Here is a 57,671-nt window from a genome sequence, read left to right on the forward strand (position 1 = left end):
CGAATCGCTTGTTGTCTCAGGTAATTTTGGGTAGTTGGATTCAGCAGTCGAGCATCGGGTTTCTTCATGTCTCGATTCTAGCAATTCTCTCCTTACTTCTGCATTCTCTTCGATTGCCAGGTTAATAGGCGGAAATCGTATCAAGATTGGAAGCCGTTTATTTCAGTATTGGAACTCCAGAGAAATAGAGGGAGAAGTCAAAACATTAACCATTAAGCGCACTCCATTAGGAGAGTTATTCATGGTTGTGGTGGTTGATAGCGTTGCTGAACCAGAGACCCAATTCGAGACGGGTAATATCGCTGGATTTGATTTCGGTTTGAAGACGTTCCTCACCTGCTCAGAAGGATTCAAGATTGAATCACCGCTCTTTTTCAAGCAAGGCTTAAATGCGATTCGGAAAGCCTGCAAGCAACTATCGCGCAAGCAGAAAGGATCAAAACAGAGAGAGAAAGCCAGAAAGCATTTGGTGCGACAGTATGAAAAGATTGCCAACCAAAGACGAGACTGGTTTTGGCAACTCGCTCATGAGTTGACGAATCAATTCGACGTTCTCTATTTTGAGACGTTGAACCTCAAAGGGATGCAGCGTCTTTGGGGGCGAAAGATTCAGGATCTTGCGTTGCGTGAATTTCTGAGCATTCTGGAATGGGTAGCTCAGAAGAAAGGAAAACTTGTGGAGTATCGTGACCCGTGGTTTCCTAGCTCCAAAATGTGTTCTAAGTGTGGGCACGTTTTAGAATCGCTGGATTTGAAAACTAGAGAGTGGCGCTGTCCCGAATGCAATACGCTGCATGACCGGGATGAAAGCGCCGCTAAAAATATCAAAATGGGCGAGAAACCGTCCATAGGCTTAGGAGATATCAGACAGGCTCAGCCTGCAATCTCTGCTTGAAGCCTGAATCCCACGTGCTTCTAGCCGTGGGAGTGGTTCAATGGATGTTTGCGCCTTCTGGTAGAGGTCTACCTTTTGGCTCAGGCAATGAAGGTCGCCGCTCATAAGGCAGTGGAATATACTGCACCGAAGGACGACCTCCTTGAGGTTGCGGATACAGTTCCATCAGGTCATAAATCTCTCGACCCAGACCTACACTGATCGGTAATCCCATCTCCGAAGCTTCCTCTACCGTAATCGGATAATCATGAGTCACTTTCCCAGTGGTCAAGGCATCAATCACAGATTCAATCCGGTCTGGCGCAATCTTCTGCTGGGGCACAGAATCTTTGAGTAAGGTTCTGACAAAGCGCTGAACTTGAGCGATCGCTTTTCTCGACAAGTCCGCCATGATCAAGGTCTGATCATCAATTTCAGAAATCGGCTTCTCTTCGACAACTTTGAGAATGCTAGCAGCCGGGAAATTTCCTAACTGCGGATCGACAGGCCCTAATACTGCATTCGCATCCATAACAATCTCATCGGCTGCTAATGCCAACATGGTTCCACCACTCATTGCATAGTGAGGCACATGCACTGTGACTTTGGCAGGATGGCGAATCAACGCTCTTGCAATCTGTTCTGTTGCTAAAACTAATCCACCTGGCGTGTGCAAAATCAAATCAATCGGGACATCTGGTGGAGTTAACCGAATTGCTCTGAGAATTTGTTCGGAATCTTCGATCGTAATGTAGCGCGATAACGGAATTCCTAATAAGCTAATCGATTCTTGGCGATGCACTAGCAAGATCACTCGACTGTTGTGTTTCTGCTCAATCTGCTTCAGGGTGCGATATCGCTTTGTCTCAATCTGTTTGCGCTGCCAGAGCGGTTGCAAGGAGGAAAAAATAAAGAATATCCAAATCAGATCAAAGAAACTGAAAGTCATAGAAGTTAAGCCTAAGTGCAATGATTTAAGTGCAATACAGCCCTATTCTTTCAGTTCTGCCTTTTGTAAATCTCTGCCTGGAGAGCGAAACTAGACTAATCCTCGGACTAAGCCTACAAAGATTCCCTCGATCGCAACATCTTCCGCACGTTTCTCAATGACTGGATAGCTCGGATTCGCAGGTTGCAGAATGATCTGATCTCCACTCCAAAAGAGATGCTTCAACGTCGTTTGCGTTTCAAACCGAGCCGCAACAATCTCACCGTTTTGAATCGACTTCGGCTCAGATGTCTTTCGCAGAATCACAACATCGCCATCCGCGATCGCGGCTCCAATCATGCTATCTCCCTTCACCCGTAGGGCAAAATACTCTTGCATCTGCGTGCGTCTTTTTCCCACAAAATGCGGCAAGGTGGAAATATCAACAAACTCGTCAATTTCTGAATCTGGAAAGGTTTCGACTAACCCCCCGGCTGCAATCACCCCGAGAATCGGAATCGTCCGCGATCGCGGCTTACAAATCACGAGCGACTTTACCGATCCTTCTTTCCAAGCAACATAGCCCGCTGCTCTCAAATCTGTTAAATGAAATCGAATCGTATCTTTTGATTTGTAGCCCAAAGCGGCTGCCATCTCACCATAAGATGGCACAGCATGATAGCGATCGATGTAATCTTCAAGCCAATCTAACAGCTTTTGTTTTGGGGGAGATAGCTCAAGCATGACGATTCGGGCAGCATTTTGTTTCAAGTTTAGATTCTTCTAACATTCCCGGTATCCTGCTTGAGTTCCAGGTATAGCCCTAAAATAGAAGACGCACCGCTATGTCTTGTGACTTATGAACGCGCCTGTGGATTTTCTGGATGCTTATGATGTGATTGTCGTTGGAGCCGGACATGCTGGCTGTGAAGCGGCATTGGCAGCGGCGCGCTTAGGGTGTCGTACCTTGCTGCTGACGCTCAATCTGGACAAAATCGCGTGGCAACCTTGTAATCCAGCCGTGGGAGGCCCAGCAAAATCTCAGCTTGTTCACGAAGCAGATGCTTTGGGGGGCGAGATTGGGAAAATGGCGGATCGGACTTATTTGCAAAAGCGGATTTTGAATTCGTCGCGTGGCCCAGCAGTGTGGGCATTGCGGGCGCAGACAGATAAGCGCGAATATGCTCAGGTAATGAAGACGATCGTCGAAAATCAAGAGAATTTGACCATTCGCGAAGGCATGGCGACTGATTTGGTGCTGAATGCGAATGATGAAGTGATTGGAGTCGAAACGTACTTTGGTGTAGCTTTTGAGTGCAAGGCAGTTGTCCTGACGACAGGAACGTTTCTGGGTGGGAAAATCTGGGTCGGCAATAAGTCGATGGATGCAGGTCGCGCTGGAGAATTTGCCGCGATCGGCTTAACCGAAACGCTGAATCGATTCGGATTTGAAACCGGACGACTGAAGACGGGGACTCCGGCGAGGGTCGATCGTCGATCGGTGAATTTTGACTTGCTCGAACCGCAACCGAGCGATCCGGATGTGCGTTGGTTTAGCTTTGATCCAGAAGTATGGGTCGAGCGTGAAACGATGGATTGTCATTTAACGCGCACGACTGCTGAGACGCATCGGATCATTCGGGAGAATTTGCATCTCTCGCCGGTGTATGGCGGTTGGGTCGATGCGAAAGGACCGCGTTACTGTCCGAGTATCGAAGACAAGATTGTGCGTTTTGCAGATAAAGAAAGCCATCAGATCTTCATCGAACCTGAAGGGCGAGACATTCCAGAATTGTATATTCAAGGCTTTTCGACCGGATTGCCTGAAAAAATTCAACTACAAATGTTGCGATCGCTGCCGGGTCTAGAAAACTGTGCAATGCTGCGTCCTGCTTATGCAGTTGAATATGACTATCTTCCTGCGACACAGTGCTATCCGACGCTGATGACTAAAAAAATCAACGGATTGTTCTGTGCAGGGCAAATCAATGGCACAACAGGCTATGAAGAAGCAGCAGCCCAAGGTTTAGTTGCCGGAATTAACGCGGCTCGATTGTGTCAGGGGCAAGAAATGGTCATTTTCCCGCGTGAGCAGAGCTACATTGGTACATTGATCGATGATCTGTGTACGAAAGATTTGCGTGAGCCGTATCGGATGTTGACTTCTCGATCGGAGTATCGCTTAATTCTGCGCTCAGACAATGCTGATCAGCGCTTAACGCCTTTAGGACGTGAGATCGGATTGATTGACGATCGACGTTGGGCATTGTTCACGCAAAAGCAAGAAAACATTGCTGCCGAGAAAGAACGACTGCATGAAACTCGCATTAAGGAACTCGATGAAGTTGGTAAAGCGATCGCCCAAGGCACGCAGCAAGCCATCAAAGGATCAATTACCTTAGCTGAACTGCTTCGTCGGTCTGGATTTCACTATGCGGATTTAGAGCAGTACGGCTTAGGTAATCTTGAGCTAAATCGTTTTGAGAAAGAAGGAGCCGAGATTGATATCAAATACTCCGGCTACATTCAGCGCCAACAGCATCAGATCGATCAAGTGAGTAAACAAGAGAATCGCAAGTTGCCGGAAACCTTGAACTATCATGAGATCGATACGCTTTCAAAAGAGGCAAGAGAAAAGCTCTCGAAAGTGCGTCCTTTAACAATCGGGCAAGCGAGCAGAATTGGCGGAGTCAATCCTGCTGATATCAACGCTTTACTGATCTATCTTGAGATTCAAGCTCGACGACTCGCGGAGGCAGTGTAGCGACTGAGGTGAGATTGAGATTGTGCTGCTGTACTTGTTCGGGCAGCATAAAAATAAACGCGGTCATTGCACTCATGACTAGCATCTCACCTCCGTCCTCTAGCAGTCCAATCATCTTATTGAACTGATCCGGGGTAACGATATGGATAGTATCTGCCACAATTCCGAATACGACCAGCGCCAAGAGACTTTTAATTAAGACTTTCGAGCTTTTTCTAAACACCTGATCTCCCATCCGATACGCAAACCCTATGCCTGCTAGCAAGCATAGCCCGATCACGCCGGATACTAGGATCTCTCCATAATCTGCACTCCGTAGACCAAACAGGGTGGTAAATCCTAGCTGATTCCCGACATATAGCCCTAGATTTTCATGAATGCTGAGTGAATCATCGAGTAATAGATACAAAAATAGAAACATCCAGCTTAGATAGGTTAGTACCCGCTTTCTCAATGCGATAAAGCCGAGTATCAGCACACACCAAAATTCCTTTGTATATTGGAAAAATTCTGGCATTCCGCGATCGCGCTCAACAGAATAGAAATGCACATCAGAAGTCGGACTCCATTGCCGCGAACTATAAATAAAGACCAAAAAGTGTAGCAAGATGAACCCAAGATCGGTCAGGACTAGAAGATAGAACAATTTGTTCGCCCAATTTGGCGTTCTCAATCTTGTCATGCCTGTCTTCCTCACAGTTTAATATTTCTGACGCAATACACCCGGATTAAATGCTGAATACACTCATGTCATGTAGGAAGACAGTTGCTAGTCTTCAGCTACGGTGCCTTGTGTTCAGAGATGCAAACCCATCCGATGCAGAGATTGTACAAGAAGTTAAAAAAAGGTTAATAAAAGATTAAGAAAACCTCTCCTAAGACATAGAAAATCACTCTTGCTGTGAAAGTGTCCTGACTTAAGACATACGAAGCAAGAGTGATTCTAGACTCGTAAATGATTAATGAACAATGACAGGTGTTCCAACCTCTGCCCAGTAAAATAGCCATCTCGCGTGATCGACTGCAACATTCACACAGCCATGACTGACAGGGGTTCCAAAGTTGTGATGCCAGTAAGCGCCATGAATCGCATAACCGCGATAATAGTACATCGTATACGGGACATCTGGAGTGTCATAATCCTCTCCCTGCATGCGTGCAAACCGATGCTGAGATTGAATTTTAAACACGCCTTTCACAGTTGGAGTACTTGGTTTCCCGGTCGAAACAATCACGGCATAAACTTGTTTTTTTCCTTCCCAGGCATATACACGTTGCCGTGCAAGATCGACTTCAATCCAGCGCTGATTGCTTTTTTTGTAAGTTGAAATTGCTTGCGCGATCGTATCTGTCTGAGCATAGACAGGCATCGAGACGGGGAGAGGCGCAACAACTAAAGTCCCGATGAGTAGCGCGATCGATAAAAAAGAATGAATTTGTGTTTTCATCATTGCCAACCCAGAAATCGATGGGATGACAAGCGTAGATAGAGCAAAGTAGCGAAGTCTGAAGATGCAACCTGAAATGAGAGCAGTCTATCTAAAAGCTTGTAAATTTAACTACAAAATCATGACCTCAATTCCAGAAAGCTAGATGAACTCACTGAATCAACCCTTTCAGTAAGAGCACTCACCTTTTGCAGATTTTTACAAAAAAGATACACAAATTTACGGAGTATACGTAGAGAGACTCTCTATAGACTGTCGGTGCGGATCTCCTTGATTCTTTCTCAGTCAGATAAAGACGAAAGCCCCAGTTTATGAAAATCTCCTACTCAAGTCCATGCCCTCCGATATCAATCCTCTGGATTCGATGTTTCGCATTCGGTTTCATCCTTGCTGGATTTGGGGGGATGAGCTTCGCGGCAAAAGCTACCTCAGATAGCAAAGCTACTCTCGACCTCAAAGCAAAAGTCATTGTCAAATCGGACAATCTCAAATCGGACGATCGCCAAGCTGAAAAGCCCGATTTAGAACATCCTAGGGATGCGTCTTGGCTTAAATCTACTCCTAAGGCTGAAGCAAGTGAAATTGAGTTTTCTAAGCGCGAAACGCCAATTTCTAAGCCTGAAAAACCGATCTCTAAACCCGCAATGCCGATCTCTAAGCCCGAAACGACGCGCTTAGCAGGTGTCACTAAAGAAAATTTTCTCAAAACTCAAGCTCAGGCTAGCGCTCGCCAATTACTTGCAGAGTCTTCAACTTCAGAAAGCTTGATCGCTCAAGCCAGCGAAAATACAGAGAGCTTACGTCAGCGCTTAACGATTGAACCCTTGACCGAACTGCGGATTCCTGCCTATTCTCCCGGTTCAACTGTTGGTGTTCCCAGTGCTTTTGGCGCAAACTTTGGGGATGCATTCATTGGACTCGCATTTTCTAACCGCAGACCGAGAATCAACGAATCGGATGGTGCGCTGAGCGCTGGATTTGGATTAGGCGACTCTGAGCGTGCCCTCGGTTTAGAAGTTAATGCGAACATTGGCAGTTTGCGACGCTTCGGACGAAATGGCGATATCGGGCTAAAACTCCATCGTGCGCTCCCTGGAAAAGCCGCGATCGCAATCGGTTTAGATGAAGGCATCGTTTGGGGTGAAGCGAATCGGGATACCGTCTCGACCTTTTATGGTGTTGCAAGTAAAATCTTCGATTTGCGTCCTACCGATCAAGTCAACTCTTTACCTTTGACATTAACCTTGGGTGTCGGCGGTGGACGATTCCGCAGCTTTGAGAACATTGAAAATCGCCGAGGAGGAGTGGGAGTCTTTGCAAGTGCTGGACTGCGGGTTGTGCCACAGGCATCCGCGATCGCAAGTTGGACAGGACAAGATCTCAATTTGGGTGTTTCCTATGTGCCCCTGAAGACAACTCCGCTGTTCTTGACCTTTGTTGTCGGCAATGTTTTGGGGCGCAACGATAACAATACCTTGTTCTCCTTCGGGATTGGTTACGGTTTCAACTACGCAGGCTATCGGTACTAAATTTTAGTGAATTCTTATGCATCAAACCTTAGTTTCTTGGAAGCGCACGCTGGCACTGGGCGCAGTTTTTACTTTCGCGATCGTATCACCCAGTCTTGCTCACACTCCCCCTGGATCGAATGGGCTGACACCTGGGTCTGGGATTGTGCCTCCGAACCCGTCACCTCAGTTTACTCAAGAGATCATTAGCATCTTGCAGGCGCTCAGATCGGGTAATCCAACTCAACAAACGATCGCGAATATTCTGGTTTCAACGGGTCGCTTGTATCGGTATAACGAAACGATCGGAGAACTCAGAACCGTGATTTCTCAGTCCGCAGTTCCGCCGAATGAGCCAGGAGTTGAGCAAGATGCTCCGGGATTTGTGCGCTTCAACCTAGAGGGTGAAAGCAGTATACCGAGCCAGATTGCAACTCGGTTTACTCGCTATGTGGATACCTTGGGCAATCAGAATGGTCGCTTTAGAATCTTTGGCAACGATCGTCAAGGTGTGGCGCGCGATCTTCGAGTTGAGATCCTATCAAAATCAGAGCGTCAGGTTGAGTTGCGATTTACATCGACCTCTCCTGCTCTGAAAGATGCTATAGGGAAGCAGATGACTGAAACGATTCTTGCTCCAAATTCTAAAGTAGCAGCGGTACTAGCAGGTGTGCTTGCTGCACTGGATATTGCGAATGCGTCTCCATTGACGTTGCAAGCTGCGAAAAGTATGGTACTGTCACTTGGGAATACGAGTTTAACGTCGGCTGAGATTTTGCAACTGTCTCAGGGGTTGGCGGAAATGCTGATCGCAAGTGAAGCCGTATTTGGAGGCTGTGGCGAGGCGAGTGCTTTAGCTTGTACAGGATTCAATATGAATGCGCTGAGAACAGGAATTCAGGCTTACAACAAAGTGGTGAATGAAACGAGTGGCACTGCGCTTTTGGCTCTATCGCAGAATCCTGAGTTTCAAACCCTTGGCGATATCCTGCGTCGAGTTCGAGCGACCTTGGCGACTGGTGGTTAAACCTGAGCGATCGTGAATTCAATGCTCTCGGATCTTTGCTTGGCAACTGCCATTCGCAAATCCTAGCAGTTTGCCTCTACCTCTTTAATCCTGCTCATGTATTTCCTGCGCTATCGGTTGAAACTCATTCAGATACTCAGCGATGTGAAGGCTGAGTTTGCTGGAGTCGCGATCGCATTAATCAGCCTCCATCTGCTGATGTATTGGCGATTTACGGGCAATTTGAACTATGTTTCGATCGAACTGATCGGCTGGTCTGCGGTGTTCTATCGGCTTTGGCAACGCCGCGATCTCATTGTTTTGAGACGGGAAAGGGGGGCGCAGCTGTTCGGGTGGTTCTTAATCGCACTTTTACTTGTGCGCGGATGGAATCTGACCAGCGCGAGTGGTAGTATTCTTGGCTTGAATTCGCTGCTGATTGGGATTGCAATGGCTGCGATCGCAGTAGGATTTCAGCAATTCAAGCACTATCAACGCGAGTTTTGGATGGTTGCAATGATCGCGTTGCCGTTAGAGCAAGCGTTGACTCTGGTTGATCGCCTCATCAACTCTAGCCTGCTCACGGCAAAGTATTCTTTTACGCTGATGTGGTATTGCGGATTTCTAGTCGAGCGCCAGGGAACCTTACTCTCGTTGCCAACGGGAACGGTGAATGTCTATCCAGGGTGTTCAGGCTTAGAAGCAATTCTGGTTTCGTTGAAAGTGGCATTCTTTTTTTTAATGGTTTATCCCACTCGTCACAGAGAAAAGTTTTGGGTTCTGGCGATCGCGATTCTTTCTGCATTCATTGTGAATGGGTTCCGAATCATGCTGTTAGCACATTTAGTTGCAAGTCACAATACAGCAGGATTTGATTACTGGCATGGCAGTCAAGGTGCGCAGTTCTTTTCGATGATTTCGATGTTCATCTTTAGTGGTTACTGTCAGTCTCTAATCGAGCAGCCAAAGCCAGAAATTTCTCACTCAGAGAAGTCTCTAGAGCATTCATCTCGCTAATCTTCTATGATTTTCTCTCTTGTGCCATTCAGGCTAACTCTCTTCAGCATTGTTCTAGTTGCTGGCAGAATTGCGATTGATCCGAATCTTGGTCAAGATTCAGTGTTTGAGTTTCCCAATCAAGTACAACTCGATCAAGCTCAATTTGTTGCAGGACAGGCGATTGAAACGAAAAGCTTGCTTAGAGATTGGGGAGACATCAAAGGCTATGAATATACTTATCAACAAGACAATCAGGCATTCAAAGTAAAAATTTACTACCTGCCAGAATCAGATGGAGATATGGCGAGCTATCGATCTGCCTATGGGATTGATTCTCAAAAAGCTGTTGTGAAATCTCAGCAGCAGCAAGGACAGACTGGTTTTTACGATCGATTTGAGCATGAACAGACTGCTTATCTCAGTTCTTGTATCAATCCTCGCGGTTCGAGTACCGTGACGCACGCGCAATTTTTCGCGAATCGCAACACGTACGATCTGAAGCTCGATCGAGCTATCCCGGTAATTTTAGGCACAGAAGATTTGCGTGATTCCCGATGTTTGTGGGTTACAATTTCAGCACCCATTGCGAATCAGTCGGTGGATGCCGTTCATCAGCAATTAGTCGCAGTTTGGCAAGAGATTTATGCTTGGTGGTCGCCAAGATTTCCAAAACGTTAGCAAAGTAGAGTGATTATGCAGTTTGAGTCGTCTTCTGCCGGAAAGGCGATCGCAGGTTTGCGAATCGTAGGCTATGGAATTTTAGTCTTATGTGTGTTCGATCTCGTCGATTTGTTATATCCGTTTCAAGTGTTTAACTCGGATTGGGAGTTCAATACGGTTGGAAATTTGGTCGAGCGAGTTGGCTTTCCGCTAGTTGGGTTCGGATTGATCTTTCTGGGTGAGGAAACGAGTCGCCACAAGGTCGAGCGGTTTGCGCTGAAGCCCTTGTCGTGGGCGCTTTTAATTTATGCGATCGCTTACTTGCTTCTAGTTCCGCTCACAGTTAGCTCAGGCTGGCGAATTTACAATCAGAACAACGCCAAGCTGGTGAATCAACTTGCACAACAGCGCGATCGAACTAAAGCGGCTCAAGAACAATTAGGCAAGTTGTCAGATGAACAAGTCAAAGCGTTAGTTCAGCGATCGGCGATTGGCTCCGTAGAGAACTTTAATGTTCCTCAGTTTCGCAAGCAGCAGCTAGAAGGCGTGGAAGCGCAAGCTCAGCAGGTAGAAGCTCAACTCAAAGCAACCGTCGCCCAACAGACGCAGAATCTGGTCAAGAAGGGCACGAAATGGGCATTGGGTGCTGCTGTTGCGGGGGTTGCGTTTTTGTATCTCTGGTCTTTATCGAGTTGGGCGCGTGAGAAGAAAATCAAAGCTCGACCGCTGGCAATGTCGCGGTAGTCGCTCTCTTGCTGTCATGATGTTTGATCTGAGCATCGAGAATTGCAAACAGTTGATGTAATTGCCGCTGTGGATCGCATAGTTTAATTGCCCGCGTCACGCCAGCTTTTGCTCAGCGATCGCGGGCTTCAGGCTGCATGATCAATGGTTCTATCGAGCAGCCCAAACTGTCCCAGGCTTACGAATGATCAAGTGAGAATTCGGTTACTAGTCTGCCAGGAAAGCAAAGTGCAACCTTGTACTATGTTTAGGGCATGACAGCTTGAGTCTTGGCTAATGTCGCTAAAAACGGTTCAATCCCACCATAGAGTTCTCCAGCATACAGATGTAGCACTCGCATCACACGGTATCTCCTCGGTAGCTAAACTTTAGTGTGAACAGGATGACTTAAGCTCTGCTTCAGAATTTGAGCCAAGTGTTGCACATATGGCTCCGCCAGCATTGCTCCATGATCCCCAGGCATTTCATGAACCTCTAACCCTCCTAAAGCAATACTTTTCCAAAGTATTTCCGGTGTTTCTCGCGAACGCAAAACCCCACTCTCGCGCTCTTGAGCCTGGAAGAGTAAGACTTTACCCGGATAAGGTTTTGGCAAATACGGCTCGAAAAAATGAGATTCTCCAAGTGGATATGCTTGATACGCTTTATAAGCTCCTTCAGGAGAAGGCTGGACACGAGGAAACAATGCTGCGCGAGTTCTGCGGATGATTTCACTCAGTTCAAGCTCCGAGAGCTTAGTGATCGTCTGCTTGAACGAATTCCATCTCAAGCGCTTGCTGAGAAAAGTATCAAAAACAATCAGCGAACCGACTGACTGCCCAGACGCGATTAGCTGCTGCGCCATCTCCAGCGCAATTCTGCCGCCCAAAGAAAAGCCCATCAAAAAGTAAGGTCCTTGAGGCTGTAGCGATCGCATTTCTTGGATGTAATGACCTGCTAAGGCTTCGATCTGACGGGGTAAATCTGGAACATGCTCGATCGACTCTTGAGCAATCCCGTAGCGCAGTCCGTAGACAGGCTGATCAGATCCTAAATGCTGACACAGACTGCGATATTCCAGCACATGGATACCAAACAAAATGGGCTTAGAACCCTTGGTTTGCAGCGGAGCAAGGGAATACCACGCAGAAGGGCTACACGCTTTGATCTTCTGTGCAAGTTGCTGAATTGTGGGGGCTTCAAAAATACTGGCAAGGCTCAAGTCTCGGTCAAACAGTTCTTCGAGTTCTTCGAGTACATCGATTGCCAGCATTGAGGTTCCACCCAAATCGAAGAAATTGTCGTGAATCTGAATCTGCTCGACTGATAGTGCCTGTTTCCAAATTTGGGCAATGTCCTGTTCGATCTGATCAATCGAAGAGTGACCTGCTCGATCTGCATCAATCTGATACAGAAAGTCCTGATTTTGATCCCAATTTGGCTGTTGAGAAAGTAACTGTTCAGCAAGACTAGACATGGTTCCCCTCATCCAACAATTTTATATGTAACGCTATTTCTGCGAAGGATGCACCTCTGAAAATCAAAATAATATAGCCTTCTTTGAGCTAAGCTATCTGTCTGAAATTGCAACTTATACGAATGCTGTTTCCTTGCGATTGATCGCTCGCTCATAAATTCTCAAGCTCTCTTGTGCCATCAGATCTTGATCAAATTGCAGCGATCGCGTGCGACTTGCGATCGACAATTTTCCCCGTAACTGAGGCTCTCTTAACAACCGATTAGCAGCTTCTGCCAATGCCTCTGCATCATTCATCGGAACCGTTAATCCTTCAATTCCACCTCGGCTCACCCAAGTGACTCCACTCTTTGGAATTGCAGTATTAATTACCGGACACCCACTTGCCATCGCTTCTACTTGCACTAACCCAAATGCTTCACTACGCGCATTCGACGGAAACCATAAAGCAGTCGATGCCCGATACGCTCCAACCAGTTCATCTTGAGTAAGCTGCTGCTTAAATACCACGCGATCGCCCACACCAATGTCCATTGCCTGACGCTGCAAGGCGTCTGCTAACTCGCCTTTCCCAACAATCATTAAGGTTCCAGGAACGTCGCGTAAAGCGGCAATTGCGACATGCAAGGCTTTGTAATAAACTAAGCGCCCCACACATAGCCAAATTGGACCTGAATGCATTGCCCTTAATCGTCTCTCGTAAGCGATCGCGGCTGGAGTCGGCTGGCGATAAATGGATAAATCAATCCCAAAGGGAAGAACTTCAACGCGATCGCGATAGGGACGTAGAAAATCTGATCCTGCTAGATAATTTGGGCTACCAATCAAAACTCGCGCCGCCCGATGGTAAATATGCTTGAGCATCGGATTGACAACATGCTTGAGTACGCGCTGTTTCACAATATCGCTATGGTGCGTCACAACCAGCGGAATCGTTGAATTTGCTAATGCCCAATGCATTCCCATTGCGGGATTCGGCGTATGTAGATGAGCAATATCATAGGCAGCCCTGCGTCTATCAAAATATTGAGAGAAAGTTGTAAAAACATCAACGCGTGCAACATTCAACAGTCGTCCTAGTCGAATCACGCGTACATTACCGTCGAGTTCTTCAATCGTGTAAGTTTGCTGAGCTTCTCGACCTTCGCGATCGCAAGTGTTCACGCACAAAACATCAACCTTCGCCCCTAGTGCAGCTTGCGAAGTGGCGATAGCACGCACATGCGTTTCAATCCCACCGGGTTGAGGTGGATAGTACTTTGATAGATGACAAATTCGCAGCGGGGGATGCGGATTCCGTACAGATCTACTAACACTGGGGGCTTCAATGTGATTTGAGATTTGAATGTACGACATGATTACAATACAGGTGTGACAAGATCAATAAGAAATCTGAGCAAATTGACAGGTAGAATTCTCCCAGAACAATCATTCGACTAACTCTTAAGGGGCAACCGCAATGATCAGGATGAGTCGCCAAGGCTGGGTTGATAGAAATAGTTGCAAACTTACTAAATCGAATCAATTTTAGTACTTGAATTTTACAGAGTTTCTTTTACTAGAGAGCTACGTAGATGTGCGGGGATTCGTTTAGCTTGTAGAAGAAAAGAGAACGTTTCTAGATAATTTCTTGGTGTAATGATCAATTTGAATTTATTGTGGATGCACCATCAAATCATCGACTATATTGCAATCGCGAAAATCTGGGTTGTATCTGTTGAGCAAAACCGAAACACCAGCGAACTTCAGGATTCGAGAGCAATCCTGAAGTTCATGAGCAGATATTATTGTGGCGAACGACTAGACTAATTACCTAGCAAGAGTCGTAGCAATCCAAAAGCTCCTGTGACTGGGCTAACAACTGCTCCTAACAGATCAGAAATTTTTGCTGTACTGCTACGATTCACAATGATCACATCGTTTTGATGAATTGCTGGATTTGAATTCTCATCTAATCCGATCGCAACATCAAACTTAAATTCTCGCCGATTCACTGATCCATCCGGCATCAAACGCACTAATTCAATCTTCGTCTTTTTACCTCGCCCCGGTGCAACACCGCCCGCTGCGAGAATTGCCTGCATCAACGTCGAATTCGGACGTACAGCAACACCCCCGGGTCGAACAACCTCACCAACCACATTCACCTGAATTTGCTCAGGCGAAAAATTGCTCATTGCAATGTTTGTTGCCTCAGTTGGATCAATCTTCTCTGCGATGGGCACATACACTGTATCGCCATCTTGGAGCGGGATATCTTGTGCTAGCTCACCTTCTCTCAGATACTTCCACAAATTCACCTTGATTGTTTCCGGCGTACCATCTGCTGTGGGACGGCGCACTTCAATCTCTTTGACATTTGCCAGTTGAGCAATCCCACCCGCAGTTTGAATTGCTTTAGAAACGGTCGGCCACTGGCTCCCACTCTCAGCCGAGCTTCGCTGGCTCAAACTTGCCTGGTTCACTTCACTCCCAATCGTATTGACGATGTAAGATCCCGGACGATTGACTGCACCAATAATGCCGACTTTCAAAGGGCGGGGCGCAATCAAACTCACCGTAACGACAGGATTCTTGACAAATTTCTGATACCGCTCTTTTAAGCGTTCTGAAGCTTGATTCAGCGTCAATCCCTGAACTGATACACTGCCTACCCACGGTAGATTCAACATACCGTCTAGTAGAATTGTGTAGCGTGGTTCCAGCGTGAGTTCAGGAACATCAAACAGATCGAGCCGCACTAAATCTCCTGCGCCTAACTTGTAGCTACTTCCGATCGCTGACGTAATCTCAGATTTGGGGGTTACGCCTGCTTGCAGGAGCGGCAGCGTTCTAGAGGGTGGCATTGGAGTCTGAGCCAACACAACGATCGGCTGAATCATTGCCATTGACAAGCCTAGACACAAGCGAGTTAAAGCCCTATTCATATTGAAGTTAATGGCAAATGTGACAATTAGAAGAAGGTACAGGCAAACGTTAAGGTAAACGATTCTAGGGAATTTCCACCCTGTAATATCCCTAGATTATCAGTACTGCTCAAAACGTGAGATTCAGTACCATTACGGACTCTGGAATCAAAATGGCGTGAAATACTGGGCGCAACCTGATGGTGTTCTGCACTGCCAGCAGAAAATACGCAAGTAGCATCACGGAATACCCACTTGAGTTCATGAGTACTAATCCTTTATCCAAGCTGTATCAATCTGAGCGAGAGCACGCAACTCCGCTGCACCTTTTTAGCCTAAAAAACACGGAGAGCCGTTCCGAAGTTGATCTCAAGAAGATCTGGGATATTGTCCAGCGAAGAAAGCTCTTTGTCGCAGTCGTTGCTCTGATTCTATTGGGTGCAACTATGGCATGGTCAGTCTCGCGCAAGCCTGTCTATATGAGTACATTCCGGCTATTGATTGAGGCAGATAAAGGCAAAATGCTGGGACAGCAAGCCAGTATGGGGCTGAGTGAACTTACTTCTAGTACGAATTTTACGACTCTAACTCAAGTACTCAAAAGTTCTCAGGTGTTACAGCCTGCTTTCAAAGAACTGCAAAAAGAATATCCGAATCTTAAGTTTGATCAGTTTCTCACATCACTCTCTGTGACTCGCCTCAAAGATACCGAAATTCTTGAAGTCAGCTATCTCGATCACGATCCGAATCAAGGGCTATCTGTGGTTGAGAAGCTGTCGCAGAACTATTTGGATTATGGGGAGCAATTAAGAAGTCGCAATCTTCAACAAGGAATTAAGTTTGTCGAAAAACAGCTTCCTGGACTTTACACCCGAGTCAATCAGATTCAAAGTCAACTCCAAGGGTTTCGAGAATCAAACCAGATTGTGAATCCAGAAGATCGCGCAAAATACTTGATTACTCTCAGTAGTGAGATTGAAACGAATCAAAAGCAAACTCAAGCAAAGCTGGCTGAGTCCAAAGCACTTTACGCAACGTTGCGAAAGCAGGTCGGCAATACTCCTGAAGTTGCGATCGCGGCTTCTGCACTCAGTGAATCGAAAGCGTTTCAAGAACTACGATCGCAACTCCAGCAAGTTGAAACTCAGCTGTCAATGAACGCAGAGCGCCTCACTCCAGATGCTCCTCCGGTGCAAGCATTGATCAAGAAGCGCCAGGGAATTCTCGCTCAAATGGAACGAGAAGCAAGGCAAACTTTGAGTACAACTGGCGTGAAACAAGCTCAAGGCAACCTGAGTGGAACGTTAATTGAACTCAACCGCCAGCTGATTACAGTGAGCAATGAGATCAATGCGCTAGAGGCGAGAGATCGCTCCCTCGTAGCAACGGCTCGGCAGTTGCAAGTGAATTTAAAGGCAATTCCGTCTCTGATTCGTCAAGATGTCGATCTACAGCGAGAACTCAAGGTTGCGAATGATAGCTTGGATCGCTTCCTTGCCAGTCGTGAAACATTGCAAATCGAAGCGGCACAAAATACACAGCCCTGGCAGATTATTTCTGCCCCTTCCCAACGTCCAGCACCGATTTTCCCAAGCATTCCTCAAAGTGCGGCATTAGGCGCTCTCGGCAGCCTGTTTCTCAGTGTTTTAGCAGCACTCCTCGTCGATAAACTCGATGATGTTCTCTATTCTGCGGAAGACCTCAAACAGGATACAAAGATTCCATTGCTAAGCGTCATTCCGTTCTACAAGAACCTGCATGAACCAAGCTTGCCCGCAATGTCTTCGTTACGGAATCTACCGAGTGGAGCTTTGGCTGAAAATGCGGGTAAACCTGCTCAAACGTTCTCGATCGACTTAAGCGAAGATGCTGCTATCTTCCGCGAGGCATTTCGGAGCTTGAATCTCAGCCTTTCAATGACGAATCTGCAAAATCCATTGCATTCGATCGTCGTTGCTTCAGCGCTAGCAAGTGATGGTAAATCAACCGTTGCAATGAATATGGCACTTGCGGCTGCAACGATGGGTCAGCGGGTTTTGCTCGTGGATGCGGATCTGTATCGATCGAAAGTGCATGTCTATGCAAGAGTTCCGAATGAACAAGGCTTAAGCCAGTATCTTACCTCAGATGCTCCGTTAGATACGTTGATCCAACAGTCTGCAATGGAGCAGAATCTATTTGTTTTAACGGCTGGCAAGGCTCAGATGGATGCAAGTCGTCTCTTGTCGTCGAGCAAGATGAAGACGCTCATGGAAGACCTCAAAGAGGAATTTGATTTGATTATCTATGATGCGCCTCCGGTGCTAGGCTTCTCAGATAGCTTGATCTTATCCGGTCAAGTGGATGGAAGTGTTCTGGTTGTTGGGCTTGGCAATACAGGTCGAACGGCTTTAATCGAATCGCTGCGAGGCTTGCAAATGTCGGGTAGCCCAGTCTTAGGTATCGTTGCAAATTGCCTCAAGCCTGGTACGCATTTAGCGCATAAGTATCACGAATACGTCCGCCGTAACTACAACTCGGATTTAGTTGGGACAGTCTAATTGCTCAAGTTGAACCGACAAACATCACATACCGATTCGGATCTGACATGATGACTTATTGCTGTTCTAACAGCTTAGTCCCTGCAGAATGCTCAATATGTTAGGAAGTTCCTAAGCTTATGAATAGTAAAGCTGTGAAACATCAGGAAGAATATTCGCGACTTACGTACTCTCCAGTCGCATCTTCTTCAGTCCGATTTCAGATCCCGAAGTTTTCTTGGTTACACGCTTTTATTGTGAGCCAATTCATCTTCCAAGTCTCACTTCTGATTCCGGCTATTGCAGAGTTCAGAACACTGGTTCGGATTGCCGTATTTGGCTTAAGCTTAGCTTTTTTATGGAGAATTCCGAAGACTGGATTAAAGCATCCGGCTAAACCTTGGGCGATCTCTGTGATGTGCATCATGATGTTGCAGCTCTTTTGGCATCCTTACTTGAGTAGTATTCCAGCCGGAGCTGCTCAATGCCTGATGTACTTAGCGATTCTTGCACCTTTGTTCTGGGTGAGTCGGCTCGATCTCAAAGAGCGTGATTTTCTTTGGCTGGTCTATCTACTCTGGGGATTTCATGTTCTAAGCTCGATCGTCGGAGTGCTACAAGTTTACTATCCCGAGATCTTTCAATTTGCCATTTCTTCAAATATTGAAGAAGGCGCGTTCGGAGGTGAACACTTAAAAATCGTAATCGCCAATGGATTGACACTCTATCGCCCAACCGGGCTAACGGATTTGCCTGGAGGTGCAGCAACCTCTGGATTTTACGCTTTACTCCTGGGTACAGGTATTGCTTTGCAGCAAGGGCATCTGATTTTTCGGCTGCTGGGCGTAATCAGTGTGCCGATCGGTCTATTTTGTATCTATCTTTCGCAAATTCGTTCAATCTTCATTCTCGCGCTTGTCTGCTTAGCTGTGACCGCATTAATTCTATTGCAACTGAAGCGACTCTGGCACCTGACAGCGATGATCGGCGCTGGCATTCTCATTGCGATCGCAACCACAACTTGGGCAATGAGTGTAGGAGGCTCAGTCACCAGTGAACGATTTTTGTCCCTGATTACTGAGCCACCTGATGCAGTACTGTATCAGAACCGAGGTATTTTTCTAGAAGAAACAATCACTAAGATCATCCCACAATACCCGCTGGGCGCAGGCTTAGCGCGATGGGGGATGATGAATAACTATTTTGGGAATCAATTGAATCCATTGACTCAGCCGATCTGGGCAGAAATTCAGTGGACAGGCTGGGTACTCGATGGCGGCATCCCTTTAGTCATTGCTTATTCAGGTGCGCTGATTGCAGCGTGCGTCGCAGTCTGGCGAATTATTAGCGATCGCAGGTCATCTCTGCAGCTTTGGGGCGCGATTATTCTTGCTCACAACATTGGCGCGATCGCTATTACGTTTAACTATGTTCCGTTTATGAGCCAGACCGGAATGGATTTTTGGCTCATCAATTCAGCCCTCTGTGTATCAGCAGCAACGCACATCAAACATGGCAAGTAATCTTTTCCGGAGACAACCATGAAATCTTTTCTGCTCGTTGCCGCCGACTTTGTAAAAACAGGCGGAATGGATCGCGCCAACTATGCTCTGGCCGATTACCTAGCTCGTCAATCGGTTGAAGTTCATCTTGTCGCGCATCGAGTTGACTCCCAGTTACAAAACTATCCAAACGTTTTCTGGCATCGGGTTCCTAAAATTGCAAAGTCTTACTTTTTAGGTGAGTTTCTTCTCAATGCGGCTGGGCAATTCTGGGCAAAGCGCATCACAGCCCAAGGTGGGCGCGTTTTAGTCAATGGTGGAAATTGCCGTTGGAGTGATGTGAACTGGGTACATTATGTTCATGCTGCCTATCAGCCGAACACCCAAGCTAGCTTTGTACAGCGATTGAAGTGTGCGTTGACTCATCCAATTTACTGTCAAGCTGAAAAACGCAACTTGAAAAATGCCCGCATTATTATTGCAAATTCGCATCGAACTGTCTCTGATTTGATTCGGTATAAGCTCGCAACTCCCGCTAAAATTTGCCCAGTTTACTATGGATCTGATTCATCGAAGTTCTACGCTGCCGGTGCTGAAGAAGTAAAATTCCTGCGTCAAAAGCTCAATTTGCCTTTAAATCGTTCGATCGTTATTTTTATCGGTGCATTAGGCGATCGACGAAAAGGCTTTGATGTTCTGTTTCAAGCCTGGCAACAGTTGTGCCAAGACCCAACTTGGGATAGTGATTTGATCGTCGTTGGGCAAGGTGCAGAACTGCCGCGCTGGAGGCAGCGGGTTCGAGATCAGCAATTGAGCGATCGCATTCAGTTTCTCGGCTTTCGCTCTGATGTACCGGATCTATTACGGGCTTCAGATTGCTTGATTGCACCGACACGGTACGAAGCTTATGGATTAGGCGTGCATGAAGCGCTATGCTGCGGAATTCCAGCAATTGTGACTGCAACGGCTGGAGTCGCAGAACGCTATACCCAAGGATTAACAGATTTACTTTTAACCGATGCGAACAATGTTTCACATCTAATTGATAAGTTGTATCATTGGCGAAGTCATCAAAATTACTACCAGCAAATTCTGCATACGCAAGTTATCCCCCAATTGCACCGGGAGACATGGGATCACATGGCAAAGCAGATTGTTGATGCGGTTGAAACTCCGACATCCAGTACGGTTCAGACTCAGTATTCTATGCGATAAAAGCCGAGGACACTTCGATGAAAAAAACGGTAGCCTGCTCTGCTCCTTATGATGTGGGAGGACTGGGACAACACTTCTCATTTATTGTCGAAGAAGCGCGATCGCAGAATCGCTTGATCGAGTACTATACTCCGCGTCCGAAAGCAGAGGATGCCATTGGAAGAACCGTTGAAATCTCAAATCGCCGCAAACTCTTGTTTCGTTGTCCTCCGCTTCGGTTTAGTCCAGGTTGGATTAATTATTACTTTAATGATTGGTTCGATCGCGCTGTTGCTGCCTCACTTCGCCCAGCAGATGAATTTGAGACAGGGTGTGCTGGACAAGCTTTTCATTCTTTTAAACGCGCGCGTCAGCTAGGATATCGCGTTCTCGCACTGCAAGCAGATAACAGTCATATCAACAATGTGGCTCGGCAACATCTCAAAGCAATTCGAGATTTTGGTATTGAAGCAAGTTGGCTGAATGATGCACATCGCCAAAAAATTCTGCAGGCTTATGAGGAAGCAGATATTATTCATGTTGCCTCTAGTTATAGTTATGAGTCGTTTCTCAGAGCAGGCGTGCCAGAATCTAAGTTAAACATCCGACAGTTCTCTGTCCATCCTCGATTTGTGCCCCCTGCTCAACCTTGTAACGACGGAAAGTTTCGGGTTGTCTATTCGGGAACGCTGAGCGTGGCGAAGGGAATTCCTGTGCTGCTCGAAGCCTTTTCTCGCCTTCAAGGGTGTGATACGGAACTGATTTTAATCGGCGGCTCAACGACTCGGGGTATGCGGCTCTATTTAGAAGCCTGGCAAAAACGAGACTGTCGGATTCGGATTGCTCCCGGTGATCCGTTACCCCATTTGCAGCGTGCCAGTGTGTATGTTCATCCTTCGTATGAAGATGGATTTTCCTATGCTCCAATGGAAGCGATCGCGTGTGGCGTGCCAGCTATTGTCACAGAAGACACAGGCATGAAAGAACATATCCAGCCAGGGATCAATGGTTATATTGTGCCAACTGGAGACTGGGAAGCACTGCTCGACCAGCTGAAAAGCTTACAAAAATCTTCGTTACTCTCTCTCATCTAATTCCTATGCAACTGGCGATTACTCGTACTCCAAACACCGTTGAGAAATGCATCTTGCATTCTGTGAGCCATCTTTTTCGCTACTGGGTGAAGAGAGGGCGTAATCTACTCTTTTGGGCTGTCCCGCAGGATGCAATTTTTGACTATGATTTTACTGTCTTAGAGCAAGGCAAACCTTACTCAGGTAATCTCAAATTTGGCATTGATTATCAAGTCTTCTTTTCGCAGCCTTATGAACCCCAAAATGCTCAAATTTTGACTACGATAGCAACTTGCCTTGCTCAATTTCGCCGTTCGGTTCATTTTATTGATGTTGGTGCAAACGTCGGCTTTACTTCTAATTTGATGTTGGGCAAAGTCGATTCGATTCATAGCTTTGAGCCACATCCTAAAATTTTTCAATCACTGCTTGCAAAATGGAAGAATTACGCCGATCACACTTGGCAAATTCACCCCTTTGGACTAGGGGCACAGGAAATCGAGCTAGCATACTACGAACCTGCTTCTCACAATACGGGAACAGGTTCTTTCGTAGCGGGTGCATCTTGGAATCAGAATATTCCGATTGCTCTACCGATTCGCAAAGGTGATCAAGTTTTGACTGAGCTTGAAGTTTCTGAAGTTGCTCTAATCAAGATTGATGTAGAAGGATTTGAACCTTTTGTACTTCAAGGACTTTCAGAAACCCTCAAACGCGATCGACCTGTGATTTTGATGGAGCTTTCAACGCTGACCGATCAAATTTTGAAGGAGCACAACCTCTCTTTACAAGCACTGCTGTATGAAGATGCGATCGCAGTCGCAATCCACCCTCAGACTCACGGAAAATTTCAGCTAGAAGTGCAAGATTTCAGCCAACTTGAATCTAGACATCAAGACATTCTGATTTTGCCTGCTGAACAGGCTAAGGTAATTTTGGAACAGTTCGAGAGCTTGAGATGATTATTGGACATTACATTCATCATCTTGAAGGTCAAGGGGGAGTCGAGGTCTATCTGAAACGGATTGCAGGGGCACAACAAGCCGCTGGTCATACTGTCTATTACTTTTCTAAGTACACAAGTCCATCAGACCACAATTCAGCGATCGCAGCAGAGACAGAAGCATCGCTATACGAACAAGCAAAACGTCTAGGAGTGGAGCTTTTACATCTTCATGCTAGTGTGAGCCTTGCGCCTCCCGAAGACTTTGTGACGATTAGAACAATGCATGGACATCAGGCTTACTGTCCAAGCGGAAGTAAATACTTAAAGCGACAAGGAACTCCTTGCGATCGCGCTTATAGTTTGCAGGGGTGTTTGTGGGGGCATCTGATTGATCACTGTGGAAGTATCCGTCCCCACCGATTAGCGGAGAACTTCCAGACGTTGTTCAATGAGAAGCGAATTCTAGCAAAAATTCCAGTTTTGACGAATAGCGAGTTTGTCACAGGACACATGATTGCCGAAGGTTATCCACCTCATTTAATTCACACACTATACGTGTGTGCAACAGAAGTCGCGCATGTTCAAGAGCCACCTCAAATCGGAATTCCTCACTTCGCGTTTTTAGGGCGCTTAGTTCCTGAAAAAGGAGTAGTTTGGTTGCTTCGCGCGCTCGCACAAGTTAACGTGCCAGTTCATCTCGATATTGCAGGAGTTGGCAATCAAACTGCAACCTTGCAAACGATGATTCAACAGCTTGGTTTAGCAGATCGAGTCACCTTGCATGGCTGGCTCAATATGGAAGCAAGTTATCAACTGATTCAGCGATCGAGAGCTTTAATTTTTCCATCGGTTTGGCACGAGCCTGCTGGACTTGTCGCTTATGAAGCGATGCTCAATGCGAGAGCGACGATTGCCAGCCGGGTTGGAGGCATTCCTGAAGGCGTTTTGGATGGAGTCACAGGATTGCTTGTTGAGCCAAACGATATTGCAGGATTAGCTAATCATATAGAACGTCTAGCAACTGATTGGGCTTTGGCAAAGCAACTTGGCGAAAATGGTCGGCGCATGGCACAACAATCCTTTGGGCTGCAAAATCATATGCAAAAATTGATGCAGTTTTATGAACAGGTGATGCGATCGAGCAAAGATCAGCCTCTCGGCTTGAGCAATTGCTCGTAGTTTCACGGAATGAACTGCAATATAGAGGGTGCAAGCCGTAATCTCACGGGCGATTTTACACGCACTTCTTGATTGAATGATGAGTCATCTCAGTCCGTAATCCTGCTGAAAATATAACGTACTCTAAAATCCTAAAAAAAAGATACTGTTCAAATTTTCATGCAGTATTAAACCGAAAGTGTTCTTCTTTTACCAATATCATGGTTGCTTTAGCCCCAGATTTTCAGAAAACCGCCTTTAAGTTCTTGATTGGGTTGAAGTACATTGCAGTAGAAGCAGTTTTGTATGTTGCAAATCATATTCTTAATAAGCTCCCTTCTCATCATCTGCGGCTGTTCTACTATCGGCATTTTTTGAGATTCCGGATTGGGCAAGGGAGCTTTATTTTCTTAGGAACCTGCTTTGATGCCAAAAATGGTTTTATCATGGGCGATAATTCGGTGATTAATCAGAAATGTCGTATCGACACACGGGGTGGAGTCACGATCGGTAGAAATGTCTCTATTTCTGCTGAAGTTTGTATTCTGACCGCAGATCATAACTTGCAGTGCTCTGAATTCTTAGGACAAGTACGCCCTGTTGTGATTGAAGACTATGTGTTTATTGGGACACGCGCTATGATCCTGCCAGGCGTAACGTTAGGCGAAGGGTGTGCTGTTGCCGCTGGTGCTGTTGTGACGCGCAATGTTCCAGCTTTTACGATCGTTGGGGGCATTCCAGCAAAGCCGATTGGAACTCGCTCAACCGAATTAAGCTATACGATTCACTACAATCGATTATTTAACTGAATAATCTAGTAATTCTACAGGCGATTTTATACGAACTCGCTGATTGAATGATTCAGTCATCTCAGTCCGTAATCCTGCTGAAAATATAACTTGCTCTAAATCAGGAATCAACAGAAATGCACTTAGAAGAGTTAACGCTGGAAGCGGGGCGCATCGATCGACAATATTGGAGAGATTTGTGGAAGTACCGTGAACTCCTGTATTTCTTAGCTTGGCGAGATATTTTAGTCCGGTATAAACAGACTGCGATCGGCATTGCTTGGGCGCTGTTACGTCCCTTGTTAACCATGATCGTTTTCTCAGTGATCTTTGGTGGATTAGCAAAACTTCCCGCTCAAGGTGTGCCCTATCCGATTCTTGTGTTCTCTGCAATGCTGCCTTGGCAGTTCTTCTCCAATGCTCTAAGCGACTCTAGCAATAGCTTAACTGCCAATTCAAATCTGCTCTCCAAAGTCTACTTTCCTAGGCTGCTTGTTCCGATGAGCAGTGTGATTGTCAGCTTTGTAGACTTCCTGATTTCCGGAATGGTCTTGCTAGGATTAATGGCATGGTATAACTTTGTGCCCAACTGGCGGATTCTGACCCTTCCGGCTTTTATTCTCATTGCTTTTGCTGCTGCGATTGGTGCAGGGTTATGGCTAGCAGCATTGAATGTGAAGTACCGAGATTTTCGATATATTGTTCCTTTTATCGTTCAATTTGGATTGTATGTGTCGCCTGTGGGATTTAGCAGTAATATTGTCCCAGAACAATGGCGCTGGCTCTATTCACTCAATCCGATGGTCGGCGTGATAGATGGATTTCGCTGGGCGATTTTGGGTGAAAATGCAACACTGCATTTACCTGGATTTATCACATCTCTAACCTTGGTGCTGCTGCTGCTGATTAGCGGAATCCGCTATTTCCGCAAGATGGAAGAATCCTTCGCAGATATCATTTAGTTTTCTAGACGTTGAGAATTGATGAAAAGGAGTTTGATGCATGTCTAGCCCAGCAATTCGAGTTGAAAATCTCGGTAAGAAATATATGCTGCGGCATCAGAAAGGAGAGCACTATGTGGCGTTGCGAGACGTACTCGTCAAGCGTGCGCGCTCAGTGTTCAATCCTTTGACCCGATCGTCTCAATCTTCTCGCGATCGCGAGGAATTTTGGGCACTGCAAGATGTGTCATTTGAAATTCAACAAGGCGATCGTGTCGGCATCATCGGGCGCAACGGGGCTGGAAAATCTACTTTACTGAAACTCTTGAGTCGAATTACTCGACCGACAACCGGAAAGATCCGCCTGCGGGGACGAGTTGCGAGCTTATTAGAAGTTGGGACTGGATTTCATCCTGAACTGACAGGACGTGAAAATATCTTTCTCAACGGCGCGATTCTCGGCATGAGCAAAGCCGAGATTCAACGCAAGTTTGATGAAATCGTTGCGTTTGCAGAAATTGAGAAGTTTTTAGATACGCCTGTCAAGCGGTATTCCTCTGGAATGTATGTGCGGCTTGCATTTGCTGTTGCTGCTCACTTAGAACCAGAAATTCTGATTGTGGATGAAGTGCTAGCAGTTGGAGATGCACAGTTTCAAAAGAAGTGCTTAACCAAGATGGATACAGTTGCAGAAGAAGGCAGAACTGTTTTATTTGTCAGCCATAACATTGCTGTGATGCAGAACCTTTGCAATCAAGCCATTTGGCTTAGAGATGGGCAGATTGTCCTATCTGGCTCAATTCGCACCGTGGCTGATCAATACTTAGGCTCTACGTTTCAGTCTACCAATCCAGTTATTGATCTTCGCACAGCAGAGCGAAAGTATTGTGCCGAAGATAAACTGCGACTGTTAGCCATAACCTTCAATCAGGGTCGAGAGATTTTGTATGGAGAGACGTTGACGATTCAACTTGAGTACGAAGCCTACCGACCCATTCAGGAAGTTGCATTTGGAATCGGCTTCAATTCACTTGCAGGAACTCGACTGATGACTCTCGATAGTGAAGTGTCTGGTCGTTTCTGGAACTTCTCACAAGATACTGGCACAATTCAAATGCAGTTAGAAAACCTTCCTCTTCAGCCAGGTCGCTATCTGATTGATCTGGTTGCTCGGTTGGAGTCTGGCAGAATCTTGGACTATTTACCTGGATGCTGGCAGATAGAGGTTTTGCCAGGTTTACAGACTCCAAATATTCTGCTCCGGGATTCAGGGGGCGTGCAGTTGCGATCGCATTGGCAGCACTTAGCCGTTGCTAGAGTTTGATAAATAATTCTAAGGATTGAGCGATCGATTGAGCTTGAACTTTCAGAGAATGAGTTTGATACCAGGTATATGCTGCTGTTGCGATCGCTTGTGCCTGATTGAGATCTAACTTACAATTTGCTAGCCAGTAATGACGATTCATTTCAAGCCCGTCTTGATTATGCAAGCGAGATGAGATAACAATCGGTAAAAGACCATGCGAACAATAACTCGCGAAGATACCTGATTTTGCTAAGGAATCCATTGGATAGTCTACTACTGCTGCGCTCGCACGACTCAAAATCTGACTAATCTGTTCTGCGGGTTGAATTCCGAGTTGACGAATCGGCAAATCAGATTTGAGTTTGATATCCGCTCCAATATCCAGAATCGTCTGAACTTCTAGGCTTTGGCAGATTCGCTTGAGCAGTGATGTCTGCTGATAAATTCGCTGGCGCGTACTGGAACTGCCGAAGATCACTAATTCTCGCGATCGCGCTTGCAACAGTATCGGGTGGGTAATCTCTCCAATATTGGAGAAAACAGGGAGCGTTGTAACCTCTCGATGATGGCTGAGCATTTGAATCTTTTCAGCGTAGCATTGGCGATTTGTGAAAACCCGATCGCTGATCTGCATCAACTGAATCGCTAATTTCTTTTGTAGAGGTGATGTTAGTAATGCACTACTTAGAAGTGGACGCGTGGCATAGAGTTCGTGAAACATTGTTATCAAGCGTCCGCCCATCTTGCACCACTCTGTGAGCGCTTGAACTAACCAAAATGGGCAGCCTCGTTTCGCATACCCATGTCCTGCATAGTGGAGAAAAACGACCTGATCTAGAGGAGGTAATAATGCGGATAGGGCTTGCGGTGATCTTACTGAAACCGTTGAAGAGTGAGAAAGCGTATTACTGCTCCAATTTGGATCGCCTACGATAAAGCGAGTTCGTACTCCATAATCCGCGAAAAGCTGTTGAGCCAGCCGAAAACCATAGTCTCCTAATCCATCGATCTCTGGCGGCAACTTCGGCACGATCGTGATTATTTCCTTGAGAGTTTGCATAAAATTGCTGTGATTTTGCAGAATTAGAATTTAGATTGAGTGTTTCTACGGTGGGTAGAATTGCATAAAAATTAGATAGTTCAGTGTGATTAAACCAGCGATCGACGAGCCTTAGTTTTACCTTAAATTTTGCAAGTGAATGCAGTTTTCTTCTCGTAAACTCCTGACCATTGGACATTCCTACATTGTTCCGCTCAATCGCCGCCTCGCCAATGAGATGGCGCGCATTAGTGGATCAGACTGGGATATTACGATCGTTTCACCTTTAGCATTAAAAGGCGATTTAAGACCTTTACAACTTCGGCAAGATCAAGACGATCGCTGTGTGCTAGAGGGAGTTTCGATGCGTTGGCAACAGTCAACCCATTTGATGATGTATCACGATCGCCTCCGAGAAATTCTTCAGCAAAAGTGGGATCTAGTTCATTGCTGGCAAGAGCCTTATGTGATGTCAGGAGGGCAGGTTGCACGATGGACTCAGCCTAAAACGCCACTTGTCTATTTCACCTGCCAGAACAATCCAAAGTCCTATCCACCCCCGTTCAATTGGATTGAAACCTATTCGATGCAACGTGCGACAGCTTGGATTTATGCAGGTCAGACCGTCGCAAATACACTAAAGCAGCGTCGTCACTATGATCTGCCAACTCGACATATTCCGCATGGCGTTGATGTGGAACTATTTGCACCTGATCTTGCCGCAAGGCAGAAGGTTCGACAGCAGTTGGAATGGGACACAGGAGATGTGCCTGTGATTGGTTTTTTAGGGCGGTTTGTACCTGAGAAAGGGCTAGAGCTAATGATGCGATCGCTCGATCAAATTTCGCAGCCTTGGCGTGCTCTGTTTGTTGGCACGGGAGGGATGGAAGCGGATTTACGATCTTGGGGTGCGCGTTATGGCGATCGAGTGCGTGTCTGTACGACCGTGAGACATGATCAAGTTCCGCAATATCTGAATGCGATGGATCTGCTTTGCGCGCCAAGCCAGACGACAAAAAACTGGCGTGAGCAATTTGGCAGAATGCTCATTGAAGCATTTGCCAGCGGAGTGCCAGTGATTGGCAGTGATAGTGGAGAAATTCCTTATGTGATTGGCGATGCTGGGATTGTTGTTAAAGAAAAGGATCAGACAGCTTGGGTACAGGCAATCTCGATGTTGTTGAATGATCCAGACCAAAGAAATGTCTTCTCAAAAAAAGGACTCGATAGGGCACATTCGACCTATAGCTGGTCAGTCGTTGCACGACAACATTTAGAGTTTTTCGACTCGATTTTAGAAAGAAGTAATCCGCTGATCTCACTTTACTAATCAAACCGATGCAAGCAACCACTTGGATTCGCCCGGAAAGTCTATCGCTCTTAGATGTAGGCTGTAATGTTGGTGCTTTTCTCAAAACCTGTCAGCAAGCAATGCCGAGATTGAAGCTTGCAGGGGTTGAAATTAATGAAACCGCACTTGCGATCGCACAACGTCAACTACCTGGAATTGATCTGCATCATACGTCAGCAGAAGATTTACCTTTTGCTGCAGAATCCTTTGACTGTATCACTTGCTTGGAAGTCTTAGAACATATTCCAGCTCAATCACGAGTGATCAGCTTGCAAGAAATTCGACGAGTACTGAGACAGGACGGACAGCTAATCTTAAGTACTCCACATCAGGGTTGGTTTGCCTGGATGGACTCGAACAACATTCGCTATCGTCTACCAACGCTTTATCGCTGGGTGGTTCAACGTGGACTCCGCGATAGTGTATATGAGTGTCGGGGTTGTCAAGTTGAATGGCATGAGCATTTCACATTGGAAGAATTAATCGCAATTGCAGGTTCAGGTTGGAAAGTTATCACCGTCAGGCGGGGCGGCTTGTTTCTGTATCCTCTGATGGATTGGTTGAGCTGGTTCTTTTATCGAAAGAACTTAAGTGAGCATCCCATTCGCCAATTATTTGAGCGGATTGCCAATTGGGATGACTCGATCGATTATGGTCAAACTTCTTACCGAATCTGTGTTGTACTGCAGAAAGTAGATACTGTTGAGAGTCGAGAGGATGCTGAAAATGCTTAGGTCTATTGTTCGTAATTCAATTGCGGCACCGCTTAGAGCTTTACCTTACTTTCGAGGAAAATATCGTTTGGCTCCAGTCCTCATTCCATTGCTGACGGACTATCAGAATGAGCAAGACTGTCTGGTTGAAGTTAAGCTTCGAGATGGAAGTTTAATGCGCATCGATTTGAGAAGCTTTACCGAACAAAGATCTTTTTTTGCCGGAGATTATGACGGAGGGCTGCTAAAACGTTTTGCTTCAATTTTGCAGCCAGAGAGCGTTGTTTTAGATGTTGGTGCGAATGTTGGCTTTTACTCAATTTCCTTAGGTCGAAAACTGAAGACATTAGGCGGTAAGCTTTGGGCAATTGAACCTGTGTCCCCAAACTACGATCGTTTAGTCTATAACATTCAACTCAATCATCTAGAAGAAACAGTCTTCCCACTCCAAACTGCGTTGGGCAATCAAACTGGATGGATTCAACTTCACCTGAGTAAAGGGACAGATGAACTCTCAACAACAGGAAATGCTGTTCTGTGTCAAGGCAATACAGCAACGGTTGTTGAATCTAATTGTTCAGCCCCAATCACAACCTTAGATGCACTTGCGCGGACGCACAATATTACTACCTGCGATTTCATCAAGGTAGATATTGAGGGAGCCGAACTTGAGTTTCTCAGAGGCGGACAAAAATTTCTAGCGACTCATCGCCCGATTATCTATGGTGAGTTTAACCCTGACTGGTGTCAGCAGTTTGGCTACTCTTTCCTAGATGTTGCAGAATTTTTCTCGTCTTGGAACTATCACTTCTATCAGCAAATCGGGCGAGATCGCTTTATTCCCGTCCAAACCATCACACCCACTTTGCAAGATGTTTTACTGATTCCAGCAGAGACAGGTGTGGAGACTTTAGCAAAGCTGGGAGTAAAAGGTTAAATTCATGCGTGCTGCTTTACTGTGTGACTATCCCGAAGAACAATGGCACAGTATGGATCTCTGTGCTCAAATGCTGTTGAGCCATTGGCGGATGGATCGCAGATGGCAACTTGATCCGATCCGTCCTCCTTTTCATCATCGAGTGGCTCGTATTCCGAAGTTAAGAGGTCGAAAAGTTGCCTTTAATAGCGATCGCTTACTGAATCGCTTTTGGGATTATCCAAACTATGTGAAAAGGCTAGCATCGCAATTTGATATTTTTCATGTGTGTGATCATAGCTATGCTCAGTTAGTGCACGAGCTTCCCGCAGAGCGAACAGGAGTGTATTGTCATGATATTGATGCATTTCGATCGCTGATTGAACCAGGACAGGAACCTCGACCCGGTTGGTATCGAGCAATGTCTCAGCGAATTTTAGATGGATTGCAAAAAGCAGCGATCGTCTTTTATTCGACGGCTTCGGTTCGACAGCAACTTGAACATTATCAGTTAGTCAACCCTGATCGTCTAATCCAAGCCTCTTATGGCATTTCTCTAGAGTTTTCTCCGATTGAGACAGCACCATCGCTGTTTCCAGAACTAGCAGACTTTCCGTTCATTTTGCATGTGGGAAGCTGTATTCCTCGGAAGCGAATTGATGTTTTGCTGGATGTGTTTGCACAGTTGCGCGATCGACATCCCAATTTGCGATTAGTCAAAGTCGGCGGAGACTGGACTTCAGAGCAGAATGAACAACTCGATCGTCTAGAGATTCGCTCTCGTCTGATTCAGTTTCATAACCTGTCAACTCATGAAATTGCTGCACTTTATCGTCGATCTGCGGCTGTTCTCGTCACTAGTCAGGCAGAAGGCTTTGGCTTGCCTGTGATTGAGTCGTTAGCTTGTGGTGCGATCGCAGTTGTCAGCGATTTACCTGTGTTGCGAGAAGTGGGGGGAGAAGCAGCCATTTATTGCCCAGTCGGTGAGATTGCTAATTGGGTAGAAACGGTAGATGCGGTATTAGTCGGGCAACGAACACCAGAGAAGTCATTGAGACTCGCTCAAGCCAGCCGATACTCTTGGCAAACTCACACGAAAGCCATTACTCAAGCTTACTTACAATTAGGAGCACGATGAAGCTACTGTTCTTTAATCAAGTTGGGTTTATTGGTGGTGCAGAGCGAATTTTACTGAGTTCGATCGCGGCTTTGCGATCGCGGCAACCAAATGCTGAGATTACTTTGATTGTCGGATCATCGGGTGCTTTGATTGAGGCAGCAGAGGCGCTTGGTGTGCAAGTGATTTGTCTATCGATGCCTACTGTGATGAGTCGGATTGGAGATAGCCATCTCAAAGGAGAATTCCGATTTGCTAAGAAAGCCAAAACATTCTTACAAATTATGCGATCGCTAAGTGCTATTCTCAGCTACTTAAAAAGATTAAAGCAACTCATTCGCAGAATTCAACCGGATCTGATTCACTCAAACGGAGTTAAGGCTCATGCTTTACTTGGATTACTCGGTCAGCTCAATTGCCCAGTGATCTGGCATATTCAAGATTTTTATAGTACGCGCCCAATTATGGCGAAAGTTCTCCAGAGGTTGAATCGATCTGCAACTGGAGCGATCGCGCTTTCTCAGGCCGTGAAAAATGATGCTCAAGCTTTAATGCAAGTCCCGATTGAAGTGATTTATCCAGCGATTGATCATCAATACTTTCGGATTGAAGGAAAGCGATCGCCGGTTTTACGGATTGGTTTAGTCGCGACGTTTGCACGCTGGAAAGGACATGACATTTTTCTGAAAGCTGCTGCACAAGTGATGTCGGAAATTCGAGGGATGTCGATTCAATTTCAGATTGTCGGTGCGCCTATCTACAGCACCCAAGGCTCACAGTTTTCGCTAGAAGAACTACAGACCAATGTTGCAAAGCTAGGGCTAGAAAAGGTTGTTGAGTTTGTTGGATTTCAGCCAGATACAGTTTCTATCTATGAAAACCTAGATATTGTTGTCCATGCAAGTACTCAACCAGAGCCTTTCGGCTTAGTGATTGCAGAAGCGATGGCATTTGGAAAAGCAGTGATTGTCGCAAATGCGGGAGGAGCTGCAGAATTGGTCAACAATTATGAAGATGCGATCGCAGTTCCGCCTGGAGACGTTCAAGCACTTGCACAAGCTTTGATTCAACTGATTCGGAATCCGCAGATGCGACAAGAGCTAGGACGAAATGCAAGACGCACTGCGATCGAGAAATTTAATCGCGATCGCATGGCAGATGAATTGCTGACTCTTTACGATCGCTGGGGTGGACTCAATCAAACGCTCTGCATCTTCTAAATTTCATGAACTCTGCAAAATCATTTCTAAGAAGTCTTTTGGATGAATTTTTGCGCCAAAGAAAGACCTATTCAGCGATCGACGGCTTATCCAGCACTCTGCATTGCATGGTTGCTAACAAATCGTTTCTTCTACCCTCAAAAGCAGAGACGTGACGTGCCTCATCTCTCCTACAATGAAAAGCGGAGATGTTATGAAGCCTCATGACCAAGCAAGTTCTGATCCTCGGTGGCAGTGGGCGCATCGGGAGTAAAGTTGCCGAAGACCTAATCGCGCATACCTCAGCCAACATTACGATCGCTGGACGCAATCTGGTTACAGGCAACTCAATCTGTCAGCAATTGGGTGATCGCGCTCAATTTAAAGCGATCGATTTAACGGCTCCCTCAGACCTGAGAGCGGCAGTTTCGCAAGCCGATCTAGTCGTTCATTGTGCCGGACCGTTTCATTATCGCGATGCCAGCGTCTTGCAAATTTGCATTGACGAAGGCGTTAACTATATTGATGTCAGTGACCATCCTTCTTTCACGCGCAAGGCATTAGCATACCGTGCCAATGCTGAATCTGCTGATGTGACGGCTGTGATTAACACAGGTATTTTCCCTGGTATTTCTAATAGCATGGTGCGGCGTGATGTTGAACAGCTTGATCATGCAGAGAAAATTCATTTAAGTTATGTGGTCGCAGGTTCTGGGGGTGCAGGTGTCACGGTGATGCGAACGACATTTCTTGGATTACAGCGTCCGTTTGAAGCTTGGATCGATGGCGATTGGAAAACGGTGAAGCCTTATAGCGATCGAGAAGTGATTGACTTCCCGAAATACGGCAAAGTCGGCGTTTACTGGTTTGATATGCCAGAAGCATTTACGCTTCCCGATACGTTTCCAGTGAAAACAGTGGTTACAAAATTCGCCACGGTTCCCCAGTTTTATAACTATCTGACTTGGAGCGTGGCTCGCTGGTGGCATCCGAAGCTTTTGCAAACGAAAGCCGTGATCGAGTTTTTATCTTATGTCAGCCATTTTATGACCGATGTGAGCGATCGTTTTAGTGGCATTGGGGTGGCAATTCGATCGGAAGTGACCGGAGAAAAGAACGGTCAACCGACTCGCTGTGTTTCAACCTTGACGCACTTGGATACTGCGGTTTCGGCAGGAATTGGGACGGGAACGGTTGCAGAAATGCTGCTCTCTGGTGAATTGAAAAAACCAGGAGTTTGGGCGATCGAGCAAGCATTGCCTACTGAATTGTTCGATCGCGCAATGCAGCGTCGAGGCATTGAAATTCATCAAGAATTAATCTGATTTTTGACCATCGCGCCGACCTAATTCGTAAATTCCACATCCCATACAGGCTAAAATTCCGACGCTAATTGCCCAACTTTTGCCTAAACCTGCTTCAACGCCAAAGTTACACAGCGCGCCTGCTCCCAAAAAAGGAAGAATGCTCAGAATTGATGCATAAAAAGCATTTTGAGCTTCTCTAGCTGCTCTCGTTCGTTCAAATTCCTCGATCGACGAATACAGCGATCGTTCGGCATAGTTAAACCAACGATTTAACTGTTCGATCACCCAATCCCCGACAGGTGAAAATCCCAAATACAGCGCCAACGCCCAAAGACAAGCTCCCGCGATCGCACTTGGATCAATCGTGACGCTGAAGACAATTAAATCGATCGACATTTTTCTACATCAGGCAAACGCTGTAGATAAAGATAACGAAGCCGACCGATGAAAATCAACTCACAAGTTCAAATGCCTCTTCCCCTTTCCAATGAAGCGTTGCTTCCATCACGCCAAATTCGACAAATGTCTTAGCCGCCTTCAAAGCTGTTGTAAGAGTCACACAGTATTTGGCAGGATAAAGCCCTGATTGCCCGCCCACAACTAAATTTTCTTGTTCGTCCTGCTTGGATGAATCGCTCAAATAGTGAAATTTTTCATTATCAAACGTCAAATACACGAGATACTTTCCTTGCCCTCCGCCGACTGCCAGATGTGTTTCATCCTCTGTTTCTAGAGTGACTGGCGTTTTGTGATGCTCATCTAGCGATCGAATTGCCGTTCGATTTCGTCCCAAGTCTGAGCAGGTCTAGCTGAGCCATGATTTCGATTCCCCTGCCAATCTTCAACGGAATATTTTGAGATAAACATGCTGACCTCACTTCTGTATATATTTTTGATAAAAAATAGAAAAAGTCAGATGAAGAGCTAGCTTGAACTGTGTAAAGTAAGAAAAATCCGCGATTTGTAAATTCAGTGCTGAATTATACTCTTGCAGCCAAAACAGTTGGACTTGGATTATTGCTATTGTCGCTTTCTAGTTGTACATCCTCGGTTCAGTCATTGAATCTGCCACCTCAACCTAGTGTCCTCAGTATGATTCAGAAACCAACGCTCAGCGAAACTGCTCAAACTCTCCGTCACTACGAGATTCTGACAGAGCAGGAGTATCAAGCTGTGGTTCAGCAGATTAATCAAGGTCAAGTACTTGACCGCTCTACTCTCCTACAACTTCTTAGTAAACAGGCTGAACGTCGATTCAACCCAAATCAACCCCAACCTGGGGCTATCATCCAGTATCGTTTTATCGGTGAGCTTGGTGAGACGGAAATCAATCGCTTGAAGACGATCGCACAACGGCTAAAAGAATCGGGTGCAATTAGCGATCGTATTTATCAAAGACTTCAAGGCAAAATTGGTTCAGAAATCAAGGTTGATTTCCAGCTTTTTAGTCTTGCTGCATACTGGATGCCTAGTGATGAAAAATTAGAACCTGACCAGATTCGACCATTTCTGGATGATCTGCAACAGTTGGGCTTAATCACTGAGGACAATCGCAAGAAATTGCTCATCGATATTGATGCCGGAAAAGTAGAAGATAAATATGCGATTGTTCACTATCTAGAAAATACAAGGATCTTCAATCTCGCAGACTACTCACGCGATCCAAACATTTATTTCCCACACATTCATCGTGATGTTGCTCAACTTTTAACGAGGGTAGGGGCATCCAGCCTCAGCCAAGTAACTTTCAAATTGCAACTTCTTAATAATTCCGATGAAAATGCTTTAATATCAACAGAGGTCAATGGCAAAAAATATGAATTTGCTAGCTACTCTTCTGCCCCTGAGCCTCTAGGTGCTGGCTTCCTTGGAATGATTGATGACGAAGAATTTGTTCAACTTTTCAACAAGATTCTACGTGATCAAAAGTCGCCATATCGTGTGTATACCCTAGGTTTTTTCGGCGATTTTGGACCTGATTATTCACGATTCGCGGTTCTCGTACTTACAGAGAAGCAAGCAAAACAATTACAGAGATGGGTTAACTCATATTTACCAATTGGCTTAGAGGATCACAGTTCAGTATTCAATCGCGATCGCATCGATTCAATTCTCAATAGGATTGAAGAGATCGGCTTACTTTCTCACCTCACACCGCAACAAATCACAGCCGGAAAGCAGAAAATTTCGCGCCAATTTATCAACTCGTCTTATGAACTGTTTGCTGCTTTTGATAATTTGCTCATTGCGTTCGATTGGGAAACTGGAAACCTTGAAAATCCCTATCAAGCTCTAACGCAAAGATTCGCTGCTGCGTCTCGTGGAGCTTTTCAACCCACACAGATTTCTAACGAATTTGATTATGACAAGCAGAGTGCAGGACAGTCTTTTGTTGTGAAAGGCGTTCGCTACAGCACAAAACTTAAATTCGATGGCGATTGGCTCGATCCAGCGTTTATTGATTTTCTCGATCGAGCGATCGCCAAAACAGTTTCAGGCGCAAAATTCTACAGGCTCTACGATGGTTTGAGTCTTGAAGGTTATCTCTTCTTGAGCAATCGGCAGCGACAAGTATTAGAGTCGGAAAATTTAGTCCAACTCAAGCCAGAGAAAAACCAGAATTAAGTTTTAACGTCAGTTCGACGGATTAGAAGATGGCAGAAGGGAGAACAGGTAAGCCTTTGGGCTGTAAGTCGAGTGCAGGTAACTTCGGCTGGTAGGTGTAGGCAATCAAGCCAGCCAACAAGTTGACGAGAAAGTTCCAACCACTGCGATGGCGCGAATGCTCAATCTGGCAAATGTTCTTGAGTTGGTCATTCACGGTCTCAATGATGGAGCGCTTCCTCAGCAGGATTTTGTCGATGAGTTTGACCAGCCGTTGCTTCATGTTCTTGCGGGCTAGTGTTCGCCAGCGTGAGCTTGAAGGCAAGCTTAATCTCAAATTAAGAGAGGGATTGAGCCATTTTAAATTGAATTGAAGTACTGGATTGGACTGAACGATAATGCGGATTTGAACCTGGTTGTATCGTCAGTCCAAAAATAGTCCCAAGTTGGAACATGACCGTATTACTGGCTTTGTGCCATGATGTCCCAACCATGCGATATTTTGACAAAGTGTCCTTTCCACGTTACTGAGTTGGGATTGCAACCATTGCTGATGCAGACCGCCCAAATTCTTCTGGTGCATACTGCAAATGGGCTTCTGCTCCTGGATAAACAAAGGTTCCAGGGGTTATCGAGCGGACTAAGTAATGCAGTGTGTAAACTCCCGCTTCAAGATGGTTTCCATAAGCCATGATGCGATCGCGGTAGATCGTTTGGTAGTCAATCTCCCAACTATCTGCTTTTGTCTGAAAATAAGGAGTTGAGGTTTGAAAACTCGTATCAATCGCTTCCAAGCCTGCGGGAAGTGGATCTGTAATCACCACATGATCAATGGGATGATCCGTAATGACTTCTAATTCAATATCCAACACTTGTCCAGGTTTTATCTGCCAAGGCTTTTCGATCGTTTGTAATCCCATTTGAATTAAGGTTTCTGTCTTATTTGCAGGATGAATTGATCTTGTGATTCGCAATCCATTGAATCGTCCAGGGGGATTTCCTTCCAGTCGATAACGATATGCTGTTAGATAGTGGAGTGTTCCTTGACCGGATTTTTGAATTTGTAAGTTATGCTGCCCTCGTGGTAGGTCTGACATTGCGATCGTTGTATTCGCACTCGGTTGTTTGTATCCTGCAAACTTTTGAGAGAGTAGAGCTTTTCCGTCGAGTAGCGCGATCGCGCTAAAGTTGGGAGGTTTGGGTAAGCGTTGGCTATATTCTGCTAAAGCGGTGAGCGCTTGAGCATTGTAGTAACTACATCCCCAAGTACCATTTTTTCTCAGAGCCAGTAAGGCAGAGAGTAATTTATCTAGGGTTTCTGCTGAACTCTTGCGATCGATCATCAGCCGCAAGGCTTCTGCTTGGGCTGTTACTGGAGAACTAAACCATTGCCACTTCTGAGGAAGATTTACGGTTGCAGTTCGTCCTGTCTCATAGATGGTTTTCTGAATCTGTTTGATAAGCATATCTGCTTCTTTTTGCCAGTCTGGGAAGCGAGAGAGGTAACGAGTTAATTGAATGCGATCGAGATCGTCAAACTGCTTCCGACGTTCATATAAATCAGCTAAGAAATCATTGCGTTGATCTCCAAGTTCAGCAAGTGCAATCAGCGATCGTAGTCTGATTTGGTCTTTGCAACGTTGTTCTGTGCAAAACTCATATTGCCCTGGATCTGCGAGGATCTTTTGCAAATAGGTTTTTAGTTTGCTGACTAATGTTGTATTCACCGGAAGCCTAGCAGTTGCGGCTTTTGAGAGCGCTTGCACCACATAGGGTGAAACAAACGGATCAGATTGTTCTGCGCCAGGAAAGAAGGCGAATCCACCATCAGGACGTTGGAGCGCTTGTAAGTGTTCTAGGGCTTGGGCTGCTTGTTCCGGCGGATTGAACTCATTAAATGTTTGTCCGTAAGTTCGGGAGAGAATTTGGAGATTGGCCGCGATCGCTAACTGACTAGCAGCTGATTCTAAAAATGGGAGTTGCTCTTGATCAAAAACTTGACGTGCAGGCGCTTTGAGTTCAGGAATCAACGTACTAGCAAGCGAAATTTCTAATCCGCCTGTGCCATTGACCACATTGCGATCGATCTGGATTGGAATTTGTACTTGCCGTTCTGTTGTTCCAGTTTCTACGACTTGCTCAGTAATTTCTAGTGGTTTTACTTCTAGCGGAACTTCAAAGGCATCTGATGTATTGTTCAACTGAGTTAGGAATTGGACTTTTCCTGTGCCAGTATTGTTTGCAGTCATGGGAAAGCGATAAGCTTTTGTTCCAGATTCGATTGGAGTTTGCAAATTCGCAGATCGATCTCCCGTTAATTGCAGTGATCCGCTCACTGCTCCGTTAATTGTTAACGTACCTGATTGTCCAGTGTTGTTTGTGATAGCCACTCCTGCGTCTAATCGATCGCCCAGGCGCGCGAATTGGGGCAGCACAGGATTCGCAATTAGGGGTTTCGTTGTGATAAAGGTTGCATCATGATTGCCATAGTGCATTTTTTGATCGATCGCGACTGCCATCACTCGCCATGTGGTTAAGTCATCGGGGAGTTTGACTTTCACGATCGCTTTGCCATTCGCATCGGTTAAGACTGAGCCATTGTAGTAAGCCAACGGTTTGAAGTTTTTGCGGATGTGTGTGTCACCCACTCCACTGGAAAGTCCACCTCCGAAGCCCCAACCTTTATCGATCGGGGAAGCTAAGGGTTCTAGAACAACATCTGGGCGATTATCTGCAAAGCGAGTTGAGATGGCTTGTTCTGCATAGACTGTTTTAACCAAATCAGGTAGGCGATAGTTGGTGAGTTGCAACACCGCTTCATTGACAACCATCACCGTGAATTGACCTTGCACCGGATTGCTTTGAGTATTTTTCACTTCTAGCTGAATCGTTTCTTCTGCACCCGGTTGAATAGATGCTTGTTGTGGCGTCACTTGCACTTTCAAATACTGTTCATCCAAATTGGTCGTAAACGGTGTAAATCCAATCCGAACGAGTTTATCGAGCTGACCTGGCTCAACTTGTTCAACAGGTTTGCCTTGCCGGATCAGAACTGCCTCAACCGCAGCATTAGGAATCATATCTGGCGTGACTTTGAATTGAATCTGGGGTGCGCCGCCTTGGACTTTTGTGATCGTTTTGTAGATTGTGTTATGACGCACAACCGCAAAATATAATTCTGCTTCGGGATAGGGCGATTGAATCACGACATTGGCTGTTTCACCCGGTCGATAGGATTTCTTATCCAGTTGCAATTCGAGACGATTATTGCTGTAGCGTCCACCCCAAAGGACTGGATTCTCTCCTGTGACCCAAATTTGTGAATCCGTTGCGGTTAAATCATCTTTCGCGTTTGTAAAGTTTGCTCGAATGCGATAAGAGCCTGATTCTGGCGGTGTTAATGTAGCCGTTTGTGCTGAATTTTCTGATCGGAGTTCTGCTTGACCGACAGTTTTATACTCCACTTGATCTTTCGGCGTTTGGCTTCCCTCAATGACCTGAGTTACGCTGCTATAAATCATCTGTTGGAGTTCCAGTTTCACGGATTGTCCCGCGATCGCACTTCCTTTCGGATCAGTAACAATCACTTGGATATTAAACGGCTTGCCAGCATCCGCCACAAAATTACTTTTAAGACCAATTAAGCGATCGCTTGGCAAGGCTGTAAAGGTTTTAGAATTTGCAACCGCTAGATTTGAGACATCCGTCACTTGAGCATCAATGCGATAGGTCATCGGATAGGGTAAATTCGATGCAACTGTGACCGATTGTTGTCCTTTTCCTTGGGCGTCTAGCGCAGTTTTGTTCTGTAAGACATCGCTTTGGATCGTGGGTTCTGTTTCTGGATAAAACCATTTCCGTCCGAATGAAAATTCTTCCCAGCCTTTGGGAGCAAACTCTGCCTTCTGTCGGGTCGCATAGTATTCTACCTGTCCCCCTTCTACCGCTGGACCAAACAGATAGTTGCTTTGAGCTTGAGCGTTGATGGTTTCACCTGCCTTCGCAAACTCTTTATCGAGCGATAGATCGACTTTGAAATTCGGGGGTTTAAATTCTGCAACCCGAAACTCACCGGAAATCTCGGCTCCTGTTGTCCCTTTTGCTTGAATTGTATAGTTCCCTAATGCTTGATTCGAGGCGATTGGGACTTCTAGAGAAAAAGTACCAAACTCATTTGTCGTTTGTGCCCCTAATGTTGTTTTATTGCCTTGGGGATCAATCAGGGTGACGGTGTAGCGAATATTCTTATCCTGTTGAAGGACACCATTTTTCAGATAAGTTGCAATGCCTGTGAACCAAGCTTTTTCACCGGGTTGATAGAGTTGTCGATCGGAGAAAATCGTACCGCGTGATTCTGGTTGATTGCTATCCCATCCGGTATAGATGCCATAGCCATAGCTCCCACTCCACTTGAGCGCACGAGAAAATGCCCAGTCTTGTCCTTCACGTACGATTGTTAGGAGTTCGGGAGGTTCCGCAAAACTATCTTTGTTACCGGGAACGCAAGCTTGAATCGCTTGAGAGTTAAGTATTAGAGTTCCAGCGCGATCGCTTGTTCCGGTTGCACAAGGTTGAGGTTCGGGTCTAGATTTTGCGCTTAACTGCGATCGATAAATCTCAATCTTCGCGCCATTCACCGGAGAACCATCGGATAGATGATGAACTCGAACCACTCCTGAGTCGGGAAACCACTGAGCAAAGACACCCAAATTTGTCAGTTGTACTAATCCATAAAACGTGGGTTCACGCCATTTCTCATTGTCTTTCTCGGTGTATTGGTAGGTCTGGGCTTGTACGCCATAGGCGAGCATTCCCGTCTTACTTCCAAGCTTCTCGCGGAGTGGAATTGCAATCTCAGTCGATTGATTTTTCTTTTGGGCTGGAATCTTAAACGATTTCCAAGTATCGGATTTTGGCAGGAGATCTTTTCCATTTCCTTGCGGCTCAGCAGAATCGGTGTAAACCAAATCTGTGGGCTGTACGACTTGATAGGCAGCCTTGTATTGGGAAGTTGGGAGATTAACCGCTGATAGGTTGAGTTGTATGCTCTTGGTTACAGGGAAAATATTGAGGCCAGAGGGTGCCCAAAAATCTGCTGCTACTTCTCCAGTTTTGTACTCTACTGTGACGGGTTTCTCTAGCGTTTGTCCAAACTTGTCTTTTAGAGCAGCACCGATCGTAATTTGATAGGTTGTCTGCGGTGCAAGTGCCCAAGGATTCAGGCTGATGACACGCTCGTTATCATAGGCTCTGAGCCAACGCGCAGATTCTTTTGGAGATGGCTGGATAGTGACATTTTTTGCTACGGTTTCTGCCACTAAAGCATTGTTGAACTTGAGTTGAGCAAATCCTTGCACAAACCGTCCAAAGGCTCCTCCTTCATTTGGTCGATCGCTGTATTCAATTCCTTGGAATGCTAAGGGTGCATAGGTCATGACCTCTCCTGTAAAGGGAGAGGTTGTCGCGAGATTGCCTTGACGGGGAAGAATTCCGGGAGCAAGTTCAAGTTGATAGCGTTTTGCTTTCTCTAAGGTTTGCCGAGGGGATAAAACATAAATCCAATCCCGCATCGCAGAATTGAATTTTTCTTGCGGATTCTCAAAGGATTGATCTGCTTCTTGGGATTGTTCTTTTTTCAGCTCTATTTGAAGTGGTATTCTTTGCTGGCTACCTTCAGGTATCAGGACTGCTTTAACCGATTCTGGAGCTAACTCTGTGTTTGAGGTGATTTCTAAGTTTGGGTTGAGTGTGATGGGTTCGATTGGTGTTGATGAATCGCTTGGTAATTTAGGTAAATCTGTGAGTTGAATCGCAGGTGTGTTAAATGTCCAAGCAAAATCTTGATTGAGCTTGTGTTGCTTTAGATCTGTAAGTCCTGCTTTCAGGGTTACTCTCACTCTTGTTGCAGTTGGTAACGCTGCATCTGCTTGAAAGCCAATCATTTTTGGTGTGAGAAAACGAAATCGACCGGGAAGTGTCGGTGTGAGTTCAAAGCGATTCAGGATGTCTCTTCGATCGGAACTTTCTAAACTCTCGATCGGGATTAATGGTTCTTTGAACCGAATCCGAATCTGTGAAAGCAGATTGGTTGCACCTGTGGGGCTAATTTGCTCAATCCAATCTGGAAGTTTGGGTGTGGGTAATGCTTCTACTGTCGAAAGCGGTTGTGCTTGCGTGACCAAGTTCAATCGATTACAGGCTGTTATTCCTAAAACGAGTATCAGCCCCAACAAAAAATATTTCCAAGTCGTCAAAAGCCTGCGAACGGTCATTGTCTACCCCTCACACAAGCAGCGATTGCTATTTCTTTAGTAGCTGATCGCGATCGAGGAATTGCTGAAATTCCTATAATTCTTAACTAACGGCTCGCTTCAGTGAGGGAAAATCCCCGACGAGTCGATGGTTTCTCTGCCACTCCCACTTGAAAGCGAACTTGATCTGTTGAGGCTCCACTCCGAGCTTGCAATGTCCAATCGCCCGATCGTAGATTCCAAAAGAACGTATTAGAGGTTTGAGTAGCAATCTTCTCGCCATTGAGCCACCACTCTACAGGCTGTTTGGGTACTTCAGCGAGTCTAAACTGCAAGTTCTGACCTGATCCCCTCTCAGGCGCGACTAGAAAATAATCGCCATTGCGCGGAGAAATGATTCTTAACGTGCCAGGAGACAGTATCGGTTCTTGTTGCATCGCGAGCCATTCATTGTATTCTGCTGGCAAATTCAGGCGATACTGCTGTTGATCGTTTGAAATGGCTTGATAAAACGTATCTGGATGTTGTTGATACGCTGTGAGATCTTCAGGATAGAAATACTCCTGCACGATCGTGGGACAAACAGCCGTCGGGCGCAATCCTGACAATGCACAGATCGGACGTTGCACCAGATCCTTGGGCAATGGCAAAGCAGCAGGTTCTCGATGTTCATGGAGATGGAGCATAATGCGGCTCCAAAGTGGTGCAGCACCTGTGACACCCGAAACTTGGCGCATCGGTTCACCATTGAAATTACCAACCCAGGTTGCAACCGTATAGTCTGTTGTAAACCCAACCGTCCATGTATCTCGAAAGTCCGATGAAGTTCCCGTTTTCACGGCTGCCGGAAACGGCAAACTCAGCACCGAATCGACACCAAAGGATCTGGCGCGCGCATATCGATCGCTCAACATATTCGTAATCAGTGACCAAGTTGATGTCGAGTAAGCACTATAGGACTGGGGATGAAGCATGGTTGATTGTCCCTGCCTTGCCATCAATAAATACGCCTGTGCCAATTCCCAAAGGCTAACTTCACCGCTTCCCAAAGTCAGTCCCAAGCCATAATAGTCAGGTGATTGATTCAGATGAGCAAAACCCAATTGATGCAATCGATCGAGAAATATCGCGACTCCCACTTTTTCTAACACTCGCACCGCTGGCACATTTAAGGAGTTTGCTAAAGCAATGCGCACACGAACTGGGCCTTGAAACGTTTCACTGTAGTCAGTTGGACTATAGAGCTTTGCTCCTGGAATAGCATAATGCGTCGGCACATCTGCTAGCACTGTATTCGGTTGAATGATTCGTTTTTCTAATGCTAGTTGATAGAGAAAGGGTTTGAGCGTTGAACCGGGTTGACGTAGCGCTTGTACGCCATCATTTTGTCCCATTTGCGAGGCAGCAAAATAATCGATCGAACCAACATACGCCAAAACATTTCCGGTTCGATTGTCAAGAACGATCGCTGCCGCTTGATGAACATTATTTCTTGCTAGAGTCTCAATGACTTGTCGAGCTTGTGCCTCTACAAATTGCTGAAGAGGTAAATCAAGCGTTGTCCGAATTTGAGCGGGATGGTTTTTGGGCAATTGATTGGCACTCCAAAATAGAAAATGGGGTGCAGCGAGAATGCCTTGCTGCCGAGGTTGTAGCTTTACTGCTTCAGCAAAGATGCGATCGCGCTGACTTTGAGTAATGTAACCATCCTGCACCATCCGATCCAACACATACTGCTGTCGTTTCTTCAAATGCTCCCAATGCTCATAGGGATTGAGATCATTCGGATCATTCGGTAAGGCTGCTAGTAAACTCGCCTGAGCTAAATTCAAATCTCGTGCTGGAATACCGAAATAAACTCTTGCTGCGGCTTCTACCCCATAAATATTGCCACCCATCGGTAGACGATTGAGATATGCCTGAAGGATTTCATCTTTACTCATTCCGGCAAATAACCGCCAGGACAGCCAAATCTCCTGAATCTTTCCCCAAGCTGTACGCGGGCTTGGTTCCAGCATTCGTGCAAGCTGCATCGTAATTGTGGAAGCACCGCTAACAATCCGACGCGCTTGAATTGCTTCTGCGATCGCTCGAATCCCTGCTTTGAGATCCACTGCTCCATGATGATAAAATCCTTGATCTTCCGCCGCTAGAATAGCTTGAACCAAATTCGGTGAAACTGCATTGAGTGAAACAACCGCAGTATGGTCTTGATCGCGAGTGAGCAAAGTCCCTAACGGCAAACCATTGCGGTCTTGGAATTCGATGGCTTGATCGGTTTGGGCAATGTCAGAAGCTCGAATCGGCGCGAGATAGGGGAGCGATCGTAGAAGAATGCCACTGAGGATCAAAACGATGACGATCGTAAAGTAGGAGCGACGTTTAGTAGAGAAAAATCGGCGGTTCCTCATGAGATGTAGAAGACTCCCAGCCCTTAAATTGCTATTAAATGAGATGGAACCAGCAACGTCAAGGACAAGTTATCTATCGTTGCATCGATCGTATAACTACACCAAGCAACGGGAAGAACTTGAAAATTTCCGGCAGAGACGCGACAGAGAAAGTTCTGAGAGAGCATCGCGGACGACACAAGCATATGGGTATTAAGGTGCTGCTGCGGATTCCGAAATATGCTTACTGAAGTTGCATATGCCTTTATGACCTTAAGTTTCCTTCAGAAGATTTCTGCGTGCAAACTTCCAGAGTTCGATCCATGTCTCTTCATATCGCTGTGGTGTAAACGAACCCGAAGAAGACGGTAATTACGGCAATGGAAAAATTAAAAAGCGTTTTACACTTCGTTACATTAGAGAAGACAGAACCCAGGGCGATCAAAATCGTCTGCTACATCGGAGGTACCCGATATGAATAACATTCGTGTCGGCAGTTTGTTTGGAATTCCTTTCTATGTCAACCCATCCTGGTTTTTAGTGTTGGGCTTAGTCACTTTTAGCTATGGCTCAGGACTGGCAGCCCAATTTCCCAATTTGCCTTCTGGGCTGTCTTGGGGATTAGGATTGCTCACAGCACTGCTATTGTTTGGCTCTGTGCTGGCTCATGAACTCGGGCACAGCTTTGTGGCGCTGAAGCAGGGTGTGGGTGTCAAATCGATCACGTTGTTTCTATTCGGGGGATTAGCGAGCTTAGACAAAGAGTCGCAAACTCCCGCTGAAGCATTTCAAGTTGCGATCGCAGGGCCTTTAGTCAGTTTGCTCCTTGCTGGTTTAGCAACCCTTTTGGGAGTTGGTACCGGCATCTCTGGGGCACCCGCCGCAATCCTGAGCGTATTGGTCTCGGTGAACTTAGCATTAGCGCTCTTTAATCTCATTCCAGGTTTACCGCTCGATGGCGGCAACATTTTGAAAGCCTTAGTCTGGAAAGTGACGGGTAACCCTTACAAGGGGATGAAGGTTGCGGGTCGGGTCGGTCAATTGATCGGTTGGTTAGCGATCGCATCGGGACTGCTACCCTTGGTTGTATTTGGCGGTGGGCTGAACTTCTGGAATATCTTGATTGGTTGGTTCTTGCTTCAGAATGCCAGCCAAGCTGCTCAGTATGGCGTGGTGTTGGATCGCTTAGCAGGGCTGACAGCATCCGATGCCGTCAGCACAAATAGCCCGGTTGTTGCTGCTTCGTCAACGTTGCGAGAGTTTGCCGATCAGCGGATTCTGGATCAGCGAGTGTGGCAGAAGTTTTTAGTCACAAACGCAGAGGGTCAACTGCTGGGTACGCTTTCCATCGAGGATTTGAAAGCGATTCCGAGTGATCTGTGGTCTGAAACTTTGGTTCAAACCCTCGTAAAACCGCTTGACCCATCTCTCATGGTACAGAGCGATCGTCCCTTGTCAGAAGTGGCAACCTTGTTGGAAGAACGCAAGTTGACTGCACTTTCCGTTGTTCAAGAAAACAATATCTTAGTGGGCTTGCTCGAAAAAACTGCCATTGTGAATCTGCTTCAGAATCGAGCCTATGCTGCTCCGGCATAGACTCAGATTGAAACATACAGCAGGCATTGCTGAATGAGAAGATGAATCAGACTGGAATGCCTCAAGTTCATCGTCACGCAAAAGGTTACACTCCATTGATAGCAGAAGCCGATGCAACGTATTGGAAACGCTGAATCCTTTTGCTCAGAACGCTTTAGAGGATGTTTTAAAAGTATAGAAAGTTTCTTCGCTCTCGTTGCTATCCCGCCCGTGATTGAAAATCCGGGCTAACAGAAGCAAGTCCACTCAAGGGACTAAAAGACTTTCAGCATCAAGTTTCCAGTCCTTTTCAAAGGACTTCGTACCGTTAGCCCCGACTTCCAGTCGAGGGGCGGGTGAGTGCCAGAAACGATACTTTTCAAACATCCTCTTAGAACGATAGAGAGACTTGCGATCGTGGCTCTTAATTTTAGCGTTGAGCCACGATCGCATTCTTGTATTAAGGAGACATCCGTTCGATCGTCCAATGATCTCCTTGACGACGGTAGAGTAAGCGATCGTGCAATCGACTTGGTCTGCCTTGCCAAAATTCAATCTCGCGTGGAATCACTCGAAATCCTCCCCAATGCGGCGGACGCGGTACTTCCTGGCTCTCATATTCCACTTTCAACGCCGCTAATTTCTGCTCCAAAACATCCCGATTCGGGATAATTTCGCTCTGCTCCGATGCCCAAGCTCCCAAGCGACTGTTGTGCGGACGACTGAAAAAATAACCATCCGATTCTTCAGCAGACACTTTTTCAACGCTGCCGACAATTCGCACTTGGCGTTCTAGCTCTGTCCACAAAAACACCAAAGCTGCTTGAGGATTCGCTTCTAACTCTTTTCCTTTATTGCTGTTGTAGTTCGTGAAAAAAGTAAAACCTCGATCATCAACGGCTTTCAACAACACAATCCGAGCCGCAGGAATGCCATCTTTGCTGGCGGTTGCCAAAGTCATTGCATTCGGTTCTGGCAACTCTGCCTTCACCGCTTGATCAAACCAGTGTTGAAATTGTTGAAAAGGATTCGGATCAACATCCGTTTCGTTTAACGTTTCTTTGGTGTAATCCTTTCTGAGATCCGCAATCGAAGACATCATCGTTTATTTTTTATGCGCCATTTTCTATTCTATTCGCCTGGGAGATCACAAAAAGCGATCGATCTGGCATAACTTAAAAAGGTTGCGATCGGAGAGTAATGTAAAAATGGCGCTGTTATTAGCTGGCGATATTGGTGGAACGAAAACAATTTTGCGACTGGTGGAAGCTCAATCAGATCAAACGGAAACCGCAAAAAATAGCTTGTTTGAGCAACGCTATGTCAGTCGTGACTTTCCTGATCTCGTGCCGATGGTGGAAAAATTCTTGCAAGAAGCACAGCAGTCAACCGGACAATCATTTGCGCCAGAAAAGGCTTGTTTTGGAATTGCTGGTCCAGTTGTGAACAATACCAGCAAAGTCACGAATGTTGGCTGGATGTTAGAAGGCGATCGCTTATCTGAACAACTCTCGATTCCGAAAGTTTCCCTGATTAATGACTTTGCCGCGATCGGTTATGGGATTCTCGCCTTAGAGCCGACAGATCTGCATGTCTTACAACAAGGTCAGCCGAAGGAAAACGCTCCGATTGCTGTGATTGGGGCAGGAACGGGCTTAGGGCAGGGCTATTTAGTGCATGATGGCACGGCTTATCAAGTGTTTGAATCTGAAGGTGGACATGCCGATTTTGCGCCTCGGACGGAATTAGAATTTCAGATGTCGCGCTACTTACTGGATAAGTTAAATATTGAACGCATCTCGGTCGAGCGCATTGTTTCAGGACAAGGCATTATTGCCATTTATCAATTTTTGCGCGATCGCGATTTTGCTAAAGAATCTCCAGAGATTGCAGAGATTATGCATACTTGGAATTCGGAAATTGGACGAGAAAAAACCGTTGATCCGGCTGCTGCCATTTCTCAAGCCGCATTAGAACAGCGCGATCATCTGTCTGAAAAAACCATGCAAATGTTCATTGATGCCTATGGTGCAGAGGCAGGCAACCAAGCTTTGAAATTGCTTCCTTATGGTGGCTTATACATTGCAGGTGGAATTGCTGCGAAAGTGTTGCCCTTGATGGAAGAAGGAAGCTTTGTGCGATCGTTCCAACTGAAAGGAAGAATGCGATCGCTGATGGAACAAGTTCCCATTCAAATCGTGCTCAATCCACAGGTCGGCTTGATTGGAGCCGCCCTGTGTGCGTCAAGGTTATGATTCACCTCGCTGAAAAAACTGTTTGAGAATTTCACCTGGAGGGCGATCCCAAGTATCTAAATGATTGTTGATCAGCCCTTCAGAATTCACACTGTAAGTTGATGTGCCATTAAAGAACAATCGCGCTTTCCAGGGAACTCTCAAAGTTCCTCGAACTGTCCATTCTGCTAGAATCGTTGATTCATCTTTTGGATAAACCTTGTGTAGATCGAAGAAGAGTTCTGTAAAAAATAGCTTTCCGTGAAAGCGTAATGTCCAGAAGATAATTCGGTAATTAAACTTCCATTTGAACGTATTGACGGGATCTTTGAAAAAGATATCGGAACTGTAAATGTCATAAGTAATATCTTTCTCAAACAAGGTGGGTAAGTCTTGTTTCAATGTCTGAATCATCTCGTCAATCCGCTCTTGTTCAATCATCCCAATCCCCTGTATCTTGATTTAATCCCATCCAATTCAAGCATGTTTGCATCGCTTGGCGCATGGTTTCTCGATCGGCGTGATAGCGTCTACCATGTCCCGGCAGTACCCATTCAAAGTCATACTCGCTGAGCTTTTGCATCGATCGCTTTAACTCATCCCAAGAGTACCAACAAACATCTCGAAAACCAACCAAATGATTGAGTTTTGCTGACCAAGCTAAATGATCGCCAGAGAACAAGAACTGATTCTTGTACAGCAAAACAGTATGTCCCTTAGTATGACCTGGAACGGGAATGATCAGCAGTTCAGAATCAAGCTGAAAGGGGTTTGTTCCAGTGAGTTGAATTTCTACACTTTCAGTACCGGGATTGATTTCATCACGGTGAAGAATGCGATCGCACTTGAAATGATCCCGAAACTTCTGATGATCCGCTACATCATCTCGATGCGTCAAATACAGATATTTCACTCCACCCATTGCTTCAATGCGCTTGACTAGCGGTGGCGAAAACCTTGGAGAATCAACTAAAACATTCCCTTCAGGACGCTGAATCAAATAGCTAGCAGCCCCGAAAGAATTCTCCGCATGATAGCCACAATGATAGACATTTTCAGCGACTAAAATTGGGAAGCTTTCTTGTGCAAATTTAATATCTGTCGGTTTCTCAACCGTTCCAATTGAACCTGTCGGACAAGCAAGTAAAGCTTGCATGGCATGGAGCCGTTCTGTTTCATTCAATGGTTGATGAAACACGATCGATTGACTGCCTTCACGCGAAAAAATCTCCGGTGACATCCAGCGACAAGTATCACAATCAATACACGAACTATCAACGTAAAAATCGCCTGCAGCGTTTTGCGATCGCCGATTTGTTAAATGAGCCATAGTTGACCCTTTCAAAGAGTATCTTCGATCATAGCGAATTCTATTTTCGGCTGCTGAGATAGAACGAGTATCCTAACTCTGGCAAATCTCCCAAGCCAATTGCATGAATCAACTCTAATCGGCTAAATCGACCAGTTTCGTAGCTCATCGGCATTGGAGAAACTGCTTTTTGCTCAATGACATGAAATCCTCGATCGCTTAATTTTTCAGCTAATTCACTCGGCGTATACTCAAACTTATGTTCTGGATGAATAAATCCTTGTCGAACTTGCAATACTGTTAGATAACGATTTGGAGTATCCAAACAAAAGTATCCGCCTGGTTTGAGGACTCGATACACTTCTTGAATCACCCGATCTGCTTCTGCTTGCGTAATATGCTCAATGCTCTGTCCCGACCACACTAAATCAAATGTTTGATCTGCAAACGTCGAAAGGTCGGTCATCGAGATGTAGTGATAGTCAATTTGAGTGCCTTGCTCGGTTGTATGTTGCTGAATCAGAGGTACGTCTGACTGAAAGAAACGTTGCTCGATCGGTAAATCAACAATATCAATTTGCTTGGGACAATGCGGATAGCCCATCGTCAGTAAGCTTCCCTGTGGCTCAAGACCTGCTCCTCCGAGATCTAGAATCCTCTCAGCCGCAGGAAGCGCAGTTTGAATCAGTGTGAGTCGGGCTTGATGATGGGCATAGTTCCCCTGAGTGTGAAAGAACTTCTGTTCCCAACTTGCAGGAATCATCAAAAAGGAAAATAGCAGACCTAAGCGCGATACTTTACCTTGATCGAGTTGTGATGTGTAGAAATCGATATCAGTTTGGCGATCGCGCTTTTTCAAAAAATACTGATAGAGATGCTTTACATAGGTGTGGTTGCTCTCATCTCGCTTTTTCAAAAGATGAACAACCCAAAATTGCAAAACTCGCCACAAATCTTGGGGGTAATAGCGCAAGTACCGAAGAACTTTGGAGAATTTGACTTGCATTTCACGATTCATAGCGAAGTTTTCCGGTGATTGACCTGCAATAATCTACCGCAATCCTTGTTAATTTAGTCTTTTCGCCGGAAGATTCTGCCCATTTTGGCGCAAAATCAGTTGATTCACACTGCCTTGTGGGTTGCGAACAAACGTAACTTGAACATCCAGTTCTGTAATGAAGAACTGCGTTTCTGTTTCTGCAAACAGTTCAACCTTGGGTTGCTTTGTTGCTTGTAGAAACAGGCGATTTTGCTCTTTCGTAATCGCAAGCACAAAATCCGGAGCCAATTGATAGCGACCCACATAAGCATCTAATAGTTTGGGATTAATTGCGATCGCTTTTCGTTGCTTTGGCGCTTCACGCTTTGCTAAAGGAATGCGCTCATCTAAAAGATGCAATCCAATGTCATTGATATCATTTTCAGAGTTCGAGAGGACGACTACACCGATTCCTTTGTTCTTCACAAAGCCAATAAAGCTGCGAAATCCACCTGTCCCCCCATCATGCATGATGATTTCTGTTCCTTTGTGGTTGAGAACATGCCACCCGATCGCGATTTGCATCTCTGGCGTTGGCGTCGAATGTTGAGGAACATGTGTTTTTTGCAGAGTGGCATTCAGCGCAGAGGGTTGTAATTGTAGGTTTACAGCTAAGAAATTTAAAAGATCATTCGTCGTCGATCGCAATCCTCCCGCTCCTGCTAAGGTTGGCAAATCCCAATAAGAAACAGGTTTACCAAAGGTATTATGTCCTTTCGTAAAACGAGCTTGCTGTTTTGGAGACAGTTGAATCGTCGTATCATTCATCTTCAAGGGATGAGTAATCCGAGTTTTGATCAGCGATTCATAGTTCACGCCTGCTTTCAAACTCAAAATATGACCCAGTAAACCTGCTCCTAGATTCGAGTACTCGTACTGTGTGCCGATATCTCGCGTGAGTTGATAGTTTCGGAGAAAAGTATAAAGTTGCTCGACAGTGTAATCTGCATAGGGATTGCTCTCATCTTTGGGAGCGAGATTATCCGGTAAGCGTGGTAAACCAGACGTATGCGTTGCTAGATTCAACAACGAAATTGTTTTACCGTTTCGAGTGGGCGTTTTGACTGGGAGAAACTTAGAAATCGGATCATCAAGTTTTAGCTCTCCCCGCTCTGCCATCTGTGTTAGCGCGATCGCTGTAAAGACCTTACTAATCGAACCAATCTCAAAGAGAGTATCGCCGTCTACTTTTGAATCGGCAAGGCTGTACTGAATCAGACGGCGACCTTTGCGATCGATGATTCCAACAACGATTCCAGGCATTTGTTTTTCCTGTTCAACTCGTTGTTTGAGAATGGCCAGAATTTGCTGATTTGAAGGTGTGGCTCCAGCGTGGGACATCGTTCCTCCAATGCAAGCGAAAAGGACAAGAATGACGACCAAAAATTTTCGTTTCACGGATTCACACCTCCAGCGTATTTATTGCTCCAATGCAAGCTGAATCAAGCGATCGACTAGCTCTGGATAAGGAATTCCCGATGCAGCCCACATCATCGGATACATACTGGTTGCAGTAAATCCAGGCAGAGTATTGATTTCATTAATCAAGACCTCTCCAGTCGATTCGACATAAAAGAAATCGACCCGGCTGAGTCCTGCACAATCGATCGCATGAAACGCCTGCAAAGCGCGTTCCTGGATCAAACTTACGACTTCATCGGGCAGATTCGCTGGAATTGTATGCGAAGATTTACCCGCTGTGTATTTTGTTTCGTAATCGTAAAAATCACTATCAAACGTAATCTCACCCACAACGGAAGCTTTGGCTTGATCATTGCCGAGCACTGCCACTTCCACTTCTCGCGCAACTACGCCTGCTTCGACGATGATTCGTCGATCATAACTCGCGGCACTATCCAAAGCCGCTTCCAATTCTGCCCGTGTGCGAACTTTCGAGATGCCCACCGACGATCCTAAATTCGCAGGTTTGACAAAACAGGGATAGCCCAGTTCCGATTCAATGCGATCGCACAATTTAGGAAAGACGCAAGGATTGGAATATACCTCTGCTCGACTCACTGCCAAATATCTCACCTGCGGCAGTCCCACCTCAGCGAACGCCATTTTCATAGCGATCTTATCCATGCCAACCGCAGATCCCATCACCCCTGATCCGACGAACGGCTTTTGCATCAATGTCAATAAGCCTTGAATCGTGCCATCTTCTCCATTCGGCCCGTGCAAAATCGGGAACCAAACATCGACCTGTTCTGCCTCAATAGGAAACTTCCAGAGATTCGTCGCCTGATCGTCACACTCCAGCGCCCCAGACTCCAGCACCGATCGCGCAATATCCGGAGATCGCCACTGCCCGTCCTTCTGAATGTAGAACGGCATCAAATCATATTTTTCTACATTGGCAGGGTCACTCAAGGCTTGGGCAATCGATCGAGCAGATGCGATCGACACTTCATGTTCTCCAGAACGCCCACCGAACAGCAATCCTACCTTGAGTTTTGTCATGATCTGAATTTCCAAATTTCTATGGACTTTAGATCATATAGGCAACTCCGTCTAGAGCCTCTGACAAAATCGATAGGTCTAATCGTTCTGTGCGTAAAGCCTGCGGCTTTCTATTCAGTTTCCAAAATTGAAGAATGGGGGCGAAGGGATTGAACCCTTCAAAAATGACGAAAAAATAGTACTTTCAGGCGATAGTCTTAAATTTATGTGATATTTATGCGAAGAGCACCTAGACCCAAACAAAACGGAGATTCTAACGCTATCATTCTTGACTGGAAAATCTCAGGCAGGCGTTACACGCTGTCTCCTCCTGGCAAATGGAACAATTCCGACGATGTGGATCGCGCCGCAAGATTAGGAGAGAGAATCTATGCAGATTACAAAACGGGCAACTTTGACGACACTCTGAAGAAATATCTAACCCCTGAACAAATTAAGAGCCAATGCACCCCAGATATTCGCTTCAAAAATGGTGTGTGGAGGGCCTATTTGACCTATGAAGGGCAAAAGCTCGATTGGGTTGCCACGTCAGAGCAAGCTAAAAAACTTGCGGCACAGATTGAACAAGACTGTGTAAATGGCTGTGTAGATTCAAGCGGTCGAAAGTATTTAGGGGATGAAGTTCGCGCTAGGGCTGAGGAAAGCGATCGTAAATGGCTAGAGAAACAATACGCAGAAGCCACACAATTCAGAGCGTCCTTAGAGCTTTATGAGGAATTTGTAAGCTTCAAAAATGACGAACTGCAATACTCATCATCAGGAAGTTATCGAACTCTCCTTAATCGCTTGAAGTCACTGCCAATGTGTGACACATCTAAGGCTTCCGATTTAGAGGAAATGCTTAAAACTAACTTTCCTTATTAATGCTGAACTTGCTAAGAAATATCTAAATGAAGCAAGAGATTTAAGAAGAGGAAAACCGCTAGAAGATAAAGCGAAAAAGAATCTCGCTACATGCTTTACTGCTTTTGGTAACTGGCTAGTAGAGAAAAAAGGATATCCCCAGAATCCCTATAGAGGCTTAGAAATCAAGGTTAATAAGAAGAGTCTGAAAAAGAAAACGTTTGATACTGAAGAAATTCAAAGGATTATTGCCTACTTCACGGAAAAAATTCCGTTCTATGCTAACTTTGTTGATTTCCGTGTTCGTGTAGGTATGCGATCAGGTGAATTAGCTGCACTTAAATGGGCAGATATTGACTGGAAAAATGCACAAATTCTAGTTCATGATTCATTGTCCCAGCACGCTAGTTGAATTCGCCAAATCCGGATGAAAGTGCAGGGTTACGCTTAAGTGATCAGGGGTTGTCTGTGCGTCTTCATGAACCGCTTGCTGCGGAGCCGCATGGCAGGTGGTGTGGGAAGGGAGAGTTAAATGCTCTCCTCGACCCAATTATGCAGCATTAAGCAATAGATATCCAAACTCATAGCACTGCAATATCTTTAAAGCAACGACGTGTTAACTCCACACGAAGGGGTGGATCTTTCTCGTTACGAATATCGATGTTGGTGGCAAAAAAATAAGTATTCTTTCCTCTCTCCAAATAACCGATATACCATCCAATATTTGGTGTCACTTTACTTCCAAAACCGTACCAGCCGGTCTTGCCTCTAATCGTGTAGTCTGGAGTTTTTTCATTAATCATAATGTCCTTAACGATAGAGAGTGTCCTCTCCGAAAATGGTAAATCGTTATTGTAGAGGCGGCGGAGAAATTGAATTTGCTGTTGGGGTGTGACTTTTAGTGATCCATTTAACCAAAATTTGTCAATATCTTCTTTTCCACCAATGTTTTGGTTGCCGTATTTTACCTGAGCTACCCATTGTTGCATTCGCTCATATCCTACTCGACGGGCTAGAACTTGGTAAAACCAGACCGCAGAAAGTTTGAATGCTTCTCTCATATTCAAGTCTCGATTCCATTCAGGAAGCTCTCTTTGAATTCCATCCCACGTAAAAACAGCAATTTCATCGGTAACGACCTTTGTTTCCAATGAAATTAGAGAGTTGAGAATTTTGAATGTTGATGCAGCGGGGAAAGCGGTTTCATTCCTTTTTGGATTGTGTTGAAAAACACGATTACTGCTCAAGTCATAAATCAGAATTGAACCCTCAACTCCCAAATCTCGAAAGTGGCGTGAAAAGTCAATATTTTGAGCAATGGTTAGAGGATCTGGAGGCTCAATAGCCATTGCTGGTATTGTTGCTTTAGATTGCGCTGTCTGAAATAGTCCGGAGGTGATGCAACCTAATGTAATGGAAACAATTATGGCAAAACGAAGGATTCGATTCATAAGCTTTCACAGGGCAGAGCGATGATGAGAAGATTAGAACGACGCGGATAGCCTCGCAGATTTCGGAACTGGAGATGCGTCAACGATCGAGCTATAGAACACAAACAAATTCTCAACTACTGCCTCACAGATATCTTTGCGGTATAACAATTATTTTATTTAGACTAAAAATTTCAGTCTAAGATTCCAACTTAAGGCACTTAGCCAGAATTTATCTGCCTGAGTTCGGATTGAGCTACCTAGCCCGACACGAACTCAGCATATTACCTATCGACAGGATAATTAGACTGAAAACTTCAGTATTTCTTCCAGAAGAGAACCTGTAATGGGTTGCCTAAGAGTCGGTTTAACTTTCCCAAGAGGTACAGGCTCAGCGTCCAATACTAAAACTCGCTCTGGTTAGTGACAGGGTTATGGCTGAGGGAGTATTGCCTTACTCTCTTAGCCTATTTCTGTTCAATGAGAGTTTATTAGGGAAGGATCAGACGTTCTAGGCAATAGGGTAATTATTCATATTCTCTAGAAATAGAAGGTTTGCCTTACTCATCTCTCAGCTCGCAGGATAGGACTAATTTCTAGTTATGTGATTCAAACTTGATTTTTTCTACCTCTCTGGCTATGTCAGTAACCATAGGGAAAATAGAAGAAACCCCTAAAAGCCTTTACGGGATAGAACTTTTAGGGGGTTTCACTATGTCTATTTGCAAGCATATACAAATGGGGGCGAAGGGACTTGAACCCTTACGACCTTGCGGTCAACGGATTTTAAGTCCGTAGCGTCTACCATTCCGCCACGCCCCCAAGATTTGCGTCCTGAATTTCAAACTCGAAATCGGAAGCTTTCCAAGGATATCACTAGAATCGCACAATTAGCATAGAAATTTGTAAAACGATCGCACTTTATATTTCACTATGGGGATCACGAAGCGCGATCGAAGAAAAGCGGTAGGATAGAAACGTTAGTATTCGGTTGAAATAGATGGACGTAGCACTTCTATACCTCGCTCTCGGTGGCGCTTATCTACTCGTTGTGCCCTTAGTGATCTTTTTCTACCTCAAATCGAGATGGTACGTTGCCAGTTCGATCGAGCGGGGCTTCATGTATTTCTTAGTCTTCTTTTTCTTCCCAGGAATGCTGGTTCTTGCTCCA

At 45.6% G+C, this 57,671-nt stretch carries 46 protein-coding genes, 1 tRNA gene and 1 pseudogene (1 of these 48 running past the window's edge); 27 read left to right on the forward strand and 21 right to left on the reverse strand.

Features of this window, described 5'->3' with window-relative positions; translation table 11 throughout:
• Positions 1-34: 34 nt before the first annotated feature.
• Positions 35-895: an RNA-guided endonuclease InsQ/TnpB family protein gene (locus J0L70_RS21795; protein ID WP_287455838.1), complete on the forward strand. Its 861-nt coding sequence runs from the start codon at positions 35-37 to the stop codon at positions 893-895.
• A 37-nt stretch (positions 896-932) separates the two neighbouring features.
• Here J0L70_RS21795 and J0L70_RS21800 read toward each other — a convergent pair whose 3' ends face one another.
• Positions 933-1,823, reverse strand: coding sequence for an SDH family Clp fold serine proteinase (locus J0L70_RS21800; protein WP_190652665.1), 891 nt, complete (start codon positions 1,821-1,823; stop codon positions 933-935).
• 90 nt (positions 1,824-1,913) lie between these two features.
• Positions 1,914-2,546, reverse strand: a complete 633-nt coding sequence (gene lexA, locus J0L70_RS21805) for a transcriptional repressor LexA (RefSeq protein ID WP_017289202.1) — start codon at positions 2,544-2,546, stop codon at positions 1,914-1,916.
• Between the two features lie 115 nt (positions 2,547-2,661).
• On the opposite strand from lexA, the gene mnmG reads away from it, so the two are divergent.
• Positions 2,662-4,566, forward strand: coding sequence for a tRNA uridine-5-carboxymethylaminomethyl(34) synthesis enzyme MnmG (gene mnmG / locus J0L70_RS21810; protein WP_287455839.1), 1,905 nt, complete (start codon positions 2,662-2,664; stop codon positions 4,564-4,566).
• Here mnmG and J0L70_RS21815 read toward each other — a convergent pair.
• Both J0L70_RS21815 and J0L70_RS21820 read right to left on the reverse strand, forming a co-directional pair.
• A complete protein-coding gene (locus J0L70_RS21815) occupies positions 4,508-5,248 on the reverse strand; it encodes a DUF8692 domain-containing protein (protein WP_287455840.1) in 741 nt (246 codons plus the stop codon). The two genes, mnmG and J0L70_RS21815, sit on opposite strands and share 59 nt — an antisense overlap.
• 277 nt (positions 5,249-5,525) lie before the next feature.
• A complete protein-coding gene (locus J0L70_RS21820) occupies positions 5,526-6,017 on the reverse strand; it encodes a L,D-transpeptidase (RefSeq protein ID WP_017289205.1) in 492 nt (163 codons plus the stop codon).
• A gap of 401 nt (positions 6,018-6,418) precedes the next feature.
• On the opposite strand from J0L70_RS21820, the gene J0L70_RS21825 reads away from it, so the two are divergent.
• The 5 genes from J0L70_RS21825 (at position 6,419) to hpsJ-A (ending at position 10,931) form a co-directional block, all read left to right on the forward strand.
• Positions 6,419-7,543 (forward strand): hypothetical protein, encoded by a 1,125-nt coding sequence (locus J0L70_RS21825; protein WP_287455841.1) that lies wholly within the window; start codon positions 6,419-6,421, stop codon positions 7,541-7,543.
• A 16-nt stretch (positions 7,544-7,559) separates the two neighbouring features.
• Entirely contained in the window at positions 7,560-8,549 is a 990-nt protein-coding gene (locus tag J0L70_RS21830; protein WP_287455842.1) for a hypothetical protein, read from the forward strand.
• Between the two features lie 96 nt (positions 8,550-8,645).
• Entirely contained in the window at positions 8,646-9,545 is a 900-nt protein-coding gene (gene crtA, locus J0L70_RS21835; protein WP_287455843.1) for a cyanoexosortase A, read from the forward strand.
• 6 nt (positions 9,546-9,551) lie between these two features.
• Positions 9,552-10,205 (forward strand): cyanoexosortase A system-associated protein, encoded by a 654-nt coding sequence (locus J0L70_RS21840; RefSeq protein ID WP_287455844.1) that lies wholly within the window; start codon positions 9,552-9,554, stop codon positions 10,203-10,205.
• 15 nt (positions 10,206-10,220) lie between these two features.
• A complete protein-coding gene (gene hpsJ-A / locus J0L70_RS21845) occupies positions 10,221-10,931 on the forward strand; it encodes an HpsJ-like protein, cyanoexosortase A-associated (RefSeq protein ID WP_287455845.1) in 711 nt (236 codons plus the stop codon).
• 361 nt (positions 10,932-11,292) lie between these two features.
• Here the strand turns inward: hpsJ-A and J0L70_RS21850 are convergent, their stop codons facing one another.
• The 3 genes from J0L70_RS21850 to J0L70_RS21860 all read right to left on the reverse strand — a co-directional run bounded on the left by J0L70_RS21850 (position 11,293) and on the right by J0L70_RS21860 (position 15,314).
• A complete protein-coding gene (locus J0L70_RS21850; protein ID WP_287455846.1) occupies positions 11,293-12,387 on the reverse strand; it encodes a thioesterase domain-containing protein in 1,095 nt (364 codons plus the stop codon).
• Positions 12,388-12,501: 114 nt separating this feature from the next.
• The gene (locus J0L70_RS21855; protein WP_287455847.1) at positions 12,502-13,743 is read right to left on the reverse strand and encodes a glycosyltransferase; all 1,242 of its coding nucleotides are present in this window, start codon (positions 13,741-13,743) and stop codon (positions 12,502-12,504) included.
• Between the two features lie 449 nt (positions 13,744-14,192).
• A complete protein-coding gene (locus tag J0L70_RS21860) occupies positions 14,193-15,314 on the reverse strand; it encodes a polysaccharide biosynthesis/export family protein (RefSeq protein WP_287455848.1) in 1,122 nt (373 codons plus the stop codon).
• A gap of 242 nt (positions 15,315-15,556) precedes the next feature.
• On the opposite strand from J0L70_RS21860, the gene J0L70_RS21865 reads away from it, so the two are divergent.
• The 9 genes from J0L70_RS21865 (at position 15,557) to J0L70_RS21905 (ending at position 26,738) form a co-directional block, all read left to right on the forward strand.
• Complete coding sequence (locus J0L70_RS21865) at positions 15,557-17,833, forward strand: GumC family protein (protein WP_287455849.1); 2,277 nt, start codon at positions 15,557-15,559, stop codon at positions 17,831-17,833.
• Between the two features lie 119 nt (positions 17,834-17,952).
• Positions 17,953-19,335 (forward strand): hypothetical protein, encoded by a 1,383-nt coding sequence (locus J0L70_RS21870; protein WP_287455850.1) that lies wholly within the window; start codon positions 17,953-17,955, stop codon positions 19,333-19,335.
• 18 nt (positions 19,336-19,353) lie between these two features.
• Positions 19,354-20,529, forward strand: a complete 1,176-nt coding sequence (locus tag J0L70_RS21875; RefSeq protein ID WP_287455851.1) for a glycosyltransferase family 4 protein — start codon at positions 19,354-19,356, stop codon at positions 20,527-20,529.
• A gap of 17 nt (positions 20,530-20,546) precedes the next feature.
• On the forward strand, positions 20,547-21,602 hold the full coding sequence (locus J0L70_RS21880; RefSeq protein WP_017289219.1) for a glycosyltransferase: 1,056 nt from the start codon (positions 20,547-20,549) through the stop codon (positions 21,600-21,602).
• 5 nt (positions 21,603-21,607) lie between these two features.
• Entirely contained in the window at positions 21,608-22,543 is a 936-nt protein-coding gene (locus J0L70_RS21885) for an FkbM family methyltransferase (protein ID WP_017289220.1), read from the forward strand.
• Positions 22,540-23,706 carry a glycosyltransferase family 4 protein gene (locus J0L70_RS21890; RefSeq protein WP_287455852.1) on the forward strand — a complete coding sequence of 389 codons (1,167 nt, stop codon included), beginning with the start codon at positions 22,540-22,542 and terminating at the stop codon, positions 23,704-23,706. The genes J0L70_RS21885 and J0L70_RS21890 overlap by 4 nt, the downstream gene beginning before the upstream one ends.
• 200 nt (positions 23,707-23,906) lie before the next feature.
• Positions 23,907-24,494 carry an acyltransferase gene (locus tag J0L70_RS21895; RefSeq protein WP_017289222.1) on the forward strand — a complete coding sequence of 196 codons (588 nt, stop codon included), beginning with the start codon at positions 23,907-23,909 and terminating at the stop codon, positions 24,492-24,494.
• Positions 24,495-24,610: 116 nt separating this feature from the next.
• Positions 24,611-25,435 carry an ABC transporter permease gene (locus J0L70_RS21900; protein WP_017289223.1) on the forward strand — a complete coding sequence of 275 codons (825 nt, stop codon included), beginning with the start codon at positions 24,611-24,613 and terminating at the stop codon, positions 25,433-25,435.
• Between the two features lie 40 nt (positions 25,436-25,475).
• Entirely contained in the window at positions 25,476-26,738 is a 1,263-nt protein-coding gene (locus tag J0L70_RS21905) for an ABC transporter ATP-binding protein (RefSeq protein ID WP_268243214.1), read from the forward strand.
• Here the strand turns inward: J0L70_RS21905 and J0L70_RS21910 are convergent.
• Positions 26,728-27,780 carry a hypothetical protein gene (locus J0L70_RS21910; protein WP_287455853.1) on the reverse strand — a complete coding sequence of 351 codons (1,053 nt, stop codon included), beginning with the start codon at positions 27,778-27,780 and terminating at the stop codon, positions 26,728-26,730. The two genes, J0L70_RS21905 and J0L70_RS21910, sit on opposite strands and share 11 nt — an antisense overlap.
• A gap of 139 nt (positions 27,781-27,919) precedes the next feature.
• On the opposite strand from J0L70_RS21910, the gene J0L70_RS21915 reads away from it, so the two are divergent.
• From J0L70_RS21915 to J0L70_RS21940, 6 genes are all read left to right on the forward strand, one after another.
• Positions 27,920-29,089 carry a glycosyltransferase family 4 protein gene (locus tag J0L70_RS21915; RefSeq protein WP_287455854.1) on the forward strand — a complete coding sequence of 390 codons (1,170 nt, stop codon included), beginning with the start codon at positions 27,920-27,922 and terminating at the stop codon, positions 29,087-29,089.
• Between the two features lie 8 nt (positions 29,090-29,097).
• The gene (locus J0L70_RS21920; RefSeq protein ID WP_287455855.1) at positions 29,098-29,844 is read left to right on the forward strand and encodes a class I SAM-dependent methyltransferase; all 747 of its coding nucleotides are present in this window, start codon (positions 29,098-29,100) and stop codon (positions 29,842-29,844) included.
• Positions 29,837-30,760, forward strand: a complete 924-nt coding sequence (locus J0L70_RS21925) for an FkbM family methyltransferase (RefSeq protein WP_287455856.1) — start codon at positions 29,837-29,839, stop codon at positions 30,758-30,760. The genes J0L70_RS21920 and J0L70_RS21925 overlap by 8 nt, the downstream gene beginning before the upstream one ends.
• Before the next feature lie 4 nt (positions 30,761-30,764).
• Positions 30,765-31,877 (forward strand): glycosyltransferase, encoded by a 1,113-nt coding sequence (locus J0L70_RS21930; RefSeq protein ID WP_287455857.1) that lies wholly within the window; start codon positions 30,765-30,767, stop codon positions 31,875-31,877.
• Positions 31,874-33,076 carry a glycosyltransferase family 4 protein gene (locus J0L70_RS21935; RefSeq protein WP_287455858.1) on the forward strand — a complete coding sequence of 401 codons (1,203 nt, stop codon included), beginning with the start codon at positions 31,874-31,876 and terminating at the stop codon, positions 33,074-33,076. Before J0L70_RS21930 ends, J0L70_RS21935 begins: the two co-directional genes overlap by 4 nt.
• Before the next feature lie 203 nt (positions 33,077-33,279).
• Positions 33,280-34,380: a saccharopine dehydrogenase family protein gene (locus tag J0L70_RS21940; RefSeq protein WP_190652687.1), complete on the forward strand. Its 1,101-nt coding sequence runs from the start codon at positions 33,280-33,282 to the stop codon at positions 34,378-34,380.
• On the opposite strand, the gene J0L70_RS21945 is transcribed toward J0L70_RS21940, so the two are convergent.
• Together J0L70_RS21945 and J0L70_RS21950 are read right to left on the reverse strand one after the other, a co-directional pair.
• Positions 34,372-34,758: a hypothetical protein gene (locus J0L70_RS21945; RefSeq protein WP_190652688.1), complete on the reverse strand. Its 387-nt coding sequence runs from the start codon at positions 34,756-34,758 to the stop codon at positions 34,372-34,374. The two genes, J0L70_RS21940 and J0L70_RS21945, sit on opposite strands and share 9 nt — an antisense overlap.
• A gap of 55 nt (positions 34,759-34,813) precedes the next feature.
• Positions 34,814-35,155, reverse strand: coding sequence for an Imm1 family immunity protein (locus J0L70_RS21950; protein ID WP_287455859.1), 342 nt, complete (start codon positions 35,153-35,155; stop codon positions 34,814-34,816).
• A 179-nt stretch (positions 35,156-35,334) separates the two neighbouring features.
• Here J0L70_RS21950 and J0L70_RS21955 point away from each other — a divergent pair, with 179 nt between their 5' ends.
• Positions 35,335-36,987, forward strand: coding sequence for a hypothetical protein (locus J0L70_RS21955; RefSeq protein ID WP_287455860.1), 1,653 nt, complete (start codon positions 35,335-35,337; stop codon positions 36,985-36,987).
• Between the two features lie 22 nt (positions 36,988-37,009).
• Here J0L70_RS21955 and J0L70_RS21960 read toward each other — a convergent pair.
• From J0L70_RS21960 to pbpC, 3 genes and pseudogenes are all read right to left on the reverse strand, one after another.
• Positions 37,010-37,267, reverse strand: a pseudogene (locus J0L70_RS21960) (transposase); the annotation flags it as partial.
• Positions 37,268-37,490: 223 nt separating this feature from the next.
• Positions 37,491-43,238: an alpha-2-macroglobulin family protein gene (locus tag J0L70_RS21965; RefSeq protein ID WP_287455861.1), complete on the reverse strand. Its 5,748-nt coding sequence runs from the start codon at positions 43,236-43,238 to the stop codon at positions 37,491-37,493.
• A gap of 86 nt (positions 43,239-43,324) precedes the next feature.
• Positions 43,325-45,628, reverse strand: coding sequence for a penicillin-binding protein 1C (gene pbpC / locus J0L70_RS21970; protein WP_287455862.1), 2,304 nt, complete (start codon positions 45,626-45,628; stop codon positions 43,325-43,327).
• Between the two features lie 453 nt (positions 45,629-46,081).
• Here pbpC and J0L70_RS21975 point away from each other — a divergent pair, with 453 nt between their 5' ends.
• Positions 46,082-47,203 (forward strand): site-2 protease family protein, encoded by a 1,122-nt coding sequence (locus J0L70_RS21975; protein WP_287455863.1) that lies wholly within the window; start codon positions 46,082-46,084, stop codon positions 47,201-47,203.
• A gap of 439 nt (positions 47,204-47,642) precedes the next feature.
• Here J0L70_RS21975 and pdxH read toward each other — a convergent pair whose 3' ends face one another.
• Positions 47,643-48,284 (reverse strand): pyridoxamine 5'-phosphate oxidase, encoded by a 642-nt coding sequence (gene pdxH, locus J0L70_RS21980; protein WP_190648130.1) that lies wholly within the window; start codon positions 48,282-48,284, stop codon positions 47,643-47,645.
• 106 nt (positions 48,285-48,390) lie between these two features.
• Here pdxH and J0L70_RS21985 point away from each other — a divergent pair, with 106 nt between their 5' ends.
• Entirely contained in the window at positions 48,391-49,437 is a 1,047-nt protein-coding gene (locus tag J0L70_RS21985; RefSeq protein ID WP_287455864.1) for a glucokinase, read from the forward strand.
• Here the strand turns inward: J0L70_RS21985 and J0L70_RS21990 are convergent.
• Genes J0L70_RS21990 through J0L70_RS22010 form a run of 5 tightly spaced genes read right to left on the reverse strand, consistent with a single transcriptional unit; the run spans position 49,432 to position 54,227 of the window.
• Complete coding sequence (locus J0L70_RS21990) at positions 49,432-49,857, reverse strand: C6orf136 family protein (protein WP_287455865.1); 426 nt, start codon at positions 49,855-49,857, stop codon at positions 49,432-49,434. The genes J0L70_RS21985 and J0L70_RS21990 overlap by 6 nt on opposite strands.
• A complete protein-coding gene (locus tag J0L70_RS21995; protein ID WP_287455866.1) occupies positions 49,850-50,746 on the reverse strand; it encodes an MBL fold metallo-hydrolase in 897 nt (298 codons plus the stop codon). The genes J0L70_RS21990 and J0L70_RS21995 overlap by 8 nt, the downstream gene beginning before the upstream one ends.
• 40 nt (positions 50,747-50,786) lie before the next feature.
• Positions 50,787-51,743, reverse strand: coding sequence for a methyltransferase domain-containing protein (locus J0L70_RS22000; protein ID WP_287455867.1), 957 nt, complete (start codon positions 51,741-51,743; stop codon positions 50,787-50,789).
• A 48-nt stretch (positions 51,744-51,791) separates the two neighbouring features.
• Complete coding sequence (locus tag J0L70_RS22005) at positions 51,792-53,162, reverse strand: serine hydrolase (protein WP_287455868.1); 1,371 nt, start codon at positions 53,160-53,162, stop codon at positions 51,792-51,794.
• A gap of 21 nt (positions 53,163-53,183) precedes the next feature.
• Positions 53,184-54,227 (reverse strand): D-alanine--D-alanine ligase family protein, encoded by a 1,044-nt coding sequence (locus J0L70_RS22010; RefSeq protein WP_287455869.1) that lies wholly within the window; start codon positions 54,225-54,227, stop codon positions 53,184-53,186.
• 216 nt (positions 54,228-54,443) lie between these two features.
• Here J0L70_RS22010 and J0L70_RS22015 point away from each other — a divergent pair, with 216 nt between their 5' ends.
• Positions 54,444-55,091: a hypothetical protein gene (locus J0L70_RS22015; RefSeq protein WP_287455870.1), complete on the forward strand. Its 648-nt coding sequence runs from the start codon at positions 54,444-54,446 to the stop codon at positions 55,089-55,091.
• A gap of 560 nt (positions 55,092-55,651) precedes the next feature.
• Here the strand turns inward: J0L70_RS22015 and blaOXA are convergent.
• Together blaOXA and J0L70_RS22025 are read right to left on the reverse strand one after the other, a co-directional pair.
• A complete protein-coding gene (gene blaOXA, locus J0L70_RS22020) occupies positions 55,652-56,521 on the reverse strand; it encodes a class D beta-lactamase (protein ID WP_287455871.1) in 870 nt (289 codons plus the stop codon).
• A 718-nt stretch (positions 56,522-57,239) separates the two neighbouring features.
• A tRNA-Leu gene (locus J0L70_RS22025) sits at positions 57,240-57,322 on the reverse strand.
• Positions 57,323-57,500: 178 nt separating this feature from the next.
• Between J0L70_RS22025 and ndhL the strand changes: the two genes are divergently transcribed.
• Positions 57,501-57,671, forward strand: partial view of an NAD(P)H-quinone oxidoreductase subunit L gene (ndhL, locus tag J0L70_RS22030; protein WP_017289246.1) — the 5' portion only. Its footprint extends 42 nt past the window's final position; only the first 171 of its 213 coding nucleotides appear in the window; the start codon lies at positions 57,501-57,503; the stop codon falls past the right edge of the window.

Origin of the sequence: Leptolyngbya sp. UWPOB_LEPTO1 (genome assembly GCF_017302695.1) — a bacterium.
GTDB classification, from domain to species: domain Bacteria; phylum Cyanobacteriota; class Cyanobacteriia; order Leptolyngbyales; family Leptolyngbyaceae; genus Leptolyngbya; species Leptolyngbya boryana.

Excerpts from the sequence above, each read along its gene's own strand:
- J0L70_RS21920 (WP_287455855.1), top strand. The coding sequence starts at position 29,098 with ATGCAAGCAACCACTTGGATTCGCCCGGAAAGTCTATCGCTCTTAGAT.
- J0L70_RS21815 (WP_287455840.1), bottom strand. The coding sequence starts at position 5,248 with ATGACAAGATTGAGAACGCCAAATTGGGCGAACAAATTGTTCTATCTT.
- J0L70_RS21900 (WP_017289223.1), top strand. The coding sequence starts at position 24,611 with ATGCACTTAGAAGAGTTAACGCTGGAAGCGGGGCGCATCGATCGACAA.
- J0L70_RS21890 (WP_287455852.1), top strand. The coding sequence starts at position 22,540 with ATGATTATTGGACATTACATTCATCATCTTGAAGGTCAAGGGGGAGTC.
- J0L70_RS21875 (WP_287455851.1), top strand. The coding sequence starts at position 19,354 with ATGAAATCTTTTCTGCTCGTTGCCGCCGACTTTGTAAAAACAGGCGGA.
- J0L70_RS21935 (WP_287455858.1), top strand. The coding sequence starts at position 31,874 with ATGAAGCTACTGTTCTTTAATCAAGTTGGGTTTATTGGTGGTGCAGAG.
- blaOXA (WP_287455871.1), bottom strand. The coding sequence starts at position 56,521 with ATGAATCGAATCCTTCGTTTTGCCATAATTGTTTCCATTACATTAGGT.
- J0L70_RS21905 (WP_268243214.1), top strand. The coding sequence starts at position 25,476 with ATGTCTAGCCCAGCAATTCGAGTTGAAAATCTCGGTAAGAAATATATG.
- J0L70_RS21825 (WP_287455841.1), top strand. The coding sequence starts at position 6,419 with ATGAGCTTCGCGGCAAAAGCTACCTCAGATAGCAAAGCTACTCTCGAC.
- J0L70_RS21995 (WP_287455866.1), bottom strand. The coding sequence starts at position 50,746 with ATGGCTCATTTAACAAATCGGCGATCGCAAAACGCTGCAGGCGATTTT.
- J0L70_RS21880 (WP_017289219.1), top strand. The coding sequence starts at position 20,547 with ATGAAAAAAACGGTAGCCTGCTCTGCTCCTTATGATGTGGGAGGACTG.
- J0L70_RS22010 (WP_287455869.1), bottom strand. The coding sequence starts at position 54,227 with ATGACAAAACTCAAGGTAGGATTGCTGTTCGGTGGGCGTTCTGGAGAA.
- J0L70_RS21915 (WP_287455854.1), top strand. The coding sequence starts at position 27,920 with ATGCAGTTTTCTTCTCGTAAACTCCTGACCATTGGACATTCCTACATT.
- J0L70_RS21965 (WP_287455861.1), bottom strand. The coding sequence starts at position 43,238 with ATGACCGTTCGCAGGCTTTTGACGACTTGGAAATATTTTTTGTTGGGG.
- J0L70_RS22015 (WP_287455870.1), top strand. The coding sequence starts at position 54,444 with ATGCGAAGAGCACCTAGACCCAAACAAAACGGAGATTCTAACGCTATC.
- hpsJ-A (WP_287455845.1), top strand. The coding sequence starts at position 10,221 with ATGCAGTTTGAGTCGTCTTCTGCCGGAAAGGCGATCGCAGGTTTGCGA.
- lexA (WP_017289202.1), bottom strand. The coding sequence starts at position 2,546 with ATGCTTGAGCTATCTCCCCCAAAACAAAAGCTGTTAGATTGGCTTGAA.
- J0L70_RS21990 (WP_287455865.1), bottom strand. The coding sequence starts at position 49,857 with ATGATTGAACAAGAGCGGATTGACGAGATGATTCAGACATTGAAACAA.
- J0L70_RS21830 (WP_287455842.1), top strand. The coding sequence starts at position 7,560 with ATGCATCAAACCTTAGTTTCTTGGAAGCGCACGCTGGCACTGGGCGCA.
- J0L70_RS21985 (WP_287455864.1), top strand. The coding sequence starts at position 48,391 with ATGGCGCTGTTATTAGCTGGCGATATTGGTGGAACGAAAACAATTTTG.
- J0L70_RS21930 (WP_287455857.1), top strand. The coding sequence starts at position 30,765 with ATGCGTGCTGCTTTACTGTGTGACTATCCCGAAGAACAATGGCACAGT.
- J0L70_RS21925 (WP_287455856.1), top strand. The coding sequence starts at position 29,837 with ATGCTTAGGTCTATTGTTCGTAATTCAATTGCGGCACCGCTTAGAGCT.
- pdxH (WP_190648130.1), bottom strand. The coding sequence starts at position 48,284 with ATGATGTCTTCGATTGCGGATCTCAGAAAGGATTACACCAAAGAAACG.
- J0L70_RS21895 (WP_017289222.1), top strand. The coding sequence starts at position 23,907 with ATGGTTGCTTTAGCCCCAGATTTTCAGAAAACCGCCTTTAAGTTCTTG.
- J0L70_RS21870 (WP_287455850.1), top strand. The coding sequence starts at position 17,953 with ATGAATAGTAAAGCTGTGAAACATCAGGAAGAATATTCGCGACTTACG.
- J0L70_RS21840 (WP_287455844.1), top strand. The coding sequence starts at position 9,552 with ATGATTTTCTCTCTTGTGCCATTCAGGCTAACTCTCTTCAGCATTGTT.
- J0L70_RS21910 (WP_287455853.1), bottom strand. The coding sequence starts at position 27,780 with ATGCAAACTCTCAAGGAAATAATCACGATCGTGCCGAAGTTGCCGCCA.
- J0L70_RS21975 (WP_287455863.1), top strand. The coding sequence starts at position 46,082 with ATGAATAACATTCGTGTCGGCAGTTTGTTTGGAATTCCTTTCTATGTC.
- J0L70_RS21850 (WP_287455846.1), bottom strand. The coding sequence starts at position 12,387 with ATGTCTAGTCTTGCTGAACAGTTACTTTCTCAACAGCCAAATTGGGAT.
- J0L70_RS21940 (WP_190652687.1), top strand. The coding sequence starts at position 33,280 with ATGACCAAGCAAGTTCTGATCCTCGGTGGCAGTGGGCGCATCGGGAGT.
- J0L70_RS21820 (WP_017289205.1), bottom strand. The coding sequence starts at position 6,017 with ATGATGAAAACACAAATTCATTCTTTTTTATCGATCGCGCTACTCATC.
- crtA (WP_287455843.1), top strand. The coding sequence starts at position 8,646 with ATGTATTTCCTGCGCTATCGGTTGAAACTCATTCAGATACTCAGCGAT.
- pbpC (WP_287455862.1), bottom strand. The coding sequence starts at position 45,628 with ATGAGGAACCGCCGATTTTTCTCTACTAAACGTCGCTCCTACTTTACG.
- J0L70_RS21885 (WP_017289220.1), top strand. The coding sequence starts at position 21,608 with ATGCAACTGGCGATTACTCGTACTCCAAACACCGTTGAGAAATGCATC.
- J0L70_RS21855 (WP_287455847.1), bottom strand. The coding sequence starts at position 13,743 with ATGTCGTACATTCAAATCTCAAATCACATTGAAGCCCCCAGTGTTAGT.
- J0L70_RS21860 (WP_287455848.1), bottom strand. The coding sequence starts at position 15,314 with ATGAATAGGGCTTTAACTCGCTTGTGTCTAGGCTTGTCAATGGCAATG.
- J0L70_RS21945 (WP_190652688.1), bottom strand. The coding sequence starts at position 34,758 with ATGTCGATCGATTTAATTGTCTTCAGCGTCACGATTGATCCAAGTGCG.
- mnmG (WP_287455839.1), top strand. The coding sequence starts at position 2,662 with ATGAACGCGCCTGTGGATTTTCTGGATGCTTATGATGTGATTGTCGTT.
- J0L70_RS21865 (WP_287455849.1), top strand. The coding sequence starts at position 15,557 with ATGAGTACTAATCCTTTATCCAAGCTGTATCAATCTGAGCGAGAGCAC.
- J0L70_RS22000 (WP_287455867.1), bottom strand. The coding sequence starts at position 51,743 with ATGAATCGTGAAATGCAAGTCAAATTCTCCAAAGTTCTTCGGTACTTG.
- J0L70_RS21800 (WP_190652665.1), bottom strand. The coding sequence starts at position 1,823 with ATGACTTTCAGTTTCTTTGATCTGATTTGGATATTCTTTATTTTTTCC.